A 57,671-nucleotide genomic window follows, 5' to 3' on the forward strand; every position below is an offset into this window, starting at 1 on the left:
TGGCTTTCGGAACTTTGACAACTTTAGAACTAGAATTCTCATCACTTTGAGTATCAAAAAGGAGAGGACCAATTTTGTCCTCTCCAGATGTTAGCTGACATCAACCCACTACAGTTGACAAAGAGCCTATCAAAAAGGAGAGAACCAATTCGGTCCTCTCCAGATGTTAGCTGACATCAACCCACTACAATTGACAAAGAGCCGTTTTTAGAACAATGATTTTAAACCTTTTTATCTATCTTAATTGTGACATTAACGACTGAAAAGAATGCTTTCTCAGCCAATCTGAACCGAGTTTATTTCTCGGCTTCTTCATCTTCTTCAAGAATTTCGGATATTTCCACTTTCACCTTGGTGACACGGCCGTTTTTGACCTTGTCATTGGTCAAAATCAGTTTTTTATTCTGACTTTCAACTTCATAGCTGATGCGTTCTGTTGGATTTGGAATGGTTCCTACACCCGTCAGATAGTAACCAGCAATGGTATCCACGTCATCACTATCTATTTCAACTTCAAAATACTCATTAAAGTCATTGAGTGTCATCGTTCCCAATACGATATAGGTATTCTCACCAATTTCATAGACTTCCACCGCGACCTTGTCTGTTTCGTCTTCAATTTCACCGACAATCTCTTCCAGCAAGTCCTCCAGTGTCACGAGACCTGCCATACCACCATACTCATCCAGCAGGATCGCCATTTGATTTTGAGTATTACGGAGAGATTTGAGCAAATCATCCACGAAAATCGTTTCAGGTACAAAGAGCGGCTCCTGCAAAATCTTGCGCAGAACAATATTGTCAAAACCATTGACAAAGCCTTCATTCAAGAGACGTTTTGTGTGAATGAGACCAATGACATTGTCCTTGTCTCCATCATAAACTGGAATCCGAGAGAAATTCTTCTTGAGAATGCTTTGGATAATTTCCTTGGTGTCGTCCTGAATATCGACCATAAAGGCATCTGTCCGCGGCACCATCAGTTCACGCGCCATCAGCTCATCCAGCGAGAAAATCCCCTGCAACATTTCGATTTCGTCTGCATCCAGCGTCTCCTCGCTCTTGGTCAGCATGTACTCAATCTCATCCCGCGTCATCTTCTCATCTGCATCATCAAACTGCATCGGCGTAATCCGACTGAGGAGATTAGTCGAAGCTGAGAGCAACCAAACGAAAGGACTAACGATTTTTCCTACGAAAATAATCACAGGTGCGGTACGAATGGCTAAACTGTCCTTGAGATTCATGGCAATCCGCTTAGGATAAAGCTCTCCCAAAACAATGGAAATATAGGTCAAAAGCGCAAGTGCCAGAAAACTAGCAACTGCATGCGCCGTTTCAGAATTTCCCAGCCAAGAGGAAAAGATTTTCCCCAGATTGTCCGCAAAGCTAGCCCCCGACAGGATATTGATGACGGTGATTCCGACTTGAATTGTCGATAGAAAGTTATTGGGACTTTCAAGAACTTTTAATAAACGAATGTATTTGGCATCGCCTTCTTCAGCTTTCTGCTCTACGCGAGACCGATTGAGCGATACCATCGCCATCTCAGAAGCTGAGAAAAAGGCATTTAATAAAGTTAAAACGAATAGCAGTATTGCTTGCAATAAAATACTCTGACTGCCAGGGTCTTCCATGGATTCTTCTCCTAAAAATTATAATCAGACTTGATTATAACATATTTTCAAGATTCGTGCATGAGGATTCCGTAGAAAGCGTTTTGCAAATCAGGAATCCAAATCCTGCAAAACCTTTTCCAGCCGAGAAATAGCTCCGACAGGCAGAGCTGTCTTAGGATATTTCTGATTGAAAGCTAGCAAGAAGTTTAAACGAATCTGCATCCTTTCACGGATGAGCTGTCTATACTTGTAATCAAAGTTTGGAACGGCATATCCTTCGTAGTTAAGATATTCAAAGCCTTCCAAAGGTCCGAAAGGTCTAAATTCTGCCTTCCCATCTACTATCTGTTCAATAATATCTAAAGACACTTCCTTTGAGATGCCCTTCCCCATATAAAATCCAGTATTGATGATATAGCAGGCAACGCCTGACTCAAATAAACGACGGAATTTCCGATAATCTTCCACCAGCGGATAAACGCGGAAAGGATTGGCATAAGGCTCAATAACCAAATCATCATGCAGACCAATAACATTTTCAGCATTGGAACGCTTGGTCATCAAAGTACAGCCCATGGTAGAAGCCATAAGCGGATCATTAATCTTGATTAGTGGCGGGAGAGAGTCATCCTTCATAATCCAGAAGATAGCGTTGATGGGTTCGTCAATCCGGTCCACTCGATTCGGAGTAGCAAAGCGCGATTTGACAGTCCGACCATTTCCATTGCGGATGTCCTCGGTTACCAGCTTTTTCCGTCCATTTTCATCTAGTGTCACTCCACAGTTCTGCACAGTGACAAAGAAATCCTGCTCACTATGACCTGTAGGGTAGTCATTTGTCTTGTCAAAATAAGACGGCTCGAGGGCAATAGAGGAGCCATCCTTGACTGAGATGATAAAGGCATCATCATGGAGAACCTTGATGTCATATTTATGGTCATGCTTGGCATGTGTCAGCGTGGATTTCCCTGAGCCGGACAGACCGAAGAATGATGCGACATAGTCCTCTTTATCAGTACTCTGCTTGAAAATTTTCAAGCCCCCATGGCAGGCAACATAACCGTTTCTGGCAGCCGTTCCCCAAGCCAAGGTCAAAGTGGCCTTTTTCAGCTCTCCGAAATAATTCAAGCCCAAAATGACGGCACAGTTATGGTTGGTATCAAAATATACAAGCCCTTCTGGGTAATCTGGATGCTTCCACTTAGGATCAAAAAAGACAAAGATATCATTCTCTTCATACTTTTTAGACGCTTTCAGTCGATTTTTAAATTCCTCATCCAAAATTTGGAAATTCAAGATCCAGGAGTAAAGGTTATTGATTTCTTCCTGAGGAACCATCAGATGAGCGCAGGCCATAAAGTCTTCATCTAACCCGACCACAGCATCAGCCTTATAGAAGGTTCTTTTATGTGCTTGGTAAATTGCACTCCGGACAAGAAAAAGCAAATGCTCATCTTCTTCGCTATCTCTGCCATAGATTCTTCTAGCCTTGGCTGTTCTGCCGACAACAGCCCCCGAATTGGTCAATAAAACGCGTGCATAAGAAGGAAGACCTAGCTCCTTGGTATGAATAACCGGCATGTCCAGCACAACCGTTCCAGCAGCTGCTGAAGCGAGTTGATAAGCTTCTTCTACCGTCTTGATAGCTTGGACTTGATTTTCATAAAAGGCTGTTTCCACAATGGTCTTCAAAGGCGAAAAATAAGAAGAATCTTTTCTTATTTCCTGCGGAGAAAATTTACGACGTGTTACCATAAGTATACCTCCTTTATGCTATTATTACTATTTTAGCATAAATATACAATTTCATGTCATAAAAAATGCAAGAAAAAATAGAGGAAGACTCGCCTTCTCCTATTTTTTTATAATACCAAATTCTTCATTTTTCTTTTGCAGCTGTGCTTCCTTGTGATTATCGTAAAGATTAGCCAAGAATTTTACGATTTCTTTTAGGATTGAATAAGTCGGAATGGCCACAATCATGCCCATAATACCATAAATATTGCTGGACAAGAGCAAAAGAACCATAATCGTAATGGGGTGAACCTTCATAACGCCGCCGACAATCCGCGGATAGAGAATATTCCCGTCAATCTGCTGGACAATAAGCATATAAATCAGTGCAACCAGCATTTTCTTAGGATCGGTAAAAGCGTAGGTAATCAGCATGGGAATCAAGCCGATACTTGGTCCTACATAAGGAATCAAATTGGCCAAAGCTGAGAAAATCGCAAAGACCAAGGCATACTTGAGACCAATCACACTGTAACCAATAAAGGCCAAGGTTCCGATCAGCAGCGCATCAATCGAAATCCCACTGATGTAACGAGCCACCGTGGCGTTCAGATTAGTTAGCAGTTTGGAAATATTGAGCTTATCTCGCTTGAGAACTGTCCGCTCCAGCATCGGCAGCAATTTCTGACCATCCACGAGGAAATAAACCAAGAAAATCGGCGTCATAATTAAAATCATAATGGTATTAACGACTGCAGACACTACGCTGCCCAGACTATTGGTAACACCATTTAAAATATTTTGCAGAATATCCACATAGGACAGATTGAGTTGCTGAATGGTAGATTGAATATTTAAACTCTTAAATAAAGGATTCTTGGATAATTGATTAACAAAACTCTGAATTTCCCAATAGAGGCCCTGAGTCGAATTAATCAGACTGCTCAGCTGATTAATCAAAATTGGCAAAAGGTAGATGACACCAATCGTCAATAAGCCAAACAGCAGGAACAAAGTGATCAAAATTCCAAAAATACGTTTAATTTTTAACTTTTTCTCTAAAAATGTTACCAGAGGATTCGTGATGTAATAGAGGAATCCACCCACAAGAAAGGGGATTAAGATGGTATTGATAACACTTACTACTGGCGTAATCATGTCTCCCATCTGACGCCAGATAAAGAAGATAATCGTCAGTAGTAAGACCTCACTAGTCCAAAACATTAACTTACTTTTATGAAACATTTTACTCTCCTCTCAGTTATTTTACCATAATTTATGATAAAATAGAGGGGATTTTACAAAAGAAAGAATAAAAATGGAAAACATTATCAGCATGGAAAAGGTTTGGCTAGTCAAGAATGGTCAAACAATTTTAAAAGATCTGAATTGGCAGGTAAAAAAAGGAGAAAATTGGGCTATTTTGGGATTGAACGGCTCTGGTAAATCCACCTTGCTGCGTTTGCTCATGGCTGAACATTGGAAAACCAAGGGGAAACTGATGGTTCTGGGCACCACATTCGGACAAGGAGCCATTCCTGAACTGAGAACTAAAATCGGAGTTGTCGGCTCTTTTATCGCTGAACGCCTGCCCAGTCGGATGCTGGCGGAAGAGATTGTCCTGACCGGCAAATACAAAAGCAGCATCCTCTACCGCCAATATGGAGAAGCTGAGCTGAATGAAGCTCGAGAAATGCTGGTTTCTATCGGGGGACAGGATTTGATCGGCAGAGACTATGCCAGCCTGTCGCAGGGTGAAAAACAGCTGCTCTTAATCGCCCGCAGCTTGATGGAAACACCCGAGCTCTTAATTTTAGATGAAGCGACCAGCGGTCTGGATTTATTTGCCCGCGAGCGGCTCTTGCAGCAGATTGAGAACATTGCTCGACTAGAGCAAGCTCCCACCATTCTCTATGTGACCCACCATGCCGAGGAAATCACCCCTGTGATGGATCATGTCCTGCTCTTAAAAGATGGAGAAATCATTGCTCAGGGAACCAAAGAAGAGATTTTAACAAAAGAAATACTGAATCGCTTTTATCCTCAGCCAGTTCAATTAATTGATATAGGTGAGGGACGCTGTTTTGTGAAAGTAGAGGGTAATATTTCATGAGGCAATTTACAAATATCCTTTTTAATTTAGGCTATTTTCTCGTCTTGACGATGACAGCCATCGCCCTCCTTTTCCTGTCCGGGCAGATTTTGATTTCTCATACTTATATTCCGCTGCATATTGCAGAAGGCGTCAAATTCGTCGTCAACCCTTGGTATTTCTATCCCCTTCTTATTCTCTTTCTTTTCGCGCTCTTCGGACTTCGACCGCTTTTGGAGAAGATAAAGATTCCCTACCTTTTAGTCGGATTGAGCCTGCTCTATATCGCAGCGGCAGTCTTTCTCATCACCTCCTACAGCGGCATTATTCGAGCGGATGCCAAACATGTTTTTAATGCGGCTCTAGCCTTCAATCAGGGCGACTACAGCTCGCTGACGACTGTCGGCAGCTATATGTACCGCAATCCACATCAGCTGGGGCTGATGACCTTAGAGCGCCTCTATGCTTATATCTCCCCGATAACTCGGTTTGCCTTTGGCATGAATGTCATCTGGAGTCTGCTCAGTAATTTTCTAATCTATAAGATTACAGCCTTGCTCAATCGCAAGGAAATCATTCAAAAATACACAATTTTGCTGACCTTCCTTTTCCTGCCCCAACTCTTTTTCGTACTTTTTATTTATGGGACTATCCCGGGCCTGTTCTTTTGTCTGCTTAGTCTTTATGCCTTTATCAAATTGGAGCAAAATGGCAATCTGCTCTACCTCCTTCTCGGTGCAGCCAGTATCAGCTTAGCCTGTCTTCTGCGAAATAATTATATTATCTTTGCTATCATGCTGCTTGGAATCTATCTCCTCTCCATTTTCTACAAATGGTCTTGGAAAAAACCGCTGGCTATTCTGCTGATTATCGCTGGGATTGTCTTTTCAAATAAGGCTTTGAATACCTACTATGAAAACCTGATCGGACAGGAAATCGGCGTTGGAACTCCCAAGATTGCCTATATTACCATGGGTCTGAGAGATGATCCCAATCGTCAAACTCTGGGTGGCTGGTATGATGCTTATAATACTAAAATTCTCAAACGCAACAAGTACGATGAAAAAAAAGCAACCGCCATGGCAACTCAGGATTTGAAAGATCTTTTGCTGAACTTTTCCAAACATCCAGACTATGCACTCAAGTTCTTCTACGAAAAAGTTAAATCTACCTGGACAGAGCCAACTTTCCAGTCCATCTGGACTGGACCGCAGATTGAACGTCAGCAATATATGAGACCGACTATCTTGCGCAGCATTTATGAGGAAAGACGCGGCTATCAGATGATTAACTTTCTACTGCTGCTTCTTTTAGCTGCTGTTTACCTACTTTCCTGCTTCTTTATCCTCCATAAATTTTTCGTCGCCGAGGAAAAGCTGACGCCTTTTGACCTCTATCCCTTCATCTTTCTCTTGGGGGGCGGCCTCTTCCACTTCTTCTGGGAAACCAAGAGCCAGTATGTCTATATCTATGTCCTCCTTCTCATCCCTTCCGCCGCTCAATCCTTAGTCGACCTGAGCGATTGGTGGAAGAACAAAGGAAAAGGGAAATCAACAGACCAGCTTGAGAAAAAACTATAAAACTCGAACACTTGATAAGAATTCCTTATAATTTTATAGGAGCATTAAGTGAAACAAAGTTGAATTTGTAATTAAAATTTTTTGTATTTTGCGAAGGGAGAATAGCGATTTATGTTTTCAATATTAGGTGCAGTATTATTTGGAGTTATAGCAATTATGACAGTTCTTGTTGCTTGTGGTCTGCCTTTGGGCGAATATACAATGGGTGGACAACATAAAATCTTACCTAAGAAATTTAGACTTGCGGCAGTCATTTCGGTGGCTATCCAAATTTTTGCCATGATCATTATTTTGCAAGCCAGAGATTTTATTCCCTTGTGGTTTTCTTTTAAGAACACTAAATATATTTGTTTCTTCTTTGCCGCTTACTTATCCTTGAATACGATTATGAACATGATTTCAAAAAGTAAGAAAGAAAAATATGTTATGACTCCTCTTTCACTTATAGCTGCAATATGTTTTTGGATAACAGCATTTCAGATGTAGTATGTAAGCGAGAATAACCTACAGTTAGTCAAATTGGAATTTGTAGAAGTGAGAAAAATGTAATGGCAACATATTCAACTTAAATCTAAATAATATAAAATTACGAGGAGATTATAAGATGAACAATTATATAAAATTAAATGAAGATAGATGGAATAATGTAAAAAATGATTATACTGAGCCATTGACACATGAAGAATTAGAAGAAGTTAGAAATAATCCAATTTCTGTTGCCTTAACTGTTGGGAAAAAAGTTCCGAAAGAATGGTTTGAAAAAGCCAAGGGAAAAAAGATATTAGGTTTAGCTTGTGGTGGTGGACAGCAGGGTCCAGTTTTTGCTATAAAAGGTTATGATGTAACCATAATGGATTTTTCTAAATCACAATTACAAAGAGATGATATGGTTGCTAAAAGAGAAGGCTTAAAAATCAACACAGTTCAAGGCGATATGACAAAACCATTTCCATTTGAAAATGAAACTTTTGATATTATTTTTAATCCGGTTTCAAATGTATATATAGAAGATTTAGAAAACATGTATAAAGAAGCCTCTCGAGTATTGAAAAAGGGTGGACTGTTAATGGTCGGATTTATGAATCCTTGGATATACATGTACGATACTGACATTGTATGGGACAAACCCGATGAAGAATTACTTTTAAAGTTTTCAATACCTTTTAATTCAAAAGAGCTTGAAGAGGAAGGCAAAATAACCATAAATCCAGAATATGGATATGAATTTAGCCATACCTTAGAAACTCAGATTAGAGGACAACTTAAAAATGGTCTCGCTATGATAGATTTTTATGAATCATGTGATAAAAGACATCGATTATCACGTTATGGAAATGACTACATCGCTACACTCTGCATTAAACTATAATATTATAGAAAATACTTCAGGAGAATAGCCCAGTTTATTTTCCTTAAGGGTTAAAATCTAAAAATCCCAGTTTGTCTAATTGAATCGAAGAATGTTTAAAACAGTAAATCAAAAAGTTTTACTGTTTTTTGCTCATTTTCCAAAATAAAAGCGTCAGTAAATTAAAAAGGCACTTGACCAAACGCTTCCTGAGGCGTTTAGCCAAGCACTTCTCTCAATTTCTCAATCATAACCAAAAAAGGCGGATTGTTAATCTGATTGATGGTCTTGTAGAGGGCAACGGTGAAGTCCTGCTGGGGCAGCTGACTGACGAAGTCTAGCACCGCATCTTTTTCAACTTCGCCCCCTTCATGTCCATAGTAAATCATGATAGCTGCGCGGCCACCTTTTTCTAATCCTTGACAGACCTTTCCCAGAGCTTCCAGCGTCGTATTCGGTCGGGTAATGACTGACTTGTCCGCCGAAGGCAGATAGCCCAGATTAAAAATAGCAGCCTTGAAATGGTCTGTGTATTGGTCCAGCGTCTCATGGCCTGCCAAGATTAGCTGAGCATTGTTCAAGCCAGCTTCTGCCAAGCGCTGGAGGGTCTTTTCCACAGCCTGCTCCTGAATGTCAAAAGCATAGACTTGTTTGGCCAACTTAGCCAGAAAAAGCGTGTCATGTCCATTGCCCATAGTAGCATCCACCACGGTATCTTCCTTGGTCACGACTTCTGCCAAAAATGCATGAGCCATCTGTAAGGGTCTTAACATACGAATCTCTGCTCCTTTGCTTTACAGCCTTGCTTGCTGCCACGACGACGCATTTCTGCCTCAATGGCATTAAGCACTTCCCATTTATTGAGGCTCCACATGGGGCCAATCAACATATCCCGCGGGGCATCGCCTGTGATGCGGTGGATGACGATATGCTCGGGGATAATCTCTAGCTGATCACAGACGATGGAGACATACTCCTCCTGACTGAGCAGCTGCAGTCGCCCCTCATGATAATCCCGCTGCATGCGGGTATTGGTCATCAGGTGAAGCAAGTGGAGCTTAATACCCTGAATGTCATTATCGGTCACACAGCGTCGGACATTCTCCAGCATCATCTCATGGGTCTCACCCGGCAAGCCGTTAATCAAGTGAGAAACAATCTCTGCCTTGGGAGCTAGCTTACGAACGCGCTGAACCGTCTCCACATAGAGCTCATAGGAATGAGCACGGTTGATAAGGTCTGAAGTTTCCTCATAGGTAGTCTGAAGCCCTAGCTCCACGGTCACATGCATGCGCTCGGACAGGTCGGCCAAGTAGGCAATGGTCTCGTCAGGCAAACAGTCCGGCCGAGTCCCGATATTGAGTCCAACGACGCCTGGCTCATTGATAGCCTGCTCATAACGTTCACGAATCACTTCAAGCTTCTCATGGGTATTGGTGAAGTTCTGGAAATAAACCAGATACTTGCGAACATCCGGCCACTTGCGGTGCATAAAGTCAATTTCCTTATAGAACTGCTCGCGAATGGGCGCATCCGGCGCCACAATGGCATCACCAGAGCCCGAAACGGTACAGAAGGTACAACCTCCATGCGCTACGGTACCATCCCGATTGGGACAGTCAAAGCCCGCATCAATAGGCACCTTAAAAGTCTTTTCTCCAAAAAGTTTTCGATAATAATCATTCAAAGAATTGTAAGATTTCATACCTTCCATTCTACCACAAAAAGGAGCCTAGAAACAAAAATTTCCTCTTTCACCAAGAAAGAAGGAAATCATCGCTCCCACTGATAATGCTTAAGATTCACACAGCCATTGGCCTTCAAGTTCACTCCCTCTGCCCAGAGCAAGTGTCTCTGGTCTTCCCAGCCAGGTGCGAGGCGCCCTGCTGCATTGACTACCCGATGGCAAGGATGCTTGCCGCCATAAAGTTCCGATTGACTGAGAATCTTTCCCACCAAGCGGGCATTTTTTGGCCGACCAATCAAGCGAGCAATCTGGCCATAGGTCGCCACGCGCCCAGCAGGAATCTCATCCACAAGAACTAAAACCGACTTTATAATTTCTGGATTCAAAATGGACAATCACCTCCTGATCTCACTTGCTCCTATCTTAAAAAATCCAACTTTTTTTGTCAAGACAAAAAGGCTGGCAAAGCCAACCTCTATTAACTGGCTCTATAATTTCTGTAGTGGGTAAATCCACCGCAGGGATTATGGAGCCTATTTTGTTGTAGAAAAAAAGTCCCATAAGACCTATAATGAAAAGCAACGAAACCATCATTAGAAAGAATCTTATGGAACAATTAAATTTTATCACAAACCTACTCGAAATTAAAGACAAAAATATCATCATTCTAGATTACAAGGACTCGGGGACTCATAAAGAAATCCTCGCTAAGCTAGATTATCCCGCACCTAAATGCCCTCACTGCCAAGGAAAAATGGCTAAATATGACTTCCAGAAAGAATCGAAAATTCCCTATCTAGAGTGCGCGGGATACAAGACATTGATTCGTCTAAGGAAACGACGTTTCCGCTGTCAAGATTGCGGGAAAGTAGCTGTCGCAGAAACGTCCTTAGTCAAGAAGAATCACCAAATCGCAACCATCGTCAACCAGAAAATCGCTCAAAAATTGATCGAGAAAGTCCCTATGACAGCTATCGCTGAAAACTTGGCTGTCTCTACTTCCACCGTCATTCGTAAATTGAAAGAATTCAAGTTCAAGACTGACCTTAGCTACCTTCCAGAACACATGAGCTGGGATGAATACAGCTTCAAGAAAGGAAAGATGAGCTTCATTGCACAGGATTTTGATTCCAGAAAGATCCTAGCTATCTTAGATGGACGGACCCAAGCAACGATTCGCAATCACTTTCTGCGCTATTCCAGACAGGTCCGAAACGGCGTTAAAGTCATTACAATGGACATCTTCAGTCCCTACCATAACTTGGCTAGACAACTTTTTCCATGCGCTAAAATCGTCCTCGATCGCTTTCACATTGTGCAACATCTCAGCCGGGCTATGAGTCGTGTTCGTGTTCAAATCATGAATCAATTGGAACGAAAATCGCATGAATACAAAGCATTGAAACGCTACTGGAAACTGATCCAACAAGATAGTCGGAAACTCAGCGATAAACGTTTTTATCGTCCGACTTTTCGCATGCACTTGACAAATCAAGAGATTCTTGAAAAGATTCTCTCTTACTCTCAAGAACTACGAGAACATTATGAACTCTACCAACTCTTACTTTTTCATTTTCAAGTTCAAGAGAAACAAGCCGACCATTTCTTTGGACTCATTGAAGAAAGGATTGCTTGTATAAATCCTATCTTTCAGACTGTTTTTAAAACCTTTCTCAAGGACAAAGATAAAATTATCAACGCTCTTGAACTCCCTTACTCAAATGCAAAACTGGAGGCTACTAACAACCTCATCAAGGTTATCAAGCGCAACGTTTTTGGCTTTCGGAACTTTGACAACTTTAGAACTAGAATTCTCATCACTTTGAATATCAAAAAGGAGAGAACCAATTCGGTCCTCTCCAGATGTTAGCTGACATCAACCCACTACAGTTGACAAAGAGCCTATTAACTCTATTATTTCTGCTTCCCCTTAAAGCGCCATTGAAAGCGCAACTTATCATAAAAGGGAAATTCGATACTGAGAATGGCAAAGCCCATCAAGGCCCCTCCGATAACATCAGTTGGATAGTGCACTCCCAAATAGACTCTGGATGCCATAATGGTCAAGATAAAGAGCAAGAGCAAGCCCTGTACCAGACGCTTGATGTGTTGATTTTGCATCCGTTGCTGGACGATAATAATCAAACTCCCCACCACAATAGCTGTCGCCATAGAATGTCCGCTCGGGAAAGAGTAACCGCCCTCTTCGACCAAATGCGAAAGACTCGGCCGGCTTCTTTGGTAAACCAGTTTAATCAGCTTAATCAAAATCCCATGTAAGATTAGATTTCCCGCTAGCAAGGCAGCTTCCAGCTTCCATTTTTTATAAAGGAAAAACAGGGAAAGAGCTGAAACCCAGATTATAATCCCCAACGGGTCAATTAAACTGGTGACCAGTTTGAAAAATGTCGTCAAAAAGGCGGGCAAGTCCCCCCGCAGCCAAGTTTGAATCGGGCTATCAAAGCCCACCAGCTGCTCAGGATAAAACTTGACCATGTAGCCTAATATGACGAAAAGTAAAAGGGCAAAAGAGCCCTTTGTTAGATAAGATTGTTTATTTTTCATAGCGTTTTAGAACGGGCGTCAAAAGCGTGTAAATCAGCCAGAAAGCCACCGCCCAAATCACTCCTTCTAACAGGTTAAAGGGGACAATCATGGTCAACAGATATTTACCTACACCAAAAACCTGACCGATATCAAAGTTTGCAAAACGAGCATAAAGCGGAATGGCATAAAAAGCATTCAGCACCAGCATACTTGCAGTCAGACCCAAAGTTCCCAGGAATGATGCAAGCAAATAGCTCGTCAGATCTCTTTTCTTCTCCCAGAAAAGAGCAAAGAAGATGACAAAGACCAGAATAGCCGCAATATTGATCGGCATACCAATTAAGGTTTCCACTCCATGACCATTTAAGGCCAACTTTAAAACAGAGCGAATAAGCAGGACTGCTACAGAGCTCTTAAAATCCAAGAGAACCAAGGCTAACAAAATCGGAATAATCGAAAAATCCAATTTTAAAAACTCGGCTATCAAAGGGATTTGATAGAACATGAGCAGGAAAGACAGCGCAGCTAAAACCGCTACTGTCGAAATTTTGCGCGTATTTGTCATAACAGGTTCCTCCAATTTATAAAAATTAGAGAAGCTGGAAGGCTGTTAACACCAGACCCGAAAAAATCCTTTCATAATTTATACGAGTATATAAAATACCCCTTAAAATAAGATTAAAACGACCAACCGGCCTGGCAATAACGCCTTTCGTCTTCTCCCATCCAGACTATACTGTCGGTTGTGGAATCGCACCACATCAGCTTTCGCTCGCGGACTTATTTGGCTAAGATATTTTAGATTTATCTAGGCGTCGCAGTCGAAGATAATACTTAAAGTATATCGAGACAAGACAACGACGAGAAAGCTAAAATAGCTAGTCAAATTTACCGCCGGTCGGGAATCTCACCCTGCCCTGAAGACATTCTTATCATAACAAAAAAAGCCTGCCAGAGCAAGCTTTTTATTTGATGTAATCGAAACAGTTCCAATTACCCTACAGTCGGATTTTATTTCAGCTTATCCACTTCATATTCATGCACCAAATCCAATCCAGCAAAGTCCTGCTGACGCAAAGCTTCATAAACCATCATGCAGACAGCATTCGATACATTGAGGCTGCGGACATGCTGGTCATTCATGGGAATACGCAGGGCCTTTTCTGGATGGCGACGCATAAAATCCTCTGGTAGCCCCTTGTCCTCTCGGCCAAACATAAAATAGTGCGGTCCTTCTGCTGCAAAGTTCTCTTCCGAGTAGATCTTCTCGGCAAACTTGGATATCAAATAAAGTCGCCCATCCATCTGCTCCATAAATTCGTCCAGACTCTCATAGTAGGTGATGTCCAGCTTATCCCAATAATCCAGCCCCGCCCGCTTCATCTTGCGGTCGTCAATAGGAAAGCCCATAGGCTTGATGATATGGAGGGGAGAATTGGTCGCTGCACAAGTACGGGCAATATTGCCTGTGTTCTGTGGAATTTGTGGTTCAAAGAGGACGATATGATTTTGGTGAGACATGATTCTTTCCTGATTTTTATTAAAATAAAAAAATAGCCACACTGCCCGGAGTCAAGCTCAGCAAACAGCGTGGTTAAGGCATCATTAACTTACATCACAACAGGTTTGAGGTAAATCAATGAAGGTACTTCCTTAGTATATCACTTTCTTTTTACAAGTCAACAAAAAAGACTTGAAAAATTATATTTTTTTACACTTTAGCAAATTTTGCTAAAGCATGGCATGTTACAGAAACTAGCTACTTATTGGCAAAATTATGAAAAAACAAATGAAAGAGCAGGAAAATCTGGAATTATCCAATTTATAGATGAAATTTTCACGAAAAAAGGGTATGATAGATACATATTCGGGAGGTATCTAATGAAAATTATAGTAGTTGGAGGCGGAAAGGTCGGAACGGCTCTTTGTCGCTCTTTAGTTGCTGAAAAACACGATGTCGTCTTAATTGAACAAAACGAAGCCGTTTTGAACCATATCACTAAACGCTATGATATTATTGGTATTGTCGGAAATGGCGCCAACTTCAAAATGTTGGAGCAAGCTGATGTGGAGCATTGTGACATCTTTATTTCTATAACAGAATATGATGAAGTAAACATGGTAGCTGCTGTACTAGCCAAGAAAATGGGGGCAAAAGAAACGATTGTCCGCGTACGGAATCCAGAATACTCAAACATCTACTTCAAGGAGAAAAATATCTTAGGTTTCTCTCTTGTGGTGAACCCTGAGCTTCTGGCTGCTCGCTACATTGCTAATATCATTGATTTTCCAAATGCTCTTTCTGTAGAAAACTTTGCTAACGGGCGAGTTGCACTCATGGAGTTCAAAATTAAAGATGACAGCCATCTCTGTCATATGAACATCTCACATTTTAGAAAAAAATTTGGCAATATCATCGTCTGCGCTATTGAAAGAAATGGCAAGCTGATGATTCCAGATGGCGACTTCACCCTTCAGGTAAATGATAAGATCTTTGTCACTGGAAATCGCCTCGAAATCATGCTTTTCCACAATCAAGTCCGTCCAAGAGTTGTAAAAAGTCTGATGATTATTGGTGCCGGAAAAATTGCCTACTATCTTCTCAGCATCCTCAAAAATAGTAAAATTGACCTTAAGGTTATCGAAACTAACCGTGAACGTGCTGAATTTTTCAGTCAGGAATTTCCTGAAGTTTATGTCGTCCATGGAGATGGTACTGCTAAGGATATTCTGCTGGAAGAAAGTGCCACTAATTATGATGCTGTAGCTACTCTAACTGGGGTCGATGAAGAAAATATCATTACATCCATGTTCTTAAACAATCTTGGTGTCCAAAAAAATATCACCAAAGTCAATCGGACCAGTCTCTTAGAAATTATTGACAAGCAAGATTTTGCAAGTATCGTTACTCCAAAGGGAATCGCTGTAGATACTATCATGCACTTTATCCGCGGACGTTACAATGCTCAATTTTCAAGCCTTGAAGCTCTGCACCATGTGGCTAATGGCCAAATCGAGACATTGCAATTCCAAATCAAGGAAGAAAATAAGATGACCGGTCGTCCCCTGGCTCAGCTTAAATTGAAAAAAGGTATCTTGATTGCTGCCATTATTCGTCAAGGAAAAGCAATTTTCCCAACTGGAGATGACTCTCTTCAAGTCGGTGATAAGATTATCGTAACAACCTTGATTCACAATATTACCAAAATCTATGATTTATTAGAGGGGTAGTTCCATGAACAAGTCTATGATTCGCTATCTACTCTCAAAATTATTGTTAATTGAGGCCGCACTCTTGATTGTGCCGACCATCGTTGCACTTATTTACCGTGAGCCCTTGCATATTTTTATCGCAATCGGCTCCACTATGGCTATTTTACTGGCTTTGGGTGGACTGGGCAGCTGCTTCAAGCCTAAAGATGTCCATATTTATGCTAAGGAAGGGGTGCTGATTGTTGCCCTCTGTTGGATTCTCTGGTCCTTCTTTGGCGCCTTGCCCTTTGTTTTTTCTGGTCAGATTCCCAATATCATTGATGCTTTCTTTGAAGTCAGCTCAGGCTTTACAACAACCGGAGCTACTATCTTAAATGACGTTTCTGTTCTTTCTCATTCTCTGCTCTTTTGGCGCAGCTTTACCCATCTGATTGGAGGAATGGGGGTGCTGGTCTTTGCCCTAGCCATTATGGACAATGCCAAGAATGGCCATCTGGAAGTCATGAAAGCCGAGGTGCCAGGTCCAGTTTTCGGAAAAGTCGTTTCCAAATTAAAAAATACTGCGCAGATTCTCTATATCATCTATCTAGCCCTCTTTGCCCTCTTTGCTGTGCTGTATTATCTGGCAGGCATGCCACTCTACGATAGTCTAGTGATTGCTATGGGAACCGCTGGTACCGGAGGTTTTACCGTTTACAACGATGGAATAGCACATTACAATAGCTCGCTTATTACTTATTTGGTTAGCTTTGGAGTGCTGACATTCGGTGTCAATTTTAACCTCTATTACTACCTCCTAATCCGCAAATTCAAGACCTGCTTTAGCGATGAAGAACTGCGAAGCTATCTCTGGATTGTGTTTATTTCAACAGCCTTGATTGCCTTTAATATTGCCCATCTCTATGATGGATTTGCTAAGAGTGTGGAAATTTCTTTCTTCCAAGTATCGAATATCATTACTACAACTGGTTTTGGTTATGGTGATACTGTTGAGTGGCCACTTTTTGCGCAAGTCATCCTCCTTATTCTTATGTGTCTCGGAGGATCGGCTGGGTCAACTGCCGGTGGTTTCAAGCTTATTCGAGGGATCATTATCGCTCGTATCGCCAAGAATCAAATTCTCTCCACCCTTTCATCAAATCGGGTCCTAACAATGCATGTCAATGGAACTGTTGTAGACAAAGACACCCAGCACAAGGTGCTGAAATATTTAGCAGTTTATATTTTGATTATAGTTAGCTTGATTTTCATTATCAGTATGGACAATAATAATTTTATGACTGTTGTGAGCGCAGTGCTAAGTTGCATTAATAATATCGGTCCCATGATTGGAACGACTGATAGTTTCTCTATCTACAGCCCATTTTCTAAAGTCCTGTTTTCTCTTGCCATGATTGCAGGACGTTTAGAAATCTATCCAATCCTTCTGCTCTTTTTGCCAAAGACTTGGTCAAAGAGATAATATAAAAGATCTGAAACGAACGAATTTCAATTTGGAGCGATTTCCAAGCTGCATTTGTTCGTTTTCTGCCCTATTTCGATTTGTAGGCTAATAATAAGCAAAGATGATTATGGACTATTGACAACAGTAGCTAGCCACCATCATATAAAGGAGGTCCAAATGCCTATTCGTCAAGCAACTCCTCAAGATATTCCTGTATTAAACTGTTTCCTCCAGCAAATTCTGCTGGTCCACCATCAGGTGAGGCCAGATATTTTCAAGGACAAAGGAAGAAAATTTACCGATGAAGAACTGGAAAGACTGATGGCGCAAGAGCATACACCTATTTTCGTTTATGAAAATGAAGAGGGCAGACTTCTAGGCCATCTCTTCTGCTCCATCAAAGAACCCACCAGCCCCGTTCTCAATCCTATCAAAACCCTTTTCATTGAGGATCTTTGTGTAGATGAGCAAGCTCGTGGCCAAAAAATCGGTGAGCAGCTTTTTGACTTTGCTGAAAAGTATGCCAAAGAAATCGGCTGCTATAATCTAACTCTTAACGTCTGGAATGATAATATCGGTGCGGTGCGCTTTTACGAGCGACAAGGACTCAAGCCACAAGAAACTGTTTTAGAAAAAATCCTTTAAAGCAGAAACAAATAAGAAGAAAAGCAGATTGTCAGTCGCCAACAAATCTTGGATGCTGTTGATTGCCTGATTATTAAATAAGACTATGAAACTCTCTCTATCAAGGATATTAGCAAAATTTCTCCTGAAATAGTTATTAGAAAAAAAGACTGACTAGATTCAGTCTTTTTTAGTATCAAAAATGAGCACTAGCTAAACCCAAACTCTAATGAAGCTTTTGCAGTTGTGAATGAAACTGCCGAACCAAATAAGAATAATCTAAAAAACTTCACCAGATGACTCCAGTGAAGTTGTGAACTATTTATATTTTAAAGCACGTTTGAAGGTCTTCCAAGCTCCCAAATCATCTGTCTGCAGGACAAGGCTGGAGTAAATCCGCGCGATGAAGACTGTCATGATAATCGCAAAAGCGGCTGTAATTCCTAGAGAAATCCAAGATTCCAAGCTCGTCGCATAACCATTGATAGCTCGGAAAGGCATGAAAAAGGTTGAGATGAAAGGAAGATAAGAACCAACCTTCAAAATCACATTATCTCCTGCTGCCCCCAAAGCTGAAACTCCCATGAAGCCGACTAAAATGAGCATGATAACTGGCGAAAGGACTTTTCCTGTATCTTCTGCTCGTGCCACCATTGAACCAAGAAAAGCCGACAAGACAACATACATAAAGATACTAACAGCTACAAAAGCTAGGGTATTCAAAGACACAGCTTCTCCGATATACTGCTGAATGGCTGGATTACTCTTCAAGACTTGGGATACAAGAGGAATGCTGTCCGCAAAGAGAAAGGCTGCTAGCCCACCAAGCACATAAATGCCTAGATGACTAAGAATCACTGCAAAAATCCCAATCATACGGGCATAGAAATAATCGGTCGCCTTAATACTAGAGAAGATAACTTCCATAATTTTTGTGCCCTTTTCACTGGCCACATCTTGGGCAGTAACGCTGGCATAAGTAATCAGAATCATATAGAGCAGTAAGCCCAGCCCCATTGCAGCAAAGGTCTGAACCATCTTCTTGCCTTCTTTATTTTCATCAATTTTTTCTTCAAACTGGACTGTCCGCGCAAGAATCTGACTCTGCTCATCTGATAAATGGGCCTGAGCCAAGTTTAAAGCCTGCTGGACTTGGATAAGGGAATTGGACAGAGCCATTTTCGTTGCAACATTCATACTGGTTTCTGCATAGTAGGTCGCAGAAAGCTGTCCATCTCTTTCCTCAACCGTCAGATAACCTGCGATTTTCTTGTCTTTTACAGCCTGCTTAGCTGCGGCTTCATCTTTGTAATGAAAACTCAGCTGATCTTCAGCTCTTAACACTTCTCTGACAGAATCAAGCTGGGTCAGCACTGCTACCTTTTGAGAAGAGGCTATGGAGCTTCCCTGAAGATAACCGATCCCCAAGCTCAGCCCAAGAAAGAGAAAAGGAGACAAGACCATAAATACAAAACTCCAAGACTTGACATGACGCAGGTAGGTTTCTTTGATTACGATTAACATTTGTTTCATACTTCCACCCCTGATTCTAATTTGAAAATTTCATCAATTGTCGGTGCCTGCTGGTCAAAAGTTGCCACATAGCTTCCCTGAGTCAAGTGATCAAACAATTCAGGACCAGCTGTTTCGTCATCCAAAATCAATTTCCAGATTCCTTGCTTGGTCTGCGTCACTTTGACAACATGAGGCAGGGCTTCTAATTCAGCCTGAGACAGGTCACTTGAGACGAAAAGACGAGTTTTACCATATTGGTTGCGGACTGCCTGTACATCCCCATTGAGGACCACTTGCCCGTCACGAATCATCAGGACATCATCACACAGCTCTTCCACATTTGTCATGACATGATCCGAGAAGATAATCGTCGCTCCGCGCTTCTTCTCCTCAATAATGACTTCCTTCAGGATTTCAGTATTGACAGGATCCAGACCGCTGAAAGGCTCGTCTAAGATGATCAAGTCTGGCTCATGCAAAAGCGTGATAATCAGCTGAACCTTTTGCTGGTTCCCCTTAGACAAACTCTTGATTTTGTCGGTTAATTTCCCCTTGACCTGGAGTTTTTCCATCCACTGGGGCAGTTTTTCTTTGACAACAGCTGTTGGCACACCCTTTAGATTTGCCAGATAGCGCACTTGCTCAAAGATCGTCAGCTTGGGCATCAAGCTTCTTTCCTCTGGCAGATAGCCAATCCTGCTATAGGTCTCCTGCTCAATAGCATGCCCTTCGAAACGAATCTCTCCAGTATAGTCTAGGAAGCGTAAAATACTGTGAAAAATCGTTGTTTTCCCAGCACCGTTTTTCCCAATCAAACCAAGGATATGCCCCGACTGGGCTTCAAAATCAATACCGAACAACACTTGCTTTTGTCCAAAACTTTTTTCTAGTTTTTCTACATGAAGCATATAAAACCTCCTAGTATGATAATAAGATTATTATACTACTTTGAAAGCAGTTTTTCATCTTTTTGTCCTACTTTACAAAAAAATCTTTTAGGTTTTGAATAAATAAAATATGGAAAAACACTCCAGCTAACGCCGCAAAAAAACGAATGAAGCTAAAACACCTCATTCGTTAATCGTATTTTATAAATTATTCTTTATTGACCACCCATTTGAGGAGCTTGGTCAATAGAGCCCAAAGAATAATACTGATGGTGACAATGTAAAGCCAGGCATTCTTGTCCGTTGCCCAAGGCAGGGGGACATTCATACCAAAGAAGCCGGTGATAACGGCTAAAACTGCTAGAAGGACCGAAATAATGGTCAAGACAGTCAAATTATCATTCAGATTGTTGTTCAGAATATTATTGTAGGAGCCCGAAAGCTGGCTAAGAACCTGAGCAATCAAATCCGTCATTGAAACCAGCTGACGTGCCTCAATCATAGCATCCTCAAATTGCTCGGTTTCTAGTTCATCAAAGCCACGATAAACGGCATGACTCTTGATGTGCTCCAAAAGCATGTTGTTTTGCTTGGCTGCTGCCACCAGATAGACCATGGAGGTTTCTAAGTCCGAGAGAGAAAACAGGTGCTTTTTGGTAGTTTTCTGACGCAAAATTCGGTTAATCTCATCCTTGCGCTTGTCCAGCTGCTCAATGACTGGATAGTAAGAATTAGAAATCAACTCCAGACTGGCAAAAAGAAACTTATAGACCGATATGGGCTCATGATGCTCCATGTAGGCCTTCATCATATCGACCACATAGGCATTGTCCTCATTACTAATCGTAATCAGACGATTACTTTGGACAATAAAGGTCATGGGCAAGGTTTCGTAATAATCTTTTTCTGTCGCCAAATTCAACACACTATAGATGAAAAGAACCGTTCCATTCTCACGGTTGTAGTCCATGTGAGCCCGCTCGTTTTTATCCAGCGCATACTCGATAGTTTCAAGGTCGATATTATAATCCTGATAAATCTGTTCATTCTTTTCGACATCATCTGCGTCAATGTTGATCCAAACAGACTGGTCCTTTAGTTTTCTTTCCAGAAACATGGAACTCCTTTCTGAACTGTAGAATAATTGTCTAGTAGCTAACGCCTAGCTCCCCCACCATAACTTCATAGTCAAATATCTTATGTCACGACAAGAAACCAAGTAAATCGATATTATTTGCCAAACGCAGTTAGTAAAGCAGCTAGGCAAGTCACATAGGACTTGCCGTAGCCTACTTAGATTGCTCTGCAATCAAGTAGACTTGCTGTATTACATTTTCTCTAATTGAGTTTGGACTAAATCCTCGGAAAGGAACAAGCTAAACTGAACACGCCCTAAAAGCGTCGAGAAAAAGATAAAATCTTCTAGGAACTCTGGTTCCTTCGTCAATTTTCCTATTTTCTTCTCGCTTTTCTAACGGGCTCTGCATCGGAATCACATCTTCTCTTCCAACTTAACATCCGGATACTTGTCCGCAAACCAGCGCAGGGCGAAGTCATTTTCAAAGAGGAAGACAGGCTGGTCAAAGCGGTCTTTGGCTAGGATGTTCCGGCTAGAAGACATGCGTTCGTCCAGGTCATCTGGTGAAATCCAGCGAACCGTCTTTTTACCCATTGGGCTCATAACCACTTCAGCATTGTATTCATTTTCCATACGGTGCTTGAAGACTTCAAACTGGAGCTGACCCACAGCGCCTAGCATATACTCACCAGTCTGGTAATTAGTATATAGCTGAATGGCCCCCTCTTGCACCAATTGCTCAATCCCCTTATGGAAGGATTTTTGTTTCATGACATTCTTAGCTGAAACCTTCATAAAGATTTCAGGAGTAAAGGTTGGCAGAGGCTCAAATTCAAACTTATTCTTGCCTACAGTCAGAGTGTCGCCGACCTGATAAGTCCCGGTATCGTAAACCCCGATAATATCACCAGCCACGGCATTGGTCACATTTTCCCGACTCTCGGCCATAAACTGGGTGACATTAGACAGCTTGGCGGACTTGCCAGTGCGAGGCAGATTGACACTCATACCTCGCTCAAACTCGCCAGAAACGATACGGACAAAAGCGATACGGTCGCGGTGGCGCGGATCCATATTGGCCTGAATTTTAAAGACAAAACCTGAAAAGTCTGGGCTGAGTGGCTCAACCACCTCGCCATCCGTCTTCTTATGGCCATGCGGTTCTGGAGCAAACTTGAGGAAGGTTTCCAGAAAAGTCTGGACGCCAAAGTTGGTCAGGGCTGAGCCAAAGAAAACAGGTGTCAGCTTGCCAGCCAAAATCGCTTCTTCTGAGAATTCATTTCCAGCTTCGCTCAAGAGCTCAATATCTTCTTTGACTTGCTCATAGAAAGGATTGGAAGCAAAAAGCTGGTCACCTTCTGCCAGAGTCGCAAAGCGCTCCTCACCCTTATAAAGCTCCAGCCGCTCATTGTAGAGGTCATAAAGTCCTTCAAAGCTTTTCCCCATCCCAATCGGCCAATTCATCGGGTAGCTGGCAATGCCCAAAATCTCTTCTAGTTCTTCCAGCAAGTCCAAGGGCTCGCGACCGTCACGGTCCAGCTTGTTCATGAAGGTAAAGACCGGAATTCCACGGTGTTTGACAACCTCAAAGAGCTTCTTGGTCTGAGCCTCAATACCCTTGGCAGAGTCAACAACCATGACCGCAGCATCCACCGCCATCAAGGTTCGGTAAGTATCTTCTGAGAAGTCCTCGTGCCCCGGCGTATCTAAGATATTAACCCGTTTGCCATCGTAATCAAACTGCATGACAGAAGAGGTTACAGAAATCCCCCGTTGTTTCTCAATATCCATCCAGTCAGATTTGGCAAAATTACCAGTCTTTTTTCCCTTAACCGTTCCAGCCTCTCGAATCTCACCACCAAAGTAGAGCAGCTGCTCGGTGATAGTCGTCTTCCCCGCGTCCGGGTGGGAGATAATGGCAAAGGTTCGGCGTTTCTTAATTTCTTCTTGTAAAGTCATCTTCTTCTCTTTCTTTCATTTTAGGATAATGGTGAATGTTAGTAGAACTTTTTATATTTTACATCGGAGTATTCCAATCCTTTCAACCTACCTATTATAGCGGATTTAGCGCTATTTTTCAATGATATAGAAAAGATAAAAATCGCCCTTTCAAGCGATTCAGTATAAGAGCTTGTCAAAATAAAGCAAGAAAACGAACAAATTCAAATTGGTTCTCTTACCAAAATGATTTTTGTTCGTTTTTTTTATCCTATTTCAGCATTTGAAATTAGTTTCCCAAGTAGATTACTAATCAGAAATCTTTTGCTTTAGCTTTATTATTTTTCGACAACTTGTGCTAATTTTTCCTGCAGAGGAGCTAGTTCCCAGCCCTCAATCTCGTTTAGCTCGTAATCACTGACAGCTAGGCCTTGGTATTGCAAACCATAATTACTACAAAAACGATTCATAACATAGTCTAACATTTCCACTTCTTTGCTTGGTTGTGAGCCTTGGAGAAGGAAGAACACCTGCTTATCTTTCAGTGCTTCAGTCGGATAAGGTACATCTGCAACTCGGTCTAAGAATGTCTTGAGAAGTCCAGAAAATGACCACCAATAAATCGGGCTTGTGAAAACGAGGACATCCGCTTGACTTAACTTTTCATATACTTGAAAGAACTGATCCTGCTCTGCTTTTTGACCATATTGCTCAATATGATAATCCACTAAGTGTACGGTTTCAAATTCTTTTCCAACAAGAAATTTCTTAGCGAATTTTACACTATTTCCGTCCTTATTTGGACTAGCATTTACTAAATAAATCATGACTGCTCCAATCTAATTTTCCCTATAAAAATTTACACTTTTCGTTCAAAAACTACTCCGCTTTATGAATATCTTCTTTCATTTCATCAAGATTGAACTTGGCAAAAAGGTATTTGCGATCTTGGACTGGGAAACGCTGATCCAACTGATCTACGGCTCCCAGCTCCACGATCCCCTCTTTTATAACAAAATCCAATACGTGACCACCAAAGGTATGGTCGTCCGAAATAAAGTGAAGATGATATCCCGCTACACTGACACCGTGAAAAATTTCGGGTGTCCAAAATCCAACAATGGTTCCAGAGACATTGTCCGCATAGTATTCTGGCTGACTCACTGCCACCTCAGCAAACTTTTTTTCTGAGGTTGATTTTGGAATCATCCGCACATGCATGTGAGCAAAGTCCCCGTGAATCTTGATGGAGCGAAATAGATTTTCCCCATCATAATAGGATTCAATCCGCTTTTCCAGCTCTGCATCTGTCATTTCAAAACGCTGCCGGAAAATGACTTCCGCCTGATGGGGAACAACCGCAGCGTAAGGAACAGTCACATCATCTGAGACCTCCACAACTTCTGGTGCATCTCCAGAACCTTTCGCCTGATAGGCCTTCCCATCAAGAACAATCAACTCCCCGTCAATGGAATCCAGTGTACCAATCCCCAAATCGCCGTATTTCAGGAGCTCACCAATTGTCATACTCCCTCCATAAAGTCCAGCCATCAAAGCTCCCAGGGTATTATACTGAAATAATTTCACTGGCTCTGCCATTTTTTCTCCTACATCAACAAATTTTTGTATTTTCTAATTCACTTAAGTATATCATATTCTGATTGAAATTCAAAAAATGCGTTTAGTAGATGATGGAGAAGGCCGCGGGATGCTTTAAATCAATTGGGCTTCCTCAATACCGGCATCAGCGAGGATTTGAGCCACGCGGTCAAACTTAAGTCGAAAATGCTCTAGCTTGTGACCGTCGGAGCCAACTGAAAAGCGCTGACCGCCCATCTCCTTGACTAGAGAGAGAGCGTAGATATAGAGTTCCTCGTGGCCGTACAGATACATGGACTTGCAGTTAAGCTCAAAGGCCAGACCATGGTTAATCATCTTTTGAAAAAGCTGTCGCAGCTCTGGTTCAAAAGTTTTTAACTCCTCTACGGTAAGCGCAAATTTTCGGAAACCATAGTCGAAGTGGGCTAAGACATCTGCTGGCACAGCCTCAATAGCCTCTTCCAGCTCTCTTAGGTAGCGGGGAACCAGCTCCATCTTGTCCAGCTGCAAGACAGGCTCCTCCAGATAGTCAAAACTGCCATTGTGGTGGACAGACAGGAGCTTGAGATCATAATCCTTATCCGCTAGGAAAGCCAAAATATCATCCTTACGCGGAGCGTAATAGCCAATTTCAATGCCCTTTTTGATGCGGTTGCCATATTGCTGGTTCAGCTCTGCTATTTTTGCTGAATAGGCCGCATAGTCAGGTACATCATCGTGGGGCGAGGCAGCTTGGTAAGGGTAGGGATTGGACAGGTCATAGTGCTCTGTGGTGACAATCTCGCCCTCGTAATGGTCCAGATAGTCACAGAAATCCGCCTCAGAATCATAGGAAAAATAAGTATGAAGATGGTTGTCGCGCATGCTTATCCGCCTTTCTGCTAATCTCGTATCCGTTTAGTAATTGTCAATGGTTGGTCGGTCGTGAATCCGGCTTTGCTTGCCCTGACGAGCTTGGAGGACAGCCTCCACCTCCTCTAGACTGACCCCAGTCTCAACGAGAGCGACCGCCAGATGGTAGAGCAGATCAGCTGTTTCATTGGCTATCTCGTCCTTGTCAGCATTTTTAGCTGCAATGACTACCTCCGTTGCTTCTTCACCGACCTTTTTGAGAATCTTGTCCAGCCCCTTGTCATAGAGATAGCTGGTATAGGAGCCTTCCTTGGGCTCTTTTTTGCGTTTGAGGGCTTCTTGATAGAGGGTTTCTAGCATCATATCTCCTTGTTTCTATCCTTATTTTACTATAAAATACAATTCTTTCCAATGGCAGTCTAGTGTCTTGGTACTGACTTACCAGTTTAATTTCAGTCTTAGCACCCACTAAAAGTACACCAAGGGAGCATTTAGTCAGTTTTGCCGTCTTCTTCATCCCAGATTGTATGAAAAAAGCAGGATTTGGCACCGGTGTGGCAGGCTGCTCCCAGTTGGTCTACCTCGATCAGCAGGGTATCCAGGTCGCAGTCAGCTGTGATTTTTTTGACAGTCTGGTAGTGGCCGCTAGTGGCCCCCTTATGCCAAAGCTCCTGACGTGACCGGCTCCAGTACCACATTTGCCCGCTAGTGCGGGTCAGCTGGTAGGCTTCTTCATTGAGATAGGCCAACATGAGGACTTCTTTGCTGGTGTGGTCTAGGATAATAGCAGGTATGAGGCCGCCTTGCTTTTGAAAATCCAGTTTTACTTCTGTCATCAGATGCGCACCTCCAATCCGGCTTCCTGCATGGCTTTTTTGGTCTCTGCGATGGAAACCTCTCCATAATGGAAAATCGAAGCCGCCAAGGCTCCTGTTGCCACAGTCTTTTCAAAAACTTCTAGAATGTGCTGACTATTGCCAGCTCCGCCCGAAGCGATGATAGGTACCGACACGACTTGGGATACGGCTTCCAGCATAGGCAGGTCAAATCCGGACTTGGTGCCGTCCTTGTCCATGCTGGTCAGAAGAATCTCTCCCGCCCCCAGACGGACAGCTTCTTGTACCCAATCTAAAAGATCCCGACCGCTGTCCTTGCGACCGCCAGCCAGATAGACATGCCAGCTGCCATCCGCTTCTTTCTTAGCATCAACAGCCAGCACCACACATTGACTGCCGAATTTCTCAGCACAGTCCGCCAAAAGTTGAGGATTGGCTATCGCCGAGGAATTAACTGCCACCTTATCCGCCCCAGCCTTGAGCATCTTATTCATATCCTCAACCGTTCGAATGCCACCACCGACAGTAAAAGGAATGAAGACCTGCTCCGCCACGCGTCGAACCATCTCGACCGTCGTGTCCCGCTCCTCATGGGTAGCCGTAATATCCAGAAAAACCAGCTCGTCACAGCCAGCCTCATAGTAAGCCTTGGCAGCATCGACCGGATCTCCGACATCGGTCAGATTGACAAAGTTAATCCCCTTAACTACCCGGCCGTCCTTAACATCCAGACAGGGAATGATTCGTTTTTTCAGCATAGCTAATCCTCGTCTATTTCCTTTAATTGGCTTAGTGAGATATTTCCCTGATAGTAAGCCTTGCCCACAATGGCACCAGCCAAGCCCAACTTTTTCAGCACCTCTAAATCTTCTGCTGATTGGATACCGCCAGAGGCAATGACCCGAGCTTGTTTTAGAGCTTTCAGCAATTCTTGGTAATGTTGGATATTGGGACCGGTCAGAGTTCCGTCTCGATCCACGTCCGTATAGACGAAGAGCCGAACACCGATTTTTTCCATAGCCAGAGCCAGACTGACATAGTCTTGGTCGCTGGTTTCCAGCCAGCCCTCGGTTGCAACTAGACCCTTTTTAGCATCAATACCAACAACAATCTTATCACTACCAAAACGCTGGAGGGCCGTTTCTACAAAGGCCGGATTCTTGACTGCCATGGATCCAATGATGACACGGTCAATTCCGACCGCTAGGTAGTCCTCAATCTGTTCTAAACTGCGGATACCACCGCCGACTTGGATAGCCAGACCTGTCTCCGCCTTGATACGGGCAATCAAATCCCTATTGGCAGCACGACCTTCCAGAGCTCCATCCAAGTCTACCACATGAATCATGTAAATGCCAGCTTCCTTAAAAAGCAGAGCCTGAGCCAAGACATCAGGATTTACCACGGTCTTTTGGCTAAAATCACCTTTGAAAAGTCGGACGGCTTGCCCGTCTTTGATATCAATCGCTGGTAGAATCCTCATAGACATACTCCTTAAAATTTCGTAAGATTTCTAGGCCTACCTGGCCTGATTTTTCTGGGTGAAATTGACAGCCAAAGACTGAACCCTTATGAATCATGGCCGGCACTGGAAAGCCATAGTCAGCTGTCGCATCTAGATATTCCTGTTCTACATCTGTATAGTAGCTGTGAACAAAATAAACAGCCTCCCCTTGCAAGCGATTTGTTAAAGCAGACGGCTGCTGAATCTGCAAGTCATTCCAGCCCATGTGAGGCACAGGCAGACCAGCCCGAGCCGGAATCCGACGGCAGACACCGGGAATAAAGCCCAACCCTGAAGTTTGTCCATTTTCCAGCCCGACCTCCAGTAAGAGCTGCATGCCCAGGCAGATACCCAAGAAGGGCTTTCCGCCAGATACAGCTTCCTGTATGGGGCCAATCAAATCCCGCTTCTGTAACTCCTGCATAGCCGTCCGAAAGGCCCCGACTCCCGGCAAAATCAAGCCATCAGCAGCTAAAATTTCCTGCGGATCAGCAGACAGCCTAGCTTCTGCACCAATAGCAGCCAAAGCCCGCAACACATTGGCTGTATTGCCTGCATCATAATCAATTACAATTATCATATCTGTTTCCTTCTTGAGTGGAGAAATGAGATTTAGAGCATTCCCTTGGTCGAATTAACCCCATGAATCTCGGGATTGAGGGTGATGGCCTCGCGTAGAGCTCGTCCAGTCGCTTTAAAGAGACTCTCCGCCTTGTGGTGGCTGTTCTTTCCATGGAGGATTTTCAAGTGCAGATTCATCTGCAGATTGAAAGCTAGAGCTTGAAAAAATTCCTCCACTAGCTCAGTGTCAAAATTCCCTAGCTTGGGATTGTCAAAGACTGCGTCAAAGACTAGATAGGAACGGCCTGATAAGTCCAAACTAGCCATACCTAGCGTTTCATCCATGGGCACAAAGCTAGTGCCATAGCGATTAATGCCAGCCTTGTCTCCCAGTGCCTGACGCAAAGCCTGCCCCAGCACAATACCTACATCTTCCACCGTATGGTGGCTATCCACCCAGAGATCGCCTTCGGCCTTAACCGTCAGAGAAATTCGACTGTGGCGAGCAAAAAGAGTCAGCATGTGGTCAAAAAATCCGACACCGGTCTCAATCTGAACAGGTTCCTGCTGATCCAGATTGAGTGATAAATAAATATCTGTTTCCTGAGTTTTGCGCTTGATTTCAGCTTGTCTCATAACTTGTCCTCCTATTTTTCCAGCCTGCGGGATTCGATGGCTCGGGCGTGAGCCTGCAAGCCTTCCGCATAAGCCAGCTTGGTGATATCTTTTTCCGCTGCCCAGACGGCTTCTCTGCTGTACTGAGTGTACTGGATGCGCTTGATAAAGTCATGGACACCCAAGGCTGATGAAAAACGGCTGGTGCTGGTTGTCGGCAAGACGTGATTGGCTCCTGCATAGTAATCCCCGATTGGCTCACTGGTATAATGCCCCAGAAAGACTGAGCCAGCATTTTCAACCTGATCCAGATAGCTGTAAGCATCGTCCATAGCAATCTCTAAATGCTCAGGTGCCATCTGGTTCATAAGCTCAAACATGGCTTCCTTAGAAGGTGCAAGGATGATACGACCGTTGTTCTCAATAGAAGCACGCGCGATTTCCTCTCGTGGCAGCTCTTTCAGCTGTCTGTCCAGCTCTGCTTCGACCTGATTTGCCAGCTCCTCTGAGTCAGTCACCAGAATAGCCCGAGCCAGCTTGTCGTGCTCAGCTTGCGACAGGAGATCAGCTGCCACATAGACTGGACTGGCTGAACTATCGGCAATGACTCCAATCTCCGAAGGCCCGGCAATCATGTCAATTCCCACGACACCATAGACCATCTTTTTGGCTGTTGCTACAAAGATATTTCCCGGCCCAGTAATTTTATCCACCTTGGGAATGGTCTCAGTTCCATAAGCCAGAGCTGCTACACCTTGGGCTCCGCCCACTTGAAAAATCCGATCCACACCAGCCAGCTTGGCTGCAACCAAAATCGCTGGGTTAAAATGCTCCTGCGGCGGTGTAATCATGATAATTTCTTTAACACCGGCAATTTTGGCTGGGATAACATTCATAAGGACGGAGGACGGATAGGCGGCGGTGCCCCCAGGTACATAGGTGCCAACACGCTCAATCGGTCGAATTAGCTGACCACGGATAACGCCCTCACTGGGACTGTCCTCGAAACCAGTCTCCAGCTGCTGGCGGTGGTAGGATTCGATATTAGTTTGGGCATTCTTCAAGGCGGCCAAGACCTCTGGGTCAATCTCCTCAAAAGCCTGATCAATCAGCTCCTGCTTAACTTCAAAGTCGGTCACCTCAACCTTGTCAAAGAGCTTGGTATAGTTCCTTAAAGCTTGGTCACCATCTCGTTTAACCGTTTCGATAATCTCAGCCACCGTTTCTTCTACATCTAAGTTTTGCTGGCTGAGCTGCAGCTGCTCTTCGTATAAAATTCGTGAAATTTCTTCATTACTTCCACTTAAACGTTTGATAATTGTCATTTAAAAGCCACCTCTCTTCTTCCTACTAGGGATTCAATCTTTGCAACAAAGGGCATCAGGTCTGGGTTATTTTTCAGGGAAGCCTGATTGGCAATGAGCCGAGCTGAAACACGGCAGATATCGTCAAAAACAACCAAACCATTGGCTACCAGAGTGTTACCAGTCTCCACAATATCGACAATAGCATCTGCCAAGCCCAGAACTGGTGCGATTTCCACACTGCCCTGAATGGAAATAATTTCTACATCCTCTCCCTTTTGATTAAAATAATCAGTCGCCACTGTCGGGTACTTGGTCGCAATCCGCTTGCGCTTGTGATCATGTGGATCATAGTTGGGCACCGAGGCCAGCGAAAATTTACAAAGACCAAAGTTTAGATCCAGCATCTCCAGATAGCCGGTCGGATGCTCAAAGAGAATATCTTTACCAACAATCCCTAAATCAGCTACTCCGTGGCGCACATAGGTGGTCACATCTGGTCCTTTAACCAGCAGAAAACGAAAACGGCCGTCTGGACTTTCAAAAATGAGATTGCGTCCCTTGTCTGCCATAAAGCTCAGATCAAAGCCAGCCCGACTAAACAATTTAATCGTATCTTTCTCAATCCGCCCCTTGGTCAGGGCAATCGTAATCTGACTCATGATTGCGCCTCCTTTGCCGCCTCATCCGGCAGATCATCGTGGATAGCTTGATAGACACTGTCGATATTCAAGGACCAGCCAATAGCCGTCAATTCCTCTGCTCCGAAACGTTCAAAGAGCTTATCATAGCGACCGCCAGACAGGAAGGCATCAGGCACTCGCTCACCGAAAACCTTAAAGGTCAGACCAGTATAGTAGGGAAGACTTGGAACTTGACCCAGATCGATTGCTGTCTGAGGAAATAAATCTGATACTTTGTCTAAAACCCATTCAATCTCTTCAAGGGCTTGGAGAAGCTCTTCGTTTTCAATTAATTTCCGTGCTTTTTCTAATACAAACTGACTGGGGCCAAAGAGATTGGGCAGCTCCTGAAGCAGTCGATCAAAGGAACTCGGTCTGCGAGCTGTAAATTCATACAGTCCCGTCATATTTTTCCGGCGGATTAGATCCAATAGTTGATCCTCCTCAGGCTGGTCCAAATCCAAAGTAACTAAGACTGTTTCTAGCACTGCTGCATGAGAAAACTCAAACTGATAGGACTGAACTTGTGCCAGATCTAAAGCCTGTTTGGCTGACTGAATAGCTTCCAACACAGCCTCACGGGCTGGATAGCCAATAATTTCGATACCAGCCTGACTCTGCTCATTTAACAAACCGCGTAGCTCCTCATGATAATGAAAAACCTTGCCAGAGTAAGAAAATTTAGTCGGAGTATGGACTCTCGTCGAAGCGATTACTCGGCCAATCTGGCTGGTTACATCCGGCCGCAGTGCCAGCAATTCCCCCTTCTTATCAAAAAGATGATAATGGTAGGGCTCCACCTGATCGCTAAAAACTTCAAAGTGCTCCAAGGTTGGTGTATCAATCCGATTGAATCCCTGAGCTATGAGAAAATCGCTGATTGCATGCTCAATCTCATAGGTTACACGAGCTCGCTTAAAGAGCTTGTCGTGCATGCCATTGGGGAGGGTTATTTTATTGATAGGCAGGTTCATAGGCTGGTTTCCTCACTTGTCCTGATAATATCTTTGATGGCCGCCAGCACCCTCTCCATTTCCTCTTGGCTGCCAATAGAAATGCGCAAGTAGTCCTTAATACGCGCTACTTTCGGGAAATAGCGCACATAGATTTTGCGTTCTTGGAGTTCTTGGAAAAGGGCTGACGCAGGAATTTGACTAGGTTTTGCTAGAATAAAATTGGTCTGACTGGGCAGAACCTGAAAATCCAGCATGGACAGTTCTGTCGCAAACCAGTCCCGAGTTTCCTGAATGGCTTGACCGGTCTTTTGGTAATAGGCCCAATCCTCTACTGCCGCAAGAGCCAAACGCTCTGCCAGCATATCCACCGAATAGGGATTGATAGAGTCCTTGATTGCTTTCATAACAGCAATCAAGTCTGGATGACCAATGCCATAACCCACCCGCAGGCCAGCTAAGGCCGCATCCTTGGAAAAAGTCCGAGTAATAAAGAGATTGGAATACTTTTCCAGCAGGGGTAGGGCAGATTGACCACCAAAGTGAATATAAGCCTCATCCACTACAACCACCACATCTGGGTTGCCCACCAAAATCTCCTCCAATTCTTCCAGAGACTTGTAAATCCCTGTCGGAGCATTAGGATTGGCTAGGATAATACCACCATTCCCCCCCAGATAATCGGCCGTCCGCACCGTAAAATCCTCTGCCAGCGGTATTTCCCTAAAAGGCACATGGTAGAGATCTGCCCAAACCTTATAAAATCCGTAAGTCAGGTCAGGAAAGAGGATTGGCTCCCCACTATTAAAGAAGGCCAAGAAGGCCATGGACAGGATATCATCGCTGCCATTGCCAATAATAAGCTGGTCAGGGCTGACACCTAGATTGACTGCTAAGGCCTGAGAAAGAGCTGCCTGATCTAGGCTAGAGTAGCGCCGCAGCTCATGGGCATCAAAGCTTCGCAAGGCCTCTGCCACCTTAGGGCTGGGACCGTAGGCATTCTCATTGGTATTGAGCTTAATCATATTGTTTTCCTGAGGCTGCTGCCCTGCTACATAGGGCTGAATCTGCCTGAGACCTTTTAGTTTGATCATACTACTACCTCACTTTCACATCGCTATTTATCAATACATATTAGTTTCAATCATCTGTTGTTTAGAAAATAATAAAAAGCCCTCGCAAAAAATCTATCTTGCAAGGACGTTGACACGCGGTTCCACCTTTATTCGGTCCTCAGTCGCCTGAGAACCCTCACAGAGTACGAGACTCCAGATTCGTAACGGGAATCAGCCGTCGGACACTACTGTGATTTCGCATCCGCACTCAAGAATGTGACGTTTAAGAATGGTGTGCTTTTCCAGCTACCGGCACTCTCTGTTCTTTATTTTTTAACTTTTCTTAAACAAGTTCTCTCATCGCTTTCAATTTATTTTTGATTATTCTACCCGAATTTTTATGAAAAAGCAAGAGAAAAATGGAAAAAAATTAATTTTCCATTTCTTTCATAATGACATTAAATAGGATTTCATCGCTCTTTCAGCATGGCACTGGACAGGTCCAACAGGGTCAGGGCAGTCTGGAAATGCTCATCCATCAGGTCATAGACGGTATCTTCGGCTAGGACACCGCAGGCTACATTCTCAGGAAAGTCTGGTCCATTAGAAAATGCCAGGTCATCGAAAAAATCCTGACTGGTGTAGTAGTCCCGCAGCTGGATATAATCTGACTGACAGCGCTCCAGCTCAGCTAAAGCTGCCTGAGCTTTCACCAAGACCTGAGAATATTTATTCAGATGTTCTTCCATTTTTTGGATTCGTTGCAGTTGAGACATAACTGACTCCTTTCCAGATTATTCCTAGTCATACTATTCTTGCGTACATTTATGCACAAACTTTTAAACGATCTATCTTTCTATAAATAGAATCCGAATTATAACATAGGATTAATCAATCTTTTCACTTTTTGTCAAAACTAGTCCACCTTGACCACCTGCAGCTCCGCTCCTCCCAGTAGAATCAAATACTTGTCTACTTGGCTAAGGCCATAGGAACGACTGAGCGCTTCGGCATAGAGGTCCAGTTGAGATCGGTAGCGCTCCACCAACTCTGTCGGCTCATGATAGCGGTCGGTCTTGTAGTCAAAGAGGAGAATGCGATCATCAAAAAGCAGATAGCCGTCCAAGATTCCCCGAACCACAAAGTTTTGACCACTGGCTGGATCCCGCTTGAGCATAGCAAAAGGTGCTTCACGATGGAGATGATTAGCCTGCTGCTGGATTAGCTGCCCCAGTTCTGTAGCGAAAAAGGCCTCAATCTTAGCCAGATCAATCTCTTTCTTGACCGCCGCATCTGCCTGAACCTGAGCCAAGGCTTGGCGAATGCTAGTCTTAGTTACAGGCTGATCCAGCGAAATCCGTTGCATGAGCTCATGGACAGCAGAGCCAATTTGAGCTCCTGTGACTTGCTTCTTCTTGCCAAAGTCTGGTAGTTCAAAAGACAGCTCGGGCTGATAGCTTTGATGCGCATCCATAATATCCAGCCCTTCTGAGTCCATAACCGGCTCATAGAACTTCTTGATTTGACTGGGCGTGCGGACACTAGGCAATTCAATAGCCGCTTGATAGAGGCTGTTGAGTCGATCTACATTCTCCAAGATATCCAGAGCTCGGCGGATATCCTCTGACTGACGGTTGCCAGTCAAATCATCTACCGGAACGGGGTCAGTCTGCTTCAATACTCCAATCTGCTCGTCTGTCAGCTCCTGATCAGTCACAAAGCGAGTCTGATAAGCTAGATTTTCCCCCTCAAACACAGACTGAATAGCATAAAGCCAATCCTGAAAATTGGTCAGCTGGCTACGAAGATTGCTGGATAAGCGACCATTTTGGCTGCTTCCCCACTTGCGCTCTTGGAGCTTGGCTTGATTTCCCTTGCCGACCAAATAAAGCTTGGTCTCAGCCCGCGTCATGGCCACATAGAGCAGACGCATCTGCTCAGACAAACTAGCCAGCTTGAGTTCTTCGGCATTCTGCTGATAGGGTAGGGTTTCCATGGAAATGCGGATCTGCTTGGGCGCATGAGGATCCTGAGCCTCAACGGCTACATCGGCCGCATATTTGATTCCGATGCCTTTTTTCCGACTGAGAATAATAGCAGAGCTGCTATCCTGACGATTGAAAGCCTTGTCCATATTGAGCAAAAAGACATATTTGAACTCTAGTCCCTTACTCTTATGGATGGTCATTAGTTGGACAGCATTTTTCGGTGCAGCCAAAGGGACGCTGGCTAAGTCATGTTCATTTTTCAAAATCCGGTCAATCATGCTGATAAAGCGGGACAGCCCCTTGAAACTCGACTTCTCATAATCATTGGCCCGCAAGGATAAGGCATAGAGATTGGCCTGACGCTGCTCACCGTTGGGCAGAGCCCCTACCATATCGTAGTAAAAACGATCCTGATAAATCTTCCAGATTAAATCATAGAGAGAATGGGTCTTGGAATAGCTGCGCCAGTCATCCAGCGTTGTCTGGAAATGCTGCAGTTTCTTGCGCAATTCACCATGGATGAGCTGAGGTTCCAGACCTTGATCAGCCAGAGCATTCCTCAGCTTTTCGTAGAGATTTTCCATAGACTTGGTACTGGAGGCTTGCAAGGCTAGCCGAGTCAACTCGTCCTCATCAAAGTCAAACATTGGTGACTTGAGAAGGGCAGTCAGGGCATAGTCATTGAGAGGATTGTTAATGGTTCGCAAGGTATCCAGCATCACCATAACCTCTACCGACTGGAGATAATTGGTCTCGCCATCATCAGGCACAATCGGGATATGATGCCGATCAAACTCTGCTAAAATCAGATCATTGCGGGTCCGCGAAGCTGTCAGCAAGGCAATGTTCTTGAAATCCACCCCTTCTTCATTATGAAGGCGGATGATTTCCTTGATTACCAAGGCTACCTCACCCGCTGAAATGCTGGGCAGACCTTGGTCAGAATCCTCTTCTTCGCTATCAGCGCTACCGTCATAAAGCAGAAATTCCGCCTGATTGGCTGGGTTAGGATCCCGTTTGGCTGGATTTCCCGCCACCAAATAGTGGGTCTCATTGTAGTCAATCTCGCCGACTTCCTCGTCCATAAGCCGTTTAAAGACATCATTGGTCGCTTCCAGCACCTCGATGTGACTGCGGAAATTTTCCTTGAGAATAATCAGCTTGCCCTGACTAGGATCGGCCTGATAGAGTTTAAATTTATCGTTAAAAATCTGCGGATCGGCCTGGCGAAATCGATAGATGGACTGCTTAATGTCGCCGACCATAAAGCGATTATTTCCTCGAGCCAGCAATTCCAGCATTCGCTCCTGAGTATGGTTAGTGTCTTGGTACTCATCGACCATCACCTCATGGTACTTATCCTGATAAAAACGCCGCACCTCTGGATAATTTTCTAAAATCTCAATTGCAAAATGACTGATATCACCAAATTCAAAGGCATTTTCTGCTACTTTGCGCTCCAAATAAGCTTGCGAGAAATCTCGGATAAAATCTCGCAACAAATCCAGTAGGGGAAGAGCTTCCGCCTGATGCTGCTCCATAAAGTTCAGATGGTAAAGGCGGACATCCAGCTCTTTAATTCGCTCTATCAAGGACTTGCGGGCTTCATTATAGGTCTGAGCCAGCTCTTTTTTAAGTTCGTCCGCATTTTTACCAACTCGGGCAGTAAAAGCCTGATGGTTAGAGGTCTTGGCTAATTCTAAAAAGCGCTGAATCAAATCTAGCAACTGCTCCGATTCGGTCTGCTCTGTCAGCTCAGCCAAGATATCTAAGGCTGCCTGAACATTTTCCTGATATTTAGCGCCAGCAAAGGCTTGGCCTTCATGAGCCAAATGGCTCTGAAAAAAATCTTCCAAATCCAGCAAAGACTGCCTAGCTCCAGAGAATATTCGCTCCCGTTCTGCATCAAAATCACTGGTTTCATAACCTAGAAGAAAGGTCTCCTCCAACCATTTCTTCGGATTGCTGGTAGATTGGAGAAAGCTATAAATACTATAAATCTGCTGGCGGAAACCAGCAATGTCCTTGCGCTTACCAGTGAAATTTTTGACCAAGCGGCTGAATAATTCCTGCTGATCGCTATCATAATAGGCATCGAAAAGCTGGTCAAAGACTTCATTTTGTAGCATAAGCTGCTCACTAGTCGATTGTAAAATCCGAAAATGCGGTGCCAGCCCCAGCAAATAGCCGTACTTATTGACTACTTTCTGGGTAAAAGCGTCCATGGTGCCAATATCCGCATTGGCAATTTCAGCCAACTGCTGGGCCAGATGCTGGCGGAGTTCCTGATCTGAAGTCTCCTTGAGTACAAGACTCAGCTCCTTCTCCAGCCGTTCCTTGAGCTCACCTGCCGCCTTGACAGTAAAGGTAGAGATGAAGAGTTGGCTGACCTCCACACCTCTGAGAATCTGGTCAATAATCCGCTGAACCATGACATAAGTCTTACCAGAGCCTGCCGAAGCCGAAACAAGAATATTCTGACCAGAGGAGTAGATGGCCTGGATCTGCTCTGGCGTGCGCTTTTGTGGCTTGTCAGAGGCAGCTTCCTCAGCCTGCTTGACTAGGATATCCTGCTCATTTAAAAAGGGAATCCGTCTCATTTGTCCAACTCCTCCTTGATTTTTTCTAGCCAAGCTTGACGCAGCTTCTCGCCTGTCGGCCGTTTATCATACTGGTCCAGATTTAACTTGGTCAGCTGCCTAGCCTGCCCCAGATGAAGATTGGCCTCAAAGCCTGTAATAGCCTTGAACTGATCCACATAAGGGGCAATGCTGCGGCCATTTTCTGTATAAGGATTGATAGCAAAGCGACCAGCTAAAACGCCTTCTGCCGCCTTCTGATAGAGATAAGCGTTGTAGGCCAAAATCACTTCTAATTCTTCCTTAGTCAGCAGATTAACCTTGCTTTTCTCATAGTTAGTGCCTAAGTCCTTGGCCTGGTCAGCCAGAAAGAGCCCTTTATATACCTGACTTTTCATGACCTGTTTGACAGCCTCGTCCAGTGCCTTAGTTTCCTTGAGGCTGGCTAGAGGTTCCGTCATCTGTAGGTACATGGCTCCGAAAGTTCCCTTGTCCTCGTGGTATTCTGGCATTTCTCGGATAGCTGCTAGGTAGGTCGGCAGCTGGGAATTAAGCCCATTAAAGAACTTCTCAAAGCTGAATTTGGTATCGCCCGACTTGTAATCCACAACTCCCAGACTCCCCGTCTCAGTCAGACGATCAATTCGATCCACCTTACCGCTAACTTGAAGAGCTCTGCCATTTTCCAAAAGCAAGAAAGGCCGATCATCCCGACCAAAGTCAGTCTCCTCACCGATAATCTCTAGCCCATCCGACTGAGCCAAGATACGACCAGTAGCCCTAGCTGTATCCAATAGCAAACGGCGGGCAAACTGGGTCTCACCATTTTCTCCATAGACCGTTTCAAACTCAGCCTCCCAGCTAGTCTCCTCCATAGCCCGTTGCAAGCGAGTATCGAAGTCTTGATCCAAGTGCTCCTGCATAACCTTTTCAAAGATTCTGTGGAGGAAAATCCCGTGACTGCGCGCATCCGGCTGAATCGTCCACTCCTCCTGCAACCGCAAGACATACTTAAGGAAATAGGCATACTGGTTTTTAAAGTATTCATTGAGGGCAGAAGCTGACAGTTTCAAAGGCTGCTCTGAAGGATAAAGTGCTTGGAGGGTTTCCGACTTGAGAGGCTCCGTCTTCAATTCCTTGCTGATCTGGGGAATGGAAATCCCCTCAGCTGCCAACTTCTTACGCAAGACTCGAATTGCCACCGCCCAGAAGGTCTGCTCCTCCGGTGTCCATTCGCGGTCGATATCCTCCTGATAGAGGTCAATCACGCGCGCCAACAAAGCCCGATAAGTCCCAATATCATCACTGCTAGCCTGTGGTCGCTTGCTGATGATAGGCAGGGAGATAGGCGCTGTTTCTAGCTCCGTCAGATAGGAAGACATGGCATCCTCTACTTCATTGATCAAGACGGGGGCAGACAGAACCAGTTCTTCTGTCGCTGAATTAAGCAACGATAGGGCGGCAAAGCGGTTTTTCTTGAGATTTTCACTGCTGGCTACCTGCAACTCTGACTCATCCCCAGTTGCTTGATTTAATCTCTGACGTTCTTCGTCACTGAGCAAACTTTTATTTTGCGCTAACTTGGGCAAGCGCTCCTGCGTCAACCCGATGGCATAGACATAAGGAGCAGCCATAGGCTCAATCAAATCATAGGACTGAACTGTCACCACATCCACGGTCGCCGGTACCATTCGGTATTTGGCCAGAAGCATACCAGACAGAATCAGAGCCAGAAAATCATCTAGCTTGAGCTTGCTACCATCAAACACCTGCGCAAGCTGCTCTAGAACATGGCAAAAAGTCTTCCAGACCTCCTCCTGCCGTTCTAGTTCCTGCTGGCTTGCTCCTTCCAGTAGACCGGTCAGATTGGCATCCAAGCGAACCTCTTTGATAAAGCTAGTAAATTTAGCCAAGAGACCAGCTACTGTCTGACTACGAGTTTTAAAAAGATCCAGCAGTGGCGTTATAAGACTCCGACGCATGACATTGAGCCGCTTCAGGTTAAATTTTTCCTGACGGTTAATGGTAAAATCTCTCCCCAGCTTGGCTGCCCCTTTAATCTCAGCAAAGCGAAGGTATTGCTCAAAACTATCCAGCTCCTCTTGACTCAAGCCACCATACAGGCCGGTTTTTAGAAGATTGAGCAAGTCTTCTGTCTGAAAATTATAGCGTTTCAGCCGTTCCAGTGACTCTAAAAACTGGACTAAAGGGTGCTGGGCCATGGACTCAGACCGCCCCAAATAAAAGGGAATCTGATATTGGTCAAAGATGGTCTTCAGCTGGAGCTGGTAGGCCTCCACATCACCCAAAAGCAGACGGATATCCTTGTAGCGGACGCCATCATGAAGCCGCTGGCGGATGGACTTGGCCACATATTCCAGTTCTTCTTTTTGATTGCGAACCGACCAAATCTGTAAATGAGACCGATCCTCCTCAGTCAATTCCACATGGGTTTCAGAAAAATCATAGCAACTCGCTAGAATCTTGGAAATCTTGCCAAAGGCATCATCAAGCTGACTCGAACCATCTGCCAGATACTCTGGCTTGACCTGATAGGTTTGAGCCAGCTTGAGCAAAAAGTCCACGCTGGCCTGATAAAGATTGCCCTCACGAAAGGCTGTCCGGTAGGCTTTTTGACTAGCATAAACGCCGATGACAATCTCCACTCCCTTGCGATGCAGCAGATCTACTAGATACTCCTCTTCTGCCGAGAAGCGGGTAAAGCCGTCGATAACCAGTGCAAGATTAGCCAATTCCCCATCCAAATCACCAGCTAGAATATGCTGAGCGAAAATCGTAAGTTTAGAAGTCGCATCATAATTTCCTGCCTGAAGAGCAGCCGAAAAGGCCGTGAAAATCTTGAGCAAATCCTCACGCTTCTCTGGCTCTTCTAGATGGTCCAAATCCGCAAAAGTCATCTGAGCTGTCTGAAGCTCATGATAAAGGTCTAGCAGTTGCTGGATAAATTGTGCATCCTTCTTAATCCGCCCATAAACCTTGAGCTCCCGGTCATCTATTTCCGATAAAATCCGATAAAATAACATGCCTAGACCAATGTCATCTGAGGGCTGTCCTTCCTGAACATCATTGAGGACAAAATAACGAGCCATCTGGGCAAAACGTGTCACCGTAATGGCAAAGGAAGCGTGATTTTCTAATGCCTCCAAAACTGCGCGCTCCTTTTCAAAAGAAAGCGAATTGGGAGCTATATAAAAGACCCGCCTGCCGGCCGCTGCCAAGTCTTGAGCTTGCTTAGTCAAATGCGCCGTCAAAGGACTACGAATGTCCGTATAGAGTAATTTCATACCGTCTCTTTTCAACAACAAAATATAGAAACATTATATCATGTTTGAAGCGAAAACTCATGACTCAAAAGGTGAAAACACAAGGCTAGCTAGGCCAAGATTATATATTGCTAGATGACTGCTGCCGACAAATCAATTCTAGACCTAATAACTCAAAATTCACTGTTATTCAGACACACTTTCAGCCTTATAATACCAAAAAATCCTGGTACTAAGCACCAGGATTTTAAGTTTATTTGAGCAAATCTTGAACTGGATCAAAAATAATCTTCTCAATATCTGCAAGATAGATGGATAGTTGCTGTTGCTTATTGAAGAAGTCCGTCAAAGCTGAGTTGCTCTGAATTTTTTCTCCAAAAGAGGTCATTTTATCCTGAACTTCTTTGGTAGGCATTTGACCTGTTTGAGCCATCACTTGCAATTCATGCTGAAAAGCAAGGTACTCATTTAAAATGGTTTTTGCTTCACTATCCGCGTCCACAGCTTTTTTGCTTTCAGCAACCGCTTTGTACTCTGGAAGTTCCCGCAGGCTGCGACTGAGTTCATTTGCTAAATCATAGATATTTGCCATAAATCGTTCTCCATTTTCTAGATTAGTCTAAAAAGACTTGATAATTTGTTTGCTCTCTGATTATTTTAGCAGATTTTTCCAAATCTTCACGATTTTTAAAGGTAATCTGCAGGATTCCGTTGATATCTTCACGATTTTCCTCGTTGATGCGAATGTTGACAATAGAGGTTCCTCTTAAACGTTCCAAAACTCCCAAGATGGCATCTTCTTCGTCAGGAACATTGATAAAGATATCATAGAAGCTATCCACACCGGCTCGCTTGTGAATTTCCATAGACTTGCGAATCTGCCGGCCTTGGTCAAAAAACTGCCAGATGGCATCTTCATTCCCAGCCTCAATATCCGCGGCTACCTGATCCAAACGCTCCTTAAAGTCTTCAATCCGCTCCAAGATTGCCTCAGGATTGGTCAAAAGAATAGAGGTCCACATGCCCGGCTCACTTTCAGCAATCCGAGTCATATCTCGGAACCCGCCAGCTGCAAAGGACTGGGTCAGTTCATGGTTTTGGCTGTAGGCTCCGGCCTGCTCCATGAGACTGGAAGCCAGAATATGCGGAAAATGGCTGATTTGACTGGTCACTCGGTCATGTTCTGCAGCATCAACTTGGATGAAGCGAGCATGCAGACCGCTTAACAGCTCCTCCATTTCAGCAATGGTCCCCACCTTGGTCAGGTTGGAAGGCGTAAAGATATAATAGGCATTCTCAAAGAGATTAACATCCGCTGCTCTGGCTCCGGTCTTGTGGCTACCAGCCATGGGATGAGCACCGACAAAGCGGACGGGCTTATTCTTCAGATAGTTTTCTGCTGCTGCCACAATCTCTGACTTGGTTGAGCCAGCATCAGTAATGATGACATTTTCCTTCAGTTCTAGGCCAGCCATCATTTCCAGAAAAGCAATCGTCTGCTTGATAGGTACCGCCAGAATGATGACATCTGCCAAGGGGGCAAAAGAGACAAAATCATCTGTCACTTGGTCTACTATTCCTCGGTCCAGAGCAATCTGCCGTGATTCCAGGCTGCGGTTATAGCCGAGAATTTCAACCTCAGGATGGTCTCGCTTGATTCCCAAAGCCAACGAAGCTCCTATCAGGCCAAGACCTGCGATATAGACTCTTTTTTTCTCCATTTTCACTCCTTGGTTCTTAATGGCACAGTTATTGCATCGAGATTTCCTAAAAGTTCTTGACAACTTCCCGATGTCGGGCTACAGCATCCTTCAGTTCTTCCAGATTGTCCGAAGAGAACTTCTCCAGAACTTCGGTGGCTAAAACTGTGGCCACCACGCTTTCCATGACAACACCCGCTGCTGGCAGAGCCGTAGGATCGCTCCGCTCCACTGTCGCCTTGTAGGGCTCATGCGTTTCAATATCCACACTCATCAGTGGCTTATAAAGGGTTGGGATAGGTTTCATAACCCCACGCACTACGATTGGCTGACCATTGGTCATACCGCCCTCAAAACCGCCTAGATTATTGGTTCTGCGAGTGAAGCCATCTTCCTCAGACCAGAGGATTTCATCCATAACTTGACTACCCTTGAGACGACCGGCTTCAAAGCCCACACCAAACTCAACTCCCTTGAAAGCATTGATAGACACGACTCCTTGAGCAATCTTGGCATCCAGTTTCTTGTCCCATTGGACATAAGAACCCAGACCGACTGGCACACCGCCAACGACAGTCTCAATAACACCACCGATGGTATCCCCGTCTTTCTTAATCTGATCAATGTAGGCCTTGATTTCTTCTTCGCGCTCAGGATTGACAATGGAAACCTCCGACTGGGCAGCTCTTTCTTTGATTTCTGCTACAGTCAGATTGTCTGGAACATCAATATCAATGCCACCAAAGGTTACGATATGACTAGCCACCTCTACACCGATTTCTTCCAGCAAGCGCTTGGCAACTGCTCCGACTGCTACACGCATGGTCGTTTCGCGGGCAGAAGAGCGCTCTAGGGAATTTCGCAAATCATCAAAGCGGTACTTCATCCCACCAACTAGGTCAGCGTGACCGGGCCTCGGCTTGGTAATTTTGCGCAGTCCCTTTTTCTCATCCTCGACATCCGCCACATTCATAATATCCAGCCATTTCTGATGATCCAGATTAGTAACATTGAGTGTAATCGGACCGCCCATGGTTTTGCCATGACGAACCCCAGACGTAATCTCGACTTGATCGCTTTCAATCTTCATGCGGGCACCGCGGCCGTACCCACCCTGGCGGCGCTTGAGCTCAGCATTGATATAGTCAGCGGTCAGAGAAAGACCAGCCGGCACTCCCTCAATAATAGCTGTCAGACGAGGTCCGTGGGATTCTCCTGCAGTTAAGTATCTCATACATTTTCTCCTATTTCTGGGATGGAAAGAGCTGGACAGTCCGTTTGCTTTTCATCCAAACTGCCCATTTCGTCTCAGGCTCCATCTGGCACTTATTTCTTCAGAAATTCTTTCATCTCTTCCAGCGGAATCTGGTGAATACTAGCCGAGCCCAGTTCAGGCACCAGTACTAGCTTGATAGAGTTGCCTCGAGCCTTCTTATCGTGGGTCAGAGCCTGATAGAGAGCATTCTCATCCCAAGGCTGGTAATCCACCGGCAAGCCAAACTTCTGACACATATGAATGATGTCTTCTGTGATTCCAGCTGGCATGAGGCCTTGCTTTTCAGCGATGCGAGAAACCTGTACCATCCCAATAGCTACAGCCTCACCGTGCATGACCTTGCCATAGCCTGCAGTCGCCTCAATAGCATGCCCAATGGTGTGACCGAAATTCAGATAGAGACGGACGCCATTATCCAGTTCATCCTCGACCACAATCTTACGCTTAACATCGCAGGAATGGTAGATGATGCTTTCCGCATGCTCCAAAATCGACTCTGGACTGCCATCCATTTCTGACAGCTCATCCCAGAGTTCCTTATCCTCAATCAAGCCGTACTTAACCACCTCGCCCATGCCTTCGATCAATTCACGTTGCCCTAAAGTCTGCAAGACTTCAGGGTCAATCAGGACACCGTCTGGCTGGGTAAAAGTACCGACCATATTCTTGGCCCAAGGCGTATTGACACCTGTCTTGCCACCGATAGAGGAGTCCACTTGAGCTGTCAGGCTGGTCGGAATCTGCACGAAATGAATGCCCCGCATATAGGTCGAAGCGACAAAACCTGCCAAATCACCGACAACACCGCCGCCCAAAGCCACGATTCCATCGCTGCGGGTCAGACCAACCTTAACCAGAAACTCGTAAACCTTGTTGACCGTCTTTAAGTTCTTGCTAGCTTCACCTTCCAAAAAGTCAAAGACATAGGTTTCAAAACCCGCAGCTTCCAAACTCAGCTTGACCTTTTCCGCATAGAGTCGAGCCACTCGATTGTCCGTGACGATAACTACCTTCTGAGGCTGCCAAAGCTGACTCAACCAACTTCCGGCCTGAGATAAAGACCCCTTTTCGATGAGAATATCATAGGGATGATGTGGGAGATTTACATTCAGTTTCATAAGTACCTCCTAGATGTATCCTGCTTGTTTTTTGTAAGACTGTATATTTGTTGCTGACTTATTTTTTGAGCTGATTTTCAAATAATGCCTTCTAAATAGTTAAAAAAATAGACATCCAAATCATTGAAGAACCAAGAGGACATCTATTTCGTCACTATAATGCTGTGTTTATTAGACTATTTCTTGATTTCCTCTAGTAAACTTGCCCAAACTTCTTCTGATGGCATTTTCTTTCCTGTCATCAGTTCAAAAGCTTTTTTAGCTTGATGAAACAGCATCCCAAAACCATTCGTTGTTTTCAAACCTTGCTCTCTCGCTAATCTCAAAAACGGAGTTTCAGCAGGATTATAAGTTAAATCAGCAACTAAAATATGTTCAGGGAAGACAAATTGACTTGGGATAGGAAGAGACTTACCATCCATGCCTACACCTGTGGCATTCACAACTAAAGCCGACTGAGCAATTGATGTCTTTAAAGCCTCTTCATCTTCGACAGCATGCAGAAAGATATCCCGCCCAACTCTCGATGCCAATTGATCTATTTTAACCTTCGTCTGCTCAAGGGTCAGAGAGCGATCAAAAGCATGAATCCTCGCTACACCTTCTATAGCAGCCTGTCCAATAATTGCTGACGCAGCTCCCCCAGCACCTAAAACGGTGATGATTTTATCTTTAACATCAAAATCAGGCAGACTGCGGAAAAATCCATATCCGTCTGTATTATAGCCAATCAAACTACCATTCTGATTTACAATCGTATTAACAGAATCTATCAGCTGTGCTGATTGATCAATACCATCTAAATATTGCAGGACTTCTTGCTTATAGGGCATTGAAATATTTGCCCCCAGCATATCATATCGACGAATATTCTCAATAGATTGCTGCAGATCTTCCCTATCAATTTCCCAAGCAACATAGACAGCATTGGTCTCTGTTAAGTCATAAGCAAGATTATGAATAAAGGGAGAAATGCTATGTTTAATTGGTTTGGCTATTACAGCTACTAAGCGAGTGTGACCGTCAATTTTCATTCAAAATCTCCTGAATTTTCTTCATATTGGCCAAAGAAATCTGCCCAGGAGCCGATGGAACCTCTTGACTGGCAAAAGACCAGATAGAGCCTGTCAAATCAGCTGCTATACGAGAGATTTTTCCAACTTTTCCCATGGAAATCGTGACAAAGTCCTGCTCAGGATTTAAGGTTTTAAATCCTCGAGTGTAGTTCATCAAGTCCAGCACATCCTGCTCATTGTGAGCCATGACAGAAACTTTAACCACTTTTGGTGTCAAACTTGTCAATTCTGACAAAATTTCCATCATATTTTCCGGTGTTTCCTCAAAATTATGATAGCTGAGGACTAGATTGGGAAAATCAAGCATTTCTTCGAATTTATCTTTGTGCGAATAATACTCAAAGTCAACATAGTCTGGCTGATAAAATCTCGCTACTTCTTTGATTAATGCAACATATTCATCATCTGACAAATCAAGCTCGCCACCTTCTTGCCGACTCCGCAGTGTGAAGAGCAATTCACGCCCGGCAAATTTCTCAAAAATAGCAGGAGCAACGTTTAGAATGCTCTCTTTGGGCAAAAAGTCCGCTCGCCATTCGATAATGTCTGCATCATCATAGCGGCTAAGATCGATAGCTTTAGCCTCTTCTAAACTTCTGGGCATGATTGAAACGACTAATTTCATTTGTCCACCTTAATAGTAAATACCTTGAGATAGTTACTATTTTCATCTTTCTTATTGTATACAAAGTCTGCTGGTAGACCATATTCCGCCAGATAGCGGTGAGGAACTCCTGCAAATCCTTTTTCAATTTCTTTTTTAAACTTACTTTTAGAGACATTGGCTGCATTGGTCGAGAGAATCAATGTTCCTTTTGGACTCAGAATTTCCAAAGCCTGAGCCACCAAACGATGATAATCTTTCGCAACAGAGAAGGTCTGTTTCTTATTGCGAGCAAAGCTCGGCGGATCTAGGACAATCACATCATATTTTAGATTATGGCGCTTGGCGTATTTGAAATAATCAAAGACATCCATAACTACGAAACGATGAGGCTCCAAATCTAAGCCATTGGCTTCAAAATGTTCTTGGGAAAGCTCACGACTGCGCTTGGCCAAATCAACAGAAGTTGTCTGACTAGCGCCACCCATGGCAGCTGCCACCGAGAAAGCCGCTGTGTAGGAGAACATGTTGAGCAGACTTTTTCCGCTAGCTAAGCCGTCAACCAGACTGCCCCGCACCTCGTGCTGATCCAGAAAAATCCCAGTCATCAGGCCATCATTCATGAAGACTTGATAGCGAACGCCATTCTCCAAAACCGTAAGATAGGCTGGCGCTTCTGCTCCGTAGAGATGGGCAGACTCATAGTCCAAGCCCTTGAAGCGAATCTTCTCGTAAGCTCCAGCGACCTCAGGAAAGACCTGCTGGAAAGCAGCCACTATCTGGTCCTTAATTGAAAAAACATAGGAATTATACCAAGAAAAAACTACATATTCCTCATACAAATCAACCGTAAAACCACCAAAACCGTCACCTTCTTGGTTAAAAAGACGATAGGCTGTCGTATCCTCAGCATGGCGATAATAGAAGCGCTTATCTTTAGCCTTTTCAAACAACTTCTGAAAGAAAGCTAGGTTCAACTCTACCTTAGCATAGGAAATCAGCCAACCAAGTCCCTTATTCTGCAAAGATAGATAGGCTGTTCCTAAAAATTTCCCCTGCTGATTGTGCAATTCCACACATTGATTATTGAGAGAAAGAGTTGGAAAATCATTTTTATCTAACACTAAAATGCCTTTTCTCAACTTTTCCTCTGTCTGTTTTTTAACAGTAAGTTTCTTCATAAGCATTATTATACCAAATATTGTGAAAATTCTCAAAGCATATTTATTATTTTAACCCAATATCGGCTTTAAGAGGAACATATTTTTATTATTTGCTATAGCAAAAAGCCGCCCTATTAGGCGGACTTTAATAAAGAGTTTTCCTATTTCCACTTTCTATTATAATTAGGAGAAGAACAGATATTTTATATTTCAATATTTGTATTAACAATCCTGCTTTAAATAAATCCTAACAGTTAAAAAATAAGATAATATGAATGTCGCACTAGATAACAGTAAACTCCCTATACCAAATGTAATTAACTGGGTATCTGATGGTTTTTCAAACAAAGTATTGATTACGGCTATTGAGCCAACCATGATTGCCACTGATGCTAATAGACTGATGATACTCATCGCTTCAGTTCGATCATTGAAATCTAAGTAGGATATCGGTAAAAAAATTGCATTCATGATGAAGATAACTCCTATAAAAAATGAAAATAGCAAAAGTACATCAACATATCTATAAAATGCGAATCCATGCAAAGCAAATGACGTTAAAAACACTCCCATAGATAACAAGCTTCCAATGACAATCGTAATGAATTGAGTCACAAATACACTTTTTATGATGTCACATCTCCTAATTGGCAAGGATACCATATATTGATTCCACTTCCCACTATTATTTTTCCTTAACCCAATAGAGCTGATAAAAGGAAAGCCAATAACTGTTAAACATAAAAAAGTAATCAATGGTATTTCATTTCTACCGCCGAAAATTAGAATTGAGATTCCTATCAAAAATATAAATATCAGGAGCACCCTTAAATTTGATGCCAATTTATAATAATGATTCTTAATCAATCCTTTCATTTCCTTCTCCTCTCACCATCAACAGCATCATTTCATCCAAAGACACATTGTCTACTATCAGATTTTTATATTTTTTCTTCATCAGCTTTCTGTCAGATACCAGCACATCTATCTGATAATCTTTTTTCATGTATGATAAGATATCTTCGGTCGCAATGCTTACAAAATCATTTTCAGAGCAACGAATAACCCCGTATTCATATATCAGTTCATCTTTTGTTTTATTTAAAATAATTTCTCCATCGTGAATAAATACGATATAATCTGCAATTTTTTCTAAGTCACTAGTGATATGAGAGGATAATAAAATGGAATGATTCTCTTGCTTTACAAATTCAAGAAGTACATCTAAAATTTCATCTCTCATGATTGGATCAAGTCCACTCGTCGGCTCATCTAAGATCAATAATTTGGATTCATGTGAAAGTGCTACTGCAATAGCAAGCTTCATACTCATGCCTCTTGAATAGGTTTTAATTTTTTGAGATTTAGGCAAATTAAAACGCTGCATGTATTCTTCAAAACAAGTATTATCCCACTTGCTATAAATTTTCTCAAAGATGTCAGCTAATTGTTCCGCGGTTAAATGTTCAGGAAAATTATTACTATCATAGACAACACCAATATTTTCCCTTATATCGGTATCTTCATCAGACATCTCTTTACCGAATATTTCAATCTTTCCACTATCTTTTCTCAATACATTTAAAATGCAATTCATAGTAGTTGATTTTCCAGACCCATTTTCGCCAATAAAACCTAATATGCTCCCTTCTGGCAATGAAAAGGATATGTTTCTGATTGAAAAATTTGATTTCTCATATTTTTTGTTCACATTTTCCAATGTCAAAATATTAGTCATTGTCATTCCTCCTCCAAGTACAAAATCTTTAGTATCTCCATCATCTTTTCTAATGGGATTGCATTTTCTTTTGCAACTTCAATAGCAAACTGTAGATGTTCTTCTATTCTTTTCTGCTGTTGCTCTTTATAAAACTCCTTGTTTCTTGCCAGCACATATGTTCCTCGACCTATTTCAGTTTCAATAAAACCATCTCTTTGTAATTCTTCATATGCCCTCTGAACTGTAATAACGCTCACATGAATTGATTTGGCTAATGCCCTCATTGAAGGAAGACTATCTCCAGCAACCAATTCTTCACTCATAATCATATTTTTTATCTGAGAAATGATTTGTTCATATATTGGCTTATCTCGGTTATTACTAATAATAATATCCACAAATTTCTCCTTTACTCAAGTGTACTTATTGATTCAGTACAATAATATCATTTTAATAGCATTCTGTCAATTAAATCCCCCCGATGTAAGTAGACTAATCATTCTTTCTACATTTTTTATTTAGTTTTTTATAAACTTTTTAATGACACTAATACAAATGTTTTCTTGAGAAATTTTAACATCCAGATAAAAAGAACTTGCCTCATTCCAATACTATAGTCTTGATTATTTTACAAATAAAACAATCTACCTCTTAAATCATCTCAATCTTTCCTCAACTGAAAAAATTATGATATACTTAGAGGTAGAGAATTTTTAGGAAATAAGACAAGGAAGTACCTTTCTGTGAAAAAAATAACCAAGAATTTACTCAATTTTATGAGTACAAGGCTAGGTTTCGTCTTGAGTTTGCTCACGATTTACTGGTTAAAAACCATGTGGGCCTATACTGTCGATTTTAGTTTAGATATTCAAGGAGCCTACCAGATTTTTCTGGCTCTGATTAACCCTTTTCCCATCGGACTTTTGCTGATTGGACTAGCTCTTTATATCAAACCGACCAAGCTTTTTTATTGGGTCAGCACTGCTATTTACATGCTGCTCTTTGTCTGGCTGGTCTCCAACTCCATCTACTATCGCGAGTTTACCGACTTTGTGACGGTCAATACCATGCTGGCCTCCAGCAAGGTTTCTGCAGGTCTGGGAGCAGCGGCCATGGAGCTTTTCCGTCCGTGGGATGCCATCTATATCATTGATTTCCCAATCCTTGGCTGGCTTTTTTATAAAAAGTATATCCGTTTGGATCATCGAGCTTTCAATATTCGGGCTAGCTTTGCCGTGACATCTCTGTCAGCCATGCTCTTTTCAGCCAATCTTTTCCTAGCAGAGATTGATCGTCCAGAGCTCCTGACGCGCGGATTTTCAAATTACTATGTCGTCCGAGCTCTCGGCCTGCCAGCCTTTCTAGGCTACAGCGCCAATCAAACCTATAGTGCCAATAAAGAGCGCTCTAAAGCCTCTGCCAAAGATCTGGAGCCAGTTGAACAATATATCCAATCCCATTATGCAGAGCCAAATTCTGAATACTATGGCATTGCTAAGGGCCGCAATGTATTTTATCTCCATTTAGAGAGCTTCCAACAGTTTTTAATTGACTATAAACTGCAGATGGACGGCAAGGAATACGAAGTAACGCCTTTTCTGAACTCACTTTACCATTCCAACTCAACTTTGGCCTTTTCTAACATCTTTAACCAAGTTAAGGCTGGAAAAACATCCGATGCAGAAACCATGCTAGAGACAGGCCTATTCGGTCTTAACCAAGGCTCCTTCATGGTAAATTACGGTGGTACCAATACCCAGCAAGCAGCTCCTTTTATCCTCTCTCAAAATGGAAATTACACATCTGCTGTTTTCCATGGAAATACTGGCAGCTTCTGGAACCGCAACACCGCCTACAAGCAATGGGGCTACAATTATTTCTTTGATGCCTCCTACTTCACCAAACAGGACGAGACTAACTCCTTCCAATACGGCTTGAACGACAAGATCATGCTGAAAGATTCCATCAAGTATCTGGAACATTTACAGCAGCCTTTCTACGCCAAATACATCACCGTCTCCAATCACTATCCTTATACGACCAGTCTGATTGGCGATGAAATTGGTTTCCCGCTTGCAGATACCAAAGACGAAACCATCAATGGCTACTTTGCAACTGCAAACTATCTGGACTCTGCTGTCAAAGCCTTCTTTGACTATCTTAAAGAAGCTGGGCTGTATGAAAATTCAATTATTGTCCTTTACGGAGACCACTATGGAATTTCCAATTCTCGCAATCCAGCTCTGGCACCACTTCTAGGCAAAGACTCTGAAACCTGGTCTAGTTATGACAACGCTATGCTGCAGCGGGTCCCATATATGGTGGTGATACCGGGTATGGAGAAAGGAAAAATCATTGATACCTTTGGTGGACAAATTGATATGCTGCCAACTTTGGAGCATCTATTGGGCATTGACTCAAAAAATTACCTTCAAGTCGGACAAGACCTACTCTCACCTCAGCATGAGCAAATCGTGACTTTCCGCTCAACCAATAACTTTGTAACCCCTAAATATACAAGCTACAGCGGACGGATTTACAACACACAAACTGGGGACGAGATTACCCTTCCCGACGAATCCACAACTGCAGAACTGGAAGCTATTCGGACAGCAGCCAATACCCAGCTGAAGATGAGCGATGCGATTCAGACAGGGGACCTGCTCCGCTTCTACACGGGCAATGACTTAGGAAAAGTCAATCCCGAGGACTATTCTTACATCAACTCCTTCAAGGCTCTCCAAGCCATCGAGAAGGAAAAAGGAGAGCAATCGACCAGCCTTTACTCAAAACGTGGCGGTGTGTCCTCCATTGACTTATTCAATTCGCCAAGCTATCGAGCACTGCACCCTGAACAATTCCAATCCAGCAGTGAGGAAGAGAGTAGCGGAGACTCTTCTAGCTCCTCTAGCTCTTCAAGTTCCTCTAGTTCAACTGCTACTCCTTAGTATTTATCAAACTACAAAACTCTCACCAAAACGTTGAAAATGTTTTGGGAGAGTTTTTTTTTTATTTTCCGCCAATCAAAAAAAGATTGAAGAATGGAGCCACAAGTGGGTTTCTTCAACTTTTTTTATAGTCATTTTGCTTATCTTGACATTAGTTAATTACTTCAAAAACAGAAGCAGTCAGATTTTCAACATAAAATGGTCTTTTATGACGGCTGTTACCAGCTACCAAACGAAGCTTATCAGAATTTGACAGGTAGAAAGGCAAGCCACTGGCGTTGAAAATAATTTCATAGTGCTTTTCATCCTTAATCTCAAAAATCAGTAGTCCGCTTCCTTGATTTGCAGATTTGACAAAGACATGCTTGTAAATATCTGCGTAAGTTTTATAAGAAAATTCCTTGACAGTTGTCTTTAGATGAATGATCTGCTTGATAAATTCAAGGCTGTTTTGATGATGATTGAGTAAATCCCAGTTTACTTGATTGACAGCGTCCGGGGCATTGTAGCTGTTCATCGCTCTTTCTCGGTCGCTGTGCAGCACTTCTCCGCCTTCACCTGTTGCTACTAATTTACTTCGTGAGAATTCTTGACCTAATTCCATAAAAGCCATGCCCTGCATAAGTAAATTCATGGCCGTTGCCAGTTCAATACGTTTGGATTTTGTTAAAACGTCATCGTGTGGATGCAATTCAGTCAGTAAGTCATGCAAGTTGAAATTATCATGGGCTTCAACATAGTTGAGTACCTGCTCTGGTAACCAATAAGAGCCTAACTCCTTGCTTCCCAAAATAGACTTGGCTACAATGTCTTCGGTCGCCTGGCCGCTGACAAAGCCTGCTTTCACCCCGCCATAGACCTCAGCTCCCTTCACCGCATCGCGCTCGGTATCATTGAAGAAGCCAATCCGCGGCATTTGATAAGCATTGTCTTTTTTAGCCTTATCCTGTGGCATCAGACCCGTTCCCATATCCCAGCCTTCTCCATAAAGCAAGATCCTCGGATCGATTTTATCCATTTCCTCACGGATTGCATTCATAGTCGCTACATCATGGATTCCCATCAAATCAAAACGGAAGCCATCAATATTGAACTCCTCAACCCAATAACGCAGCGAATCAATCATGAATTTGCGGAACATCTCGTGCTCGCTTGCTGTCTCACTGCCGACACCGGTACCATTTTGGAAGGAACCATTGGGATTCATCCGGTAGTAATAATCGGGAACAGTTGCCTGAAAAGCTGAGTCAAAAGTTGAATAGATATGGTTGTAAACTACGTCCAAGGTCACAGAAATGCCAGCATCGTGATAGGCCTGAATCATGGTTTTCAAATCTCGAATAACCTGACCTGGGTCATCTGGATTGGAAGAAAAACTGGTTTCTGGCGCATTGTAGTTCTGCGGGTCATAACCCCAGTTATAGGTGACTTGCCCATTTTCATCATAGTCCTTGTGACGGTCAGAGATCGGCTGGAGCTGAACCACATTGATCCCTAAGTCACAGATATAATCAAAGCCCGTCTTGTATCGCAATCGGTTCCTAGTACCTGTCTGACAAGCGCCTAAGAAGGTTCCTCGCAGGTTCTCTTCTACTCCGGAGCTGCTGGATTTGGTTAAATCCCGAATATGCATCTCATAGATGACTGCCTGATTAGGATTTTTTAGACGCCAGGTGGCTTTCTTACCTTGACAGACCTTAAACCCTGGAACAGTCTTGTCCTTTTCAGCAACAATAGCTGAGCGCTTACCATCTGGACTAGTGGCTATCGTATAAGGATCGCGGGTATGAAAATGTTGATTTTCAAAACTAACATGATAATGGTAGGCCTTGCCAGCTAGATCCTCTGGCACGTCAACCAACCAAACTCCAATTGTATTTTTAGCATGGTCGTGCGAGTAAGTTTCCCCCTTTTTCATAGGGAATTTTTTATAAATGGCTGCTTCATTGCTGGAAGATTCATAGACTACCAATTCGACATTTTTTGCTGTTGGAGCCCAGACTTTAAACAGGTTGGTCTGCCCCTGAAGACGATGACCAAGCCAACCTTGGTAACCCCAGCATTCATCAAAATAATCTGACCGCATAGCCACATCAAAATTATGAGGGCGGCGCTGTGAGTATTGGTGGCTGGTTGTAGCCGCCTGAAGGGAATAATAAACCTGATGGTCTCCTTCAATCAGCCATACTTCTGTTGGTAAATGAGCAGGCAATAAATCGATATGATAGTCACAAGACTGGCTGGACCAGTCCGAACGCTTGACAATCACATGGGCTTGCCCCAAAGGCTCCAAAGTTTTAAAAGATAGTTCTCCTTGAATACCGAAATAATCAAGTTTGGAAAAAGAAGCTTCTTTTCCCCATTTATTTGTCTGCCACTGCCACAAATCATAAGAAAAGTAATCTCCCTTAGGATTATGATAGTGAACAATGACCTTATAGTCTAACATTTTCATTAATCTCTTCATTTCTAAATTATTCTATCGAAAGAGCATTCTCATCAATTTCGTCTATATTTGCAAAAAATTCCAGATGATTATGCAAAACTTCAAGCTCTACTGGCGTATCGCCACCATACTCCCCATCTAGATTCAGCATAAACGGTGCTTTTTTGTCCAATACTTCTAGCTTCAATTTGCTGGTTTTAAGATACTCAACCTTGGCATCCGTCACATGCTGTCCACCATTAATCGCTTGTATAATCAAGCTAAGCATATCAAATAACTTAGCCGTTTTTACCACAATCAAGGTAAAATTCCCATCATCGAATTTTGTATCCGGAGCTAGTTTTTCAAAACCACCAATAGAATTAGTCAAGGCTACAAAGACAAGCGAAACCTTGCCCTCAAAAACACCATGATCATGCTCAATCCGTACCTTACGAGATTTGGAGCGAGGCAGCATTTTAGCCCCTTCTGCGACATAAGCCAGATAACCCAGACGGGATTTGACTTCACTAGGAACACTGTAAGTCAGCTCCGTTAGGGTACCTGCAGCAGCAATATTGATAAAGTATTTGCTGCCATAAGCTCGGCCGATATCCATCTGAATCGTTTGGTTTTTCTCAATAATGCGGGCAGCGGCTACCGGATCCCCCATCGGAATCTTCAAAGCTCGCGCATAGTCATTGGTCGTTCCGGTCGGGATAAAGGCCAGCTTGGGACGCACATCTAGAGAGGCAACTCCATTGACCACTTCATTAATCGTTCCATCACCACCGGCAGCAATCACCAAGTCAAAACCAGCCTTGGCTGCCCTTTCGGCTTCCCGCTGCGCGGAGAAGGGCTCTGGAGTCGTTTGGTAGGCGCTGGTCTCATAGCCAACATCTTCTAAAACGTCCAAGACTTCGGCAATATTTTTCTTGATAATCTCCTGCCCAGAAGTCGGGTTATAAATCAATCTTGCTTTTTTTATCTTGTTCTTCATACTCAGCCTCACAAGCCATCTAACCAATCTTCATCTCGAATCTCGACTCCAAGTTCTTGGGCTTTGGTCAATTTGCTGCCTGCATCACTGCCAGCTACCACCAAATCCGTCTTTTTAGACACACTTCCGGCAACATTAGCTCCCAAGCTCAGCAATTTTTCTTTGGCTTGATTCCGTGTTAATTTTTGTAATTTTCCGGTCAGTACGACTGTTTTGCCAGAGAGGACTGCATCAGCAGCTACTTTTTCACCTAGATAGTCTAAATTGACACCAGCTTCTTGCAGTTCCCGCAGCAGCACTTGGCTGCCTTCCTGCTCAAAGTAAGAATGCAGACTTTGAGCAATAACAGTCCCCAAACTGTCAATAGCTGCAATGTCTTCTTGATTGGCCTGAGAAAGTCTAGGAATGTCATGGAATTTCTCTAATAGAATCCGACTGGCCTTGCTTCCCACATGACGAATACCCAGCCCAAAGAGTAATTTCTCTGCTGAGTTATCCTTGGAAGCTTGAATGGCATGATACAACTTGTTGGCTGATTTTTCCTTAAAGCCGTCTAAGGTGAGCAAGTCTTCTACAGAAAGACGGTAAATGCTGGCAACATCCTTGACCAATTCCTTGGCAAAGAGCTTTTCGACAATCGCAGGGCCTAGGCCTGTGATATTCATAGCATCTCGGCTGGCAAAATGAGTCAAACCCTCCATGATTTGAGCGGGACAGAGAGGATTGATACAGCGCAGAGCCACCTCATCCTCAAAATGCAATAGCTCACCGCCACAACTCGGGCAGTGACTTGGGATTTCCACAGCCTCTTCTGACGCCCTCTTAGACTCGACCACACGCAAGACAGCTGGGATAATATCGCCTGCCTTATAGACAATAACTGTATCCTCCTTGCGAATATCTTTTTCAGATATGTAGTCCACATTGTGTAAGGTTGCTCGGCTAACTATCGTTCCTGCTAGCTGAACCGGCGTCAAGTTCGCCGTGGGAGTCACAACTCCCGTCCGTCCGACGGTCCAGTCCACAGACAAAAGCTGGGCTTCCTTTTCCTCTGCTGGAAACTTGTAGGCGATGGCCCACTTAGGTGCCTTGACAGTAAAGCCCAGCTCTTCTTGAACACTTAAGTCATTGACCTTGATAACAATACCGTCAATCTCATAAGGCAGACTATCCCGCTCCTGAGCAATTTTTTCGATAAACTCCCAGACCTGATCCATAGATTCCGCCAGAATATGAGTAGGATTGACTGAGAAGTCCAAAGATGCCAGCTTATTCAAAACAGCTTCCTGACTGGTTTCCTGAGTCGGACTGGCTTCTTGATAGAGGAAGGTAGCCAGTTTACGCTTGGCCACAACAGCTGTATCCAATTGGCGTAGGGTTCCAGCTGCTGCATTTCGCGGATTGGCAAACTCAGGCTCACCATTCTCCTGCCGCAGCTGGTTAACCGCATCAAAGGAGGCCTTGGGCATGTAGCATTCTCCGCGGACAGTCAAGTCAACAGGCTCTTTGAGAGTCAAGGGAA

51 protein-coding genes and 1 riboswitch (1 of these 52 running past the window's edge) are annotated in these 57,671 nt (G+C 43.5%); of the genes, 9 read left to right on the forward strand and 42 right to left on the reverse strand.

All coding sequences use genetic code 11. From position 1 onward, the window contains the following. Window positions 1-296: 296 nt before the first annotated feature. The 3 genes from FZ952_RS06700 to FZ952_RS06710 all read right to left on the reverse strand — a co-directional run bounded on the left by FZ952_RS06700 (window position 297) and on the right by FZ952_RS06710 (window position 4,598). A complete protein-coding gene (locus FZ952_RS06700) occupies window positions 297-1,637 on the reverse strand; it encodes a hemolysin family protein (protein ID WP_148881069.1) in 1,341 nt (446 codons plus the stop codon). A gap of 90 nt (window positions 1,638-1,727) precedes the next feature. Next, on the reverse strand, window positions 1,728-3,374 hold the full coding sequence (locus FZ952_RS06705; RefSeq protein ID WP_148881070.1) for a phosphoenolpyruvate carboxykinase (ATP): 1,647 nt from the start codon (window positions 3,372-3,374) through the stop codon (window positions 1,728-1,730). 99 nt (window positions 3,375-3,473) lie between these two features. Further along, on the reverse strand, window positions 3,474-4,598 hold the full coding sequence (locus FZ952_RS06710; protein WP_148881071.1) for an AI-2E family transporter: 1,125 nt from the start codon (window positions 4,596-4,598) through the stop codon (window positions 3,474-3,476). A gap of 73 nt (window positions 4,599-4,671) precedes the next feature. On the opposite strand from FZ952_RS06710, the gene FZ952_RS06715 reads away from it, so the two are divergent. The 4 genes from FZ952_RS06715 to FZ952_RS06730 all read left to right on the forward strand — a co-directional run bounded on the left by FZ952_RS06715 (window position 4,672) and on the right by FZ952_RS06730 (window position 8,394). Next, window positions 4,672-5,466, forward strand: a complete 795-nt coding sequence (locus FZ952_RS06715) for an ABC transporter ATP-binding protein (RefSeq protein ID WP_148881072.1) — start codon at window positions 4,672-4,674, stop codon at window positions 5,464-5,466. Then, window positions 5,463-7,025 carry a beta-carotene 15,15'-monooxygenase gene (locus FZ952_RS06720; RefSeq protein ID WP_148881073.1) on the forward strand — a complete coding sequence of 521 codons (1,563 nt, stop codon included), beginning with the start codon at window positions 5,463-5,465 and terminating at the stop codon, window positions 7,023-7,025. Before FZ952_RS06715 ends, FZ952_RS06720 begins: the two co-directional genes overlap by 4 nt. A 111-nt stretch (window positions 7,026-7,136) precedes the next feature. Then, on the forward strand, window positions 7,137-7,511 hold the full coding sequence (locus tag FZ952_RS06725) for a hypothetical protein (RefSeq protein ID WP_148881074.1): 375 nt from the start codon (window positions 7,137-7,139) through the stop codon (window positions 7,509-7,511). A 118-nt stretch (window positions 7,512-7,629) separates the two neighbouring features. After that, window positions 7,630-8,394 (forward strand): class I SAM-dependent methyltransferase, encoded by a 765-nt coding sequence (locus tag FZ952_RS06730; RefSeq protein WP_148881075.1) that lies wholly within the window; start codon window positions 7,630-7,632, stop codon window positions 8,392-8,394. A gap of 197 nt (window positions 8,395-8,591) precedes the next feature. Here the strand turns inward: FZ952_RS06730 and FZ952_RS06735 are convergent, their stop codons facing one another. Genes FZ952_RS06735 through FZ952_RS06745 form a run of 3 tightly spaced genes read right to left on the reverse strand, consistent with a single transcriptional unit; the run spans window position 8,592 to window position 10,446 of the window. Beyond that, the gene (locus FZ952_RS06735; RefSeq protein WP_148881076.1) at window positions 8,592-9,146 is read right to left on the reverse strand and encodes a tRNA (mnm(5)s(2)U34)-methyltransferase; all 555 of its coding nucleotides are present in this window, start codon (window positions 9,144-9,146) and stop codon (window positions 8,592-8,594) included. Continuing rightward, window positions 9,140-10,087: a TIGR01212 family radical SAM protein gene (locus tag FZ952_RS06740; protein WP_125405994.1), complete on the reverse strand. Its 948-nt coding sequence runs from the start codon at window positions 10,085-10,087 to the stop codon at window positions 9,140-9,142. Before FZ952_RS06740 ends, FZ952_RS06735 begins: the two co-directional genes overlap by 7 nt. A 59-nt stretch (window positions 10,088-10,146) precedes the next feature. Further along, on the reverse strand, window positions 10,147-10,446 hold the full coding sequence (locus tag FZ952_RS06745) for an MGMT family protein (RefSeq protein ID WP_187423886.1): 300 nt from the start codon (window positions 10,444-10,446) through the stop codon (window positions 10,147-10,149). 221 nt (window positions 10,447-10,667) lie between these two features. Here FZ952_RS06745 and FZ952_RS06750 point away from each other — a divergent pair, with 221 nt between their 5' ends. Then, window positions 10,668-11,930 (forward strand): ISL3 family transposase, encoded by a 1,263-nt coding sequence (locus FZ952_RS06750; RefSeq protein WP_148881078.1) that lies wholly within the window; start codon window positions 10,668-10,670, stop codon window positions 11,928-11,930. 44 nt (window positions 11,931-11,974) lie between these two features. On the opposite strand, the gene FZ952_RS06755 is transcribed toward FZ952_RS06750, so the two are convergent. The 3 genes from FZ952_RS06755 to FZ952_RS06765 all read right to left on the reverse strand — a co-directional run bounded on the left by FZ952_RS06755 (window position 11,975) and on the right by FZ952_RS06765 (window position 14,128). Beyond that, the gene (locus FZ952_RS06755) at window positions 11,975-12,625 is read right to left on the reverse strand and encodes a phosphatase PAP2 family protein (RefSeq protein ID WP_148881079.1); all 651 of its coding nucleotides are present in this window, start codon (window positions 12,623-12,625) and stop codon (window positions 11,975-11,977) included. Continuing rightward, complete coding sequence (locus tag FZ952_RS06760) at window positions 12,615-13,172, reverse strand: ECF transporter S component (protein ID WP_148881080.1); 558 nt, start codon at window positions 13,170-13,172, stop codon at window positions 12,615-12,617. The genes FZ952_RS06755 and FZ952_RS06760 overlap by 11 nt, the downstream gene beginning before the upstream one ends. Before the next feature lie 145 nt (window positions 13,173-13,317). After that, window positions 13,318-13,536, reverse strand: a riboswitch (FMN riboswitch). An 82-nt stretch (window positions 13,537-13,618) separates the two neighbouring features. Beyond that, window positions 13,619-14,128: a tRNA (cytidine(34)-2'-O)-methyltransferase gene (locus FZ952_RS06765; protein ID WP_187423887.1), complete on the reverse strand. Its 510-nt coding sequence runs from the start codon at window positions 14,126-14,128 to the stop codon at window positions 13,619-13,621. Window positions 14,129-14,488: 360 nt separating this feature from the next. Between FZ952_RS06765 and trkA the strand changes: the two genes are divergently transcribed. From trkA to FZ952_RS06780, 3 genes are all read left to right on the forward strand, one after another. Continuing rightward, a complete protein-coding gene (gene trkA, locus FZ952_RS06770; protein ID WP_148881082.1) occupies window positions 14,489-15,838 on the forward strand; it encodes a Trk system potassium transporter TrkA in 1,350 nt (449 codons plus the stop codon). Between the two features lie 4 nt (window positions 15,839-15,842). Further along, window positions 15,843-17,282 carry a TrkH family potassium uptake protein gene (locus FZ952_RS06775; RefSeq protein ID WP_148881083.1) on the forward strand — a complete coding sequence of 480 codons (1,440 nt, stop codon included), beginning with the start codon at window positions 15,843-15,845 and terminating at the stop codon, window positions 17,280-17,282. A gap of 159 nt (window positions 17,283-17,441) precedes the next feature. Then, window positions 17,442-17,909, forward strand: a complete 468-nt coding sequence (locus FZ952_RS06780; RefSeq protein ID WP_148881084.1) for a GNAT family N-acetyltransferase — start codon at window positions 17,442-17,444, stop codon at window positions 17,907-17,909. 297 nt (window positions 17,910-18,206) lie between these two features. Here FZ952_RS06780 and FZ952_RS06785 read toward each other — a convergent pair whose 3' ends face one another. The 30 genes from FZ952_RS06785 to FZ952_RS06930 form a co-directional block, all read right to left on the reverse strand. Further along, window positions 18,207-19,421, reverse strand: a complete 1,215-nt coding sequence (locus FZ952_RS06785; protein WP_148881085.1) for an ABC transporter permease — start codon at window positions 19,419-19,421, stop codon at window positions 18,207-18,209. Next, window positions 19,418-20,311 carry an ABC transporter ATP-binding protein gene (locus tag FZ952_RS06790; protein WP_148881086.1) on the reverse strand — a complete coding sequence of 298 codons (894 nt, stop codon included), beginning with the start codon at window positions 20,309-20,311 and terminating at the stop codon, window positions 19,418-19,420. Before FZ952_RS06790 ends, FZ952_RS06785 begins: the two co-directional genes overlap by 4 nt. Before the next feature lie 187 nt (window positions 20,312-20,498). Next, window positions 20,499-21,407, reverse strand: a complete 909-nt coding sequence (locus FZ952_RS06795; RefSeq protein WP_148881087.1) for a magnesium transporter CorA family protein — start codon at window positions 21,405-21,407, stop codon at window positions 20,499-20,501. A gap of 375 nt (window positions 21,408-21,782) precedes the next feature. Further along, on the reverse strand, window positions 21,783-23,327 hold the full coding sequence (locus FZ952_RS06800; RefSeq protein ID WP_148881088.1) for a peptide chain release factor 3: 1,545 nt from the start codon (window positions 23,325-23,327) through the stop codon (window positions 21,783-21,785). Between the two features lie 317 nt (window positions 23,328-23,644). Then, window positions 23,645-24,133, reverse strand: a complete 489-nt coding sequence (locus FZ952_RS06805; protein WP_148881089.1) for a flavodoxin family protein — start codon at window positions 24,131-24,133, stop codon at window positions 23,645-23,647. Between the two features lie 52 nt (window positions 24,134-24,185). Then, window positions 24,186-24,905: an acetolactate decarboxylase gene (gene budA, locus FZ952_RS06810; RefSeq protein WP_148881090.1), complete on the reverse strand. Its 720-nt coding sequence runs from the start codon at window positions 24,903-24,905 to the stop codon at window positions 24,186-24,188. A 114-nt stretch (window positions 24,906-25,019) separates the two neighbouring features. Beyond that, window positions 25,020-25,769, reverse strand: a complete 750-nt coding sequence (locus tag FZ952_RS06815; protein WP_148881091.1) for a PHP domain-containing protein — start codon at window positions 25,767-25,769, stop codon at window positions 25,020-25,022. Window positions 25,770-25,802: 33 nt separating this feature from the next. Then, window positions 25,803-26,117: a phosphoribosyl-ATP diphosphatase gene (gene hisE, locus FZ952_RS06820; RefSeq protein ID WP_062198968.1), complete on the reverse strand. Its 315-nt coding sequence runs from the start codon at window positions 26,115-26,117 to the stop codon at window positions 25,803-25,805. Window positions 26,118-26,248: 131 nt separating this feature from the next. Continuing rightward, on the reverse strand, window positions 26,249-26,593 hold the full coding sequence (hisI, locus tag FZ952_RS06825; RefSeq protein ID WP_148881092.1) for a phosphoribosyl-AMP cyclohydrolase: 345 nt from the start codon (window positions 26,591-26,593) through the stop codon (window positions 26,249-26,251). Then, a complete protein-coding gene (gene hisF, locus FZ952_RS06830; protein WP_148881093.1) occupies window positions 26,593-27,351 on the reverse strand; it encodes an imidazole glycerol phosphate synthase subunit HisF in 759 nt (252 codons plus the stop codon). The genes hisI and hisF overlap by 1 nt, the downstream gene beginning before the upstream one ends. Window positions 27,352-27,353: 2 nt before the next feature. After that, window positions 27,354-28,076 (reverse strand): 1-(5-phosphoribosyl)-5-[(5-phosphoribosylamino)methylideneamino]imidazole-4-carboxamide isomerase, encoded by a 723-nt coding sequence (hisA, locus tag FZ952_RS06835; RefSeq protein ID WP_187423888.1) that lies wholly within the window; start codon window positions 28,074-28,076, stop codon window positions 27,354-27,356. Continuing rightward, a complete protein-coding gene (gene hisH / locus FZ952_RS06840) occupies window positions 28,054-28,677 on the reverse strand; it encodes an imidazole glycerol phosphate synthase subunit HisH (protein WP_148881095.1) in 624 nt (207 codons plus the stop codon). The genes hisA and hisH overlap by 23 nt, the downstream gene beginning before the upstream one ends. 32 nt (window positions 28,678-28,709) lie before the next feature. After that, a complete protein-coding gene (gene hisB, locus FZ952_RS06845; RefSeq protein WP_148881096.1) occupies window positions 28,710-29,294 on the reverse strand; it encodes an imidazoleglycerol-phosphate dehydratase HisB in 585 nt (194 codons plus the stop codon). A gap of 11 nt (window positions 29,295-29,305) precedes the next feature. Then, window positions 29,306-30,598, reverse strand: coding sequence for a histidinol dehydrogenase (hisD, locus tag FZ952_RS06850; protein ID WP_148881097.1), 1,293 nt, complete (start codon window positions 30,596-30,598; stop codon window positions 29,306-29,308). Beyond that, on the reverse strand, window positions 30,595-31,239 hold the full coding sequence (hisG, locus tag FZ952_RS06855) for an ATP phosphoribosyltransferase (RefSeq protein ID WP_148881098.1): 645 nt from the start codon (window positions 31,237-31,239) through the stop codon (window positions 30,595-30,597). The genes hisD and hisG overlap by 4 nt, the downstream gene beginning before the upstream one ends. Continuing rightward, entirely contained in the window at window positions 31,236-32,222 is a 987-nt protein-coding gene (locus FZ952_RS06860) for an ATP phosphoribosyltransferase regulatory subunit (RefSeq protein WP_148881124.1), read from the reverse strand. The genes hisG and FZ952_RS06860 overlap by 4 nt, the downstream gene beginning before the upstream one ends. An 8-nt stretch (window positions 32,223-32,230) precedes the next feature. Then, entirely contained in the window at window positions 32,231-33,307 is a 1,077-nt protein-coding gene (gene hisC / locus FZ952_RS06865) for a histidinol-phosphate transaminase (protein WP_148881099.1), read from the reverse strand. Window positions 33,308-33,738: 431 nt separating this feature from the next. Then, the gene (locus FZ952_RS06870; protein ID WP_148881100.1) at window positions 33,739-34,044 is read right to left on the reverse strand and encodes a DUF4298 domain-containing protein; all 306 of its coding nucleotides are present in this window, start codon (window positions 34,042-34,044) and stop codon (window positions 33,739-33,741) included. Window positions 34,045-34,184: 140 nt separating this feature from the next. Beyond that, window positions 34,185-37,856 carry a helicase-exonuclease AddAB subunit AddA gene (gene addA, locus FZ952_RS06875; RefSeq protein ID WP_148881101.1) on the reverse strand — a complete coding sequence of 1,224 codons (3,672 nt, stop codon included), beginning with the start codon at window positions 37,854-37,856 and terminating at the stop codon, window positions 34,185-34,187. Further along, on the reverse strand, window positions 37,853-41,140 hold the full coding sequence (gene rexB / locus FZ952_RS06880) for an ATP-dependent nuclease subunit B (protein WP_148881102.1): 3,288 nt from the start codon (window positions 41,138-41,140) through the stop codon (window positions 37,853-37,855). The genes addA and rexB overlap by 4 nt, the downstream gene beginning before the upstream one ends. Window positions 41,141-41,372: 232 nt before the next feature. After that, window positions 41,373-41,711, reverse strand: coding sequence for a YlbF/YmcA family competence regulator (locus FZ952_RS06885; RefSeq protein WP_148881103.1), 339 nt, complete (start codon window positions 41,709-41,711; stop codon window positions 41,373-41,375). Between the two features lie 22 nt (window positions 41,712-41,733). Continuing rightward, window positions 41,734-42,840 carry a prephenate dehydrogenase gene (locus tag FZ952_RS06890; protein WP_148881104.1) on the reverse strand — a complete coding sequence of 369 codons (1,107 nt, stop codon included), beginning with the start codon at window positions 42,838-42,840 and terminating at the stop codon, window positions 41,734-41,736. 46 nt (window positions 42,841-42,886) lie between these two features. Then, window positions 42,887-44,053 carry a chorismate synthase gene (gene aroC / locus FZ952_RS06895; RefSeq protein ID WP_148881105.1) on the reverse strand — a complete coding sequence of 389 codons (1,167 nt, stop codon included), beginning with the start codon at window positions 44,051-44,053 and terminating at the stop codon, window positions 42,887-42,889. A 92-nt stretch (window positions 44,054-44,145) separates the two neighbouring features. Then, window positions 44,146-45,213, reverse strand: coding sequence for a 3-dehydroquinate synthase (gene aroB / locus FZ952_RS06900; RefSeq protein WP_148881106.1), 1,068 nt, complete (start codon window positions 45,211-45,213; stop codon window positions 44,146-44,148). A gap of 176 nt (window positions 45,214-45,389) precedes the next feature. Further along, window positions 45,390-46,247 carry a shikimate dehydrogenase gene (locus tag FZ952_RS06905; protein ID WP_148881107.1) on the reverse strand — a complete coding sequence of 286 codons (858 nt, stop codon included), beginning with the start codon at window positions 46,245-46,247 and terminating at the stop codon, window positions 45,390-45,392. Continuing rightward, window positions 46,237-46,914: a type I 3-dehydroquinate dehydratase gene (aroD, locus tag FZ952_RS06910; RefSeq protein WP_037615635.1), complete on the reverse strand. Its 678-nt coding sequence runs from the start codon at window positions 46,912-46,914 to the stop codon at window positions 46,237-46,239. The genes FZ952_RS06905 and aroD overlap by 11 nt, the downstream gene beginning before the upstream one ends. Beyond that, window positions 46,911-48,074 (reverse strand): class I SAM-dependent rRNA methyltransferase, encoded by a 1,164-nt coding sequence (locus tag FZ952_RS06915; RefSeq protein WP_148881108.1) that lies wholly within the window; start codon window positions 48,072-48,074, stop codon window positions 46,911-46,913. Before FZ952_RS06915 ends, aroD begins: the two co-directional genes overlap by 4 nt. 204 nt (window positions 48,075-48,278) lie before the next feature. After that, window positions 48,279-48,932 (reverse strand): ABC-2 transporter permease, encoded by a 654-nt coding sequence (locus tag FZ952_RS06920; protein WP_148881109.1) that lies wholly within the window; start codon window positions 48,930-48,932, stop codon window positions 48,279-48,281. After that, entirely contained in the window at window positions 48,916-49,794 is an 879-nt protein-coding gene (locus tag FZ952_RS06925; protein ID WP_148881110.1) for an ABC transporter ATP-binding protein, read from the reverse strand. The genes FZ952_RS06920 and FZ952_RS06925 overlap by 17 nt, the downstream gene beginning before the upstream one ends. Window positions 49,795-49,796: 2 nt before the next feature. Next, window positions 49,797-50,174, reverse strand: coding sequence for a GntR family transcriptional regulator (locus FZ952_RS06930; protein WP_148881111.1), 378 nt, complete (start codon window positions 50,172-50,174; stop codon window positions 49,797-49,799). Between the two features lie 345 nt (window positions 50,175-50,519). Here FZ952_RS06930 and FZ952_RS06935 point away from each other — a divergent pair, with 345 nt between their 5' ends. Then, on the forward strand, window positions 50,520-52,724 hold the full coding sequence (locus FZ952_RS06935) for an LTA synthase family protein (protein WP_037615644.1): 2,205 nt from the start codon (window positions 50,520-50,522) through the stop codon (window positions 52,722-52,724). A 151-nt stretch (window positions 52,725-52,875) separates the two neighbouring features. Here the strand turns inward: FZ952_RS06935 and pulA are convergent, their stop codons facing one another. The 3 genes in view from pulA to ligA are tightly spaced (at most 25 nt apart) and all read right to left on the reverse strand, a layout consistent with a single transcriptional unit that may run on beyond the window. Further along, entirely contained in the window at window positions 52,876-55,173 is a 2,298-nt protein-coding gene (gene pulA / locus FZ952_RS06940) for a type I pullulanase (RefSeq protein WP_148881125.1), read from the reverse strand. A gap of 25 nt (window positions 55,174-55,198) precedes the next feature. Next, complete coding sequence (locus FZ952_RS06945) at window positions 55,199-56,149, reverse strand: diacylglycerol kinase family lipid kinase (RefSeq protein ID WP_037614736.1); 951 nt, start codon at window positions 56,147-56,149, stop codon at window positions 55,199-55,201. Between the two features lie 8 nt (window positions 56,150-56,157). Next, window positions 56,158-57,671 carry the 3' portion of an NAD-dependent DNA ligase LigA gene (ligA, locus tag FZ952_RS06950; protein ID WP_148881112.1) on the reverse strand. 445 nt of this gene lie beyond the right edge of the window, so the window shows 1,514 of its 1,959 coding nt (coding positions 446-1,959); the start codon falls outside the window, past its right edge; the stop codon is at window positions 56,158-56,160.

The sequence above is a fragment of the Streptococcus sp. Marseille-P7376 genome (genome assembly GCF_902460385.1).
GTDB classification, from domain to species: Bacteria; Bacillota; Bacilli; order Lactobacillales; family Streptococcaceae; genus Streptococcus; species Streptococcus sinensis.

What these genes read in the sequence shown, in the direction of transcription:
- FZ952_RS06915 (WP_148881108.1), bottom strand. Translation starts at nt 48,074, where the DNA reads ATGAAGAAACTTACTGTTAAAAAACAGACAGAGGAAAAGTTGAGAAAA.
- FZ952_RS06945 (WP_037614736.1), bottom strand. Translation starts at nt 56,149, where the DNA reads ATGAAGAACAAGATAAAAAAAGCAAGATTGATTTATAACCCGACTTCT.
- FZ952_RS06920 (WP_148881109.1), bottom strand. Translation starts at nt 48,932, where the DNA reads ATGAAAGGATTGATTAAGAATCATTATTATAAATTGGCATCAAATTTA.
- trkA (WP_148881082.1), top strand. Translation starts at nt 14,489, where the DNA reads ATGAAAATTATAGTAGTTGGAGGCGGAAAGGTCGGAACGGCTCTTTGT.
- FZ952_RS06715 (WP_148881072.1), top strand. Translation starts at nt 4,672, where the DNA reads ATGGAAAACATTATCAGCATGGAAAAGGTTTGGCTAGTCAAGAATGGT.
- FZ952_RS06735 (WP_148881076.1), bottom strand. Translation starts at nt 9,146, where the DNA reads ATGTTAAGACCCTTACAGATGGCTCATGCATTTTTGGCAGAAGTCGTG.
- hisA (WP_187423888.1), bottom strand. Translation starts at nt 28,076, where the DNA reads ATGAGGATTCTACCAGCGATTGATATCAAAGACGGGCAAGCCGTCCGA.
- FZ952_RS06785 (WP_148881085.1), bottom strand. Translation starts at nt 19,421, where the DNA reads ATGAAACAAATGTTAATCGTAATCAAAGAAACCTACCTGCGTCATGTC.
- hisE (WP_062198968.1), bottom strand. Translation starts at nt 26,117, where the DNA reads ATGCTAGAAACCCTCTATCAAGAAGCCCTCAAACGCAAAAAAGAGCCC.
- pulA (WP_148881125.1), bottom strand. Translation starts at nt 55,173, where the DNA reads ATGTTAGACTATAAGGTCATTGTTCACTATCATAATCCTAAGGGAGAT.
- FZ952_RS06710 (WP_148881071.1), bottom strand. Translation starts at nt 4,598, where the DNA reads ATGTTTCATAAAAGTAAGTTAATGTTTTGGACTAGTGAGGTCTTACTA.
- FZ952_RS06700 (WP_148881069.1), bottom strand. Translation starts at nt 1,637, where the DNA reads ATGGAAGACCCTGGCAGTCAGAGTATTTTATTGCAAGCAATACTGCTA.
- hisB (WP_148881096.1), bottom strand. Translation starts at nt 29,294, where the DNA reads ATGAGACAAGCTGAAATCAAGCGCAAAACTCAGGAAACAGATATTTAT.
- FZ952_RS06750 (WP_148881078.1), top strand. Translation starts at nt 10,668, where the DNA reads ATGGAACAATTAAATTTTATCACAAACCTACTCGAAATTAAAGACAAA.
- FZ952_RS06890 (WP_148881104.1), bottom strand. Translation starts at nt 42,840, where the DNA reads ATGGAGAAAAAAAGAGTCTATATCGCAGGTCTTGGCCTGATAGGAGCT.
- FZ952_RS06885 (WP_148881103.1), bottom strand. Translation starts at nt 41,711, where the DNA reads ATGGCAAATATCTATGATTTAGCAAATGAACTCAGTCGCAGCCTGCGG.
- FZ952_RS06755 (WP_148881079.1), bottom strand. Translation starts at nt 12,625, where the DNA reads ATGAAAAATAAACAATCTTATCTAACAAAGGGCTCTTTTGCCCTTTTA.
- budA (WP_148881090.1), bottom strand. Translation starts at nt 24,905, where the DNA reads ATGGCAGAGCCAGTGAAATTATTTCAGTATAATACCCTGGGAGCTTTG.
- hisF (WP_148881093.1), bottom strand. Translation starts at nt 27,351, where the DNA reads ATGCTGAAAAAACGAATCATTCCCTGTCTGGATGTTAAGGACGGCCGG.
- FZ952_RS06705 (WP_148881070.1), bottom strand. Translation starts at nt 3,374, where the DNA reads ATGGTAACACGTCGTAAATTTTCTCCGCAGGAAATAAGAAAAGATTCT.
- FZ952_RS06760 (WP_148881080.1), bottom strand. Translation starts at nt 13,172, where the DNA reads ATGACAAATACGCGCAAAATTTCGACAGTAGCGGTTTTAGCTGCGCTG.
- aroB (WP_148881106.1), bottom strand. Translation starts at nt 45,213, where the DNA reads ATGAAACTGAATGTAAATCTCCCACATCATCCCTATGATATTCTCATC.
- FZ952_RS06870 (WP_148881100.1), bottom strand. Translation starts at nt 34,044, where the DNA reads ATGTCTCAACTGCAACGAATCCAAAAAATGGAAGAACATCTGAATAAA.
- FZ952_RS06765 (WP_187423887.1), bottom strand. Translation starts at nt 14,128, where the DNA reads ATGTCTCACCAAAATCATATCGTCCTCTTTGAACCACAAATTCCACAG.
- aroC (WP_148881105.1), bottom strand. Translation starts at nt 44,053, where the DNA reads ATGAGATACTTAACTGCAGGAGAATCCCACGGACCTCGTCTGACAGCT.
- hisC (WP_148881099.1), bottom strand. Translation starts at nt 33,307, where the DNA reads ATGATCAAACTAAAAGGTCTCAGGCAGATTCAGCCCTATGTAGCAGGG.
- FZ952_RS06730 (WP_148881075.1), top strand. Translation starts at nt 7,630, where the DNA reads ATGAACAATTATATAAAATTAAATGAAGATAGATGGAATAATGTAAAA.
- addA (WP_148881101.1), bottom strand. Translation starts at nt 37,856, where the DNA reads ATGAGACGGATTCCCTTTTTAAATGAGCAGGATATCCTAGTCAAGCAG.
- FZ952_RS06905 (WP_148881107.1), bottom strand. Translation starts at nt 46,247, where the DNA reads ATGAAAATTGACGGTCACACTCGCTTAGTAGCTGTAATAGCCAAACCA.
- FZ952_RS06800 (WP_148881088.1), bottom strand. Translation starts at nt 23,327, where the DNA reads ATGACTTTACAAGAAGAAATTAAGAAACGCCGAACCTTTGCCATTATC.
- FZ952_RS06805 (WP_148881089.1), bottom strand. Translation starts at nt 24,133, where the DNA reads ATGATTTATTTAGTAAATGCTAGTCCAAATAAGGACGGAAATAGTGTA.
- FZ952_RS06740 (WP_125405994.1), bottom strand. Translation starts at nt 10,087, where the DNA reads ATGGAAGGTATGAAATCTTACAATTCTTTGAATGATTATTATCGAAAA.
- FZ952_RS06815 (WP_148881091.1), bottom strand. Translation starts at nt 25,769, where the DNA reads ATGCGCGACAACCATCTTCATACTTATTTTTCCTATGATTCTGAGGCG.
- FZ952_RS06725 (WP_148881074.1), top strand. Translation starts at nt 7,137, where the DNA reads ATGTTTTCAATATTAGGTGCAGTATTATTTGGAGTTATAGCAATTATG.
- FZ952_RS06795 (WP_148881087.1), bottom strand. Translation starts at nt 21,407, where the DNA reads ATGTTTCTGGAAAGAAAACTAAAGGACCAGTCTGTTTGGATCAACATT.
- FZ952_RS06925 (WP_148881110.1), bottom strand. Translation starts at nt 49,794, where the DNA reads ATGACTAATATTTTGACATTGGAAAATGTGAACAAAAAATATGAGAAA.
- FZ952_RS06775 (WP_148881083.1), top strand. Translation starts at nt 15,843, where the DNA reads ATGAACAAGTCTATGATTCGCTATCTACTCTCAAAATTATTGTTAATT.
- hisI (WP_148881092.1), bottom strand. Translation starts at nt 26,593, where the DNA reads ATGACAGAAGTAAAACTGGATTTTCAAAAGCAAGGCGGCCTCATACCT.
- hisG (WP_148881098.1), bottom strand. Translation starts at nt 31,239, where the DNA reads ATGAGTCAGATTACGATTGCCCTGACCAAGGGGCGGATTGAGAAAGAT.
- FZ952_RS06780 (WP_148881084.1), top strand. Translation starts at nt 17,442, where the DNA reads ATGCCTATTCGTCAAGCAACTCCTCAAGATATTCCTGTATTAAACTGT.
- aroD (WP_037615635.1), bottom strand. Translation starts at nt 46,914, where the DNA reads ATGAAATTAGTCGTTTCAATCATGCCCAGAAGTTTAGAAGAGGCTAAA.
- FZ952_RS06790 (WP_148881086.1), bottom strand. Translation starts at nt 20,311, where the DNA reads ATGCTTCATGTAGAAAAACTAGAAAAAAGTTTTGGACAAAAGCAAGTG.
- hisH (WP_148881095.1), bottom strand. Translation starts at nt 28,677, where the DNA reads ATGATAATTGTAATTGATTATGATGCAGGCAATACAGCCAATGTGTTG.
- hisD (WP_148881097.1), bottom strand. Translation starts at nt 30,598, where the DNA reads ATGACAATTATCAAACGTTTAAGTGGAAGTAATGAAGAAATTTCACGA.
- rexB (WP_148881102.1), bottom strand. Translation starts at nt 41,140, where the DNA reads ATGAAATTACTCTATACGGACATTCGTAGTCCTTTGACGGCGCATTTG.
- FZ952_RS06720 (WP_148881073.1), top strand. Translation starts at nt 5,463, where the DNA reads ATGAGGCAATTTACAAATATCCTTTTTAATTTAGGCTATTTTCTCGTC.